Genomic DNA, 55633 nt, shown 5'->3' with positions numbered 1-55633 from the left:
AATCCATCGGCGCCGGGTCCTTCGGCACGCCGATGTCGCCGAGATAGCCGGTGGCGTAGCGGGCCGGGATGTTCATGCAGCGGCACAGCGCGATCGCCAGGTGGGCGAAGTCGCGGCAGACGCCGACGCGCTGGACGTAGCCGTCATGGGCGGTGCGGGTGTTGTCGGCCAGCTGGTAGTCGAACCGCAGGTGGTTGTGGACGAAGTCGACGATCGCCTGCACGCGGGCCCAGCCCTCCGGCGTCGCGCCGAACAGCGACCAAGCGGTGGCAGAGAGCTTGTCGGTGTCGCAGTAGCGCGAGTCGAGGAGGAACGGCAGCACGTCGTCGGGCAGGTCCTGCACCGGGTGCTGGCGGGCCTGCGGCGCGAACGCGTCGGGCTCGCCGGAATCGCCGATGGTGAAGTCGGCCGACATGGTGATCCGGCCGCCCGGCGCGACGATGCGGGTGCAGACGTTGCCGAAGGCGTCGACGTGCTGCGTCGCCGGCACCGGCGGATCGAAGGCGATGACCTCGGGCGTGACGAGGTCGGCCCGGCGCTCCGGCCGCACGTTCAGCAGCAGGTTCATCGGGGTCGGGCCGAAGGTGTTGAAGGCGATGGTGAAACCGGTCTGGACGAGCATCGTAGATCCGTGGAAGCCGCGCGTGGTGTCGCAGGTAGGGTCGCAGGTAGCCGTTGAACACCGAGCCGATACGCGAGGTTCCGCAGATCAGGCGTGCTTCCGGCGCAGGTTCTGCCCAGATTAAAGGCAGTCTTCATCGCTCGAGCCGCCGACGTTGCTGCCGGTCGACAGACCTCGTCATCCGCAGACGAAGGTGTCGGCCCGGGCTCGAGCCTCGGCACGGGTCCGATCCGGCCGGCCCACGCGCCGAAGCTCCGGACGCCCGGGACGCGCGGTCGGCCCGATTTCCGTGCCGGCCCGCCGACTGGCTCTGATGATGCATCCGGGGCGGGGCATCGATCCATCGGCCCCTCGGGATGTCATGACCGTTCCTCCGCATTCCCCCAGGCCCGTCGGGGCGATCCTTCGCGGCGCCGGGGCCGACGCCCGCCCCGCGCCGGGCCGCGGGTCCCGCGCATGAGCGAGGCGATCGCCTGGGCGGAGCGCCGCCGCATCGCCGAGCAGGCGCGCGGCGAGCGGGCATGGTCGCTGTGGGGGCCGTATCTCAGCGAGCGGCAATGGGGCACCGTGCGCGAGGATTACAGCCGCGACGGCAACGCGTGGCGCTCGCTCACCCACGAGGAGGCCCGCTCGCGCGCCTACCGCTGGGGCGAGGACGGGCTCGCGGGGATCTGCGACGAGCGCGGGCAGCTCTGCCTCGGGCTCGCCCTGTGGAACGGGCGCGACCGCATCCTGAAGGAACGCCTGTTCGGCCTGACCAACGAGGAGGGCAACCACGGCGAGGACGTCAAGGAGATCTACCACTACCTCGACGCGGTCCCGAGCCACGCCTACCTGAAGTTCCTCTACCGCTATCCGCAGGGGGCCTACCCCTACGAGGACCTCGTGCGCGAGGGGCTGCAGCGCAGCCGCGAGGTGCCGGAATACGAGATCGAGGAGACCGGCCTGTTCGAGGGGTCGCGCTTCTTCGACGTGACGGTGGAATACGCCAAGTCGGACGTCGACGACGTCCACGCCACGATCACCGCGACGAACCGCGGCGCGGATGCCGCCGATCTCCACCTCGTGCCGCAGCTCTGGTTCCGCAACACCTGGTCGTGGCGGAACGACGGCGCGCTGCCGCGGCCCCGGATCGCGCGCCATCCGGAGGGCGGCATCGCCTGCGAGCACCCGCGGCTCGGGCGCTACCGGCTGGCCTTCGAGGGCGAGCCCGAGGTGCTGTTCTGCGAGAACGACACCAACCTGCGCCGGCACGCCGGCCAGCCGGAGGCCGAGGGCCCGTTCAAGGACGGGCTCCACGCCGCGATCGTCGAGGGCGACGCCGCGGCGGTCCGCCGCGACGCCGGAACCAAGCTCGGCCTGCACTACGCGCTTCGCCTCGCGCCCGGCGAGACCCGGCGGGTGCGCCTGCGGCTCTCCGCCGGGACGCGGACGCGCCCGATCGACGCCGACGACGCCGTGCGCGACCGCCGCATCGCCGAGGCGGACGCGTTCTACGACGACCTGCAGGACGGAATCGCGGATGCGGACGCGCGCGCGATCTTCCGGCAGGCCTCCGCCGGGTTGATCTGGTCGAAGCAGCTCTACGCCTACGACGTGCGGCGCTGGCTGCAGGGCGACCCGCTCCAGCCGGTGCCGCCGCGGGAGCGCGACGGCGGCCGCAACACGCAGTGGCGCCACTTCGCCGCCTCCGACGTGCTCTCGATGCCCGACAAGTGGGAATATCCGTGGTTCGCCGCCTGGGACCTCGCCTTCCACTGCCTGCCGCTGGCGCTGCTCGACCCGGACTTCGCCAAGAAGCAGCTCCTGCTGCTGACCCGCGAATGGTACATGCACCCCAACGGCCAGCTCCCGGCCTACGAGTGGGAGTTCTCCGACACCAACCCGCCGGTCCACGCCTGGGCGACCTACCGGGTGTTCGAGATCGACCGCGACCGGCGCGGCGGCCGCGGCGACCTCGCCTTCCTCGAAGGCGTCTTCCACAAGCTGCTGATCAACTTCACCTGGTGGGTGAACCGCAAGGATGCCGGCGGCCGCAACGTGTTCCAGGGCGGCTTCCTCGGGCTCGACAACGTCGGCGTGTTCGACCGCTCGCGCCCGCCGCCGGGCTTCGGCATGGTGCACCAGGCCGACGGCACCGCCTGGATGGCGATGTACGCGCTCAACATGATGCGCATCGCCCTCGAGCTCGCGCTCCACAACGACGTCTACGAGAGCACCGCCTCGAAGTTCTTCGAGCACTTCCTCCTCATCGCCGAGGCGATGACCGACATGGGCGGCGAGGGCTTCGGCCTCTGGGACGAGGAGGACGCGTTCTACTACGACGAGGTCGACATGCCCGGCGGCGGGATGCTGCCGCTGCGCGTGCGCTCGATGGTCGGGCTCGTGCCACTGTTCGCGGTGGAGGTGATCGAGCCCTTCGTGCTCCAGCGCCTGCCGGACTTCGCCCGGCGCCTCAACTGGCTCCTGGAGAACCGCCCGCACCTCGCCTGCCTGGTCTCGCGCTGGGACGAGGGCGGCGTCGGCGACCGAAAGCTGCTGTCGCTGCTGCGCGGCCACCGGATGAAGGCGCTGCTGCGGCGCATGCTCGACGAGGCCGAGTTCCTCTCGCCCTTCGGCGTGCGCTCGCTCTCCAAGGCGCACCGCGACCAGCCCTACGTGCTCAACGAGTTCGGCGCCTCCTTCACGGTGCGCTACGACCCGGCCGATTCGACCTCGAACATGTTCGGCGGCAACTCGAACTGGCGTGGGCCGGTGTGGATGCCGACGAACTACCTGATCATCGAGGCGCTGCGCCGCTTCCACTCCTATTACGGCACCGACTTCCTGGTGGAGTTCCCGACCGGCTCGGGCGCGATGTGCACGCTGGCCGCCATCGCCGACGCCCTGCAGGAGCGCCTGATCGGCCTGTTCGCCAAGGACGCGGAGGGCCGCCGCCCGGTCCACGGCGCGCGCGCGCCGATCCCGTCGGCCGAAGGCGCCGAGGAGGCGCTGCTGTTTCACGAGTTCTTCGACGGCGACACCGGCCGCGGTCTCGGCGCCTCGCACCAGACCGGCTGGACCGCGCTGATCGTCAACCTGCTGCACCACCGGGCGCAGCGCGGGGGTGCCTAGGGCATCGTCCAGCGGGGCGGGTCCCGGCGGGGCTTTCGCACGGTGCGCTCCGCCCGGGATCCCTGCGTGGACGCCCGCGATTGGCGGACGCGGCCGCGGGATGTCATCATGGGCGACGCGATCGGGACAGGTTCGCAGGCACGGGCTTCACGTTGACGGGATGACGGGTCAGGCTTCGAACCACCGCGCCGCGTGGCTTCCGCAGAACGGATTCGCCGCCCGCATCGCTTCCGCGCGCCAGCTTCAGAGCTTCAACGACCTGAGCAGCTTCGCGATCAACTTCGACGTGCTCCGCTCGGTCAAGCCCGACATCCAGATGATCGGCAGCAAGGGCAGCACCCTGTGCTTGTGGGAAACCCGCTCGTCCAGCGGCTTCATCAGCAAGCCCAGGGTCGATTCCGACATGATGACGGTCCGATTCATCGCGAACGGGCACATCACCTACCGCAATCATGCGGGCAGGACGCGCGGCACGCCGAAACATGCGACCCTCGTCGGCTTCGAGGAGGTCGGCGAGATCCAGGCCTCGCAGGCCTTCAACGCGATCAACGGCACGATCACGTTCGAAGCGCTCGCGGCCGCCAACGCCGCGCTGACGGGCGGACAGCACGGCGTGCCGTCCTTCGAGCCGATCGCCGATGTCTCGACGCCGGGCATGATCGCCCTGTTCCACATGATGCGGCAGGTGCAGCGCCGCGGGCAGGCGTCGGATCGCGGCGGCGACATCGCGTTTCCGCTGATCCAGAAGATCCTCAGCTATCAGCTGCTGTCCGTCTGGCCGAAGCGCGCGCGCGTGGCACCGGCCCCGGCGACGGACGCCTCCGCGTCGCGCTTCGGCATCGCTCTCGAGTTCATCGAGGCGAACCTCTCGCGGCCCATGACCCTGTCGCTCATCGCGACGGCGGCCGGGCTCAGCGTCCGCTCCCTCCAGAGCCAGTTCCGTCAACGGATGGGGCAGACGGCGATCGCGTTCATCACCGAGCGGCGGCTCGCGCGCACCCACGAGGACCTGACCTCCGCCTTCGATCCCGAGATCACGATCGCGGAGATCGCCCGGCGGTGGGGCTTCGTGCACATGAGCGACTTCGGGCAACGCTACAGGCGTGCCTATGGGCGCACGCCCTCCGAGGCACGGCGCGATGCCGGCCCGCGGGACTGACCCTGCGCCCGCCTCACGGCGCCCACTGCCAGAACACCGAGCTTTTGAACGAGAATACGGTCTCGCCGCGCTGGTTGACGCCGACGTTGTCGGCGAAGGCGAGGCCCCAGCCGGGGCGGGAGGCGGAGGCGCGCTTGTCGGTGAGCGTCGTGGCGTAGCGCACGGTGTCGCCGGCATAGACGGGCTTCAGCCAGCGCATGTCGCGAAAACCCGGCGACGGGCCGGTGGTCGGCGCCTGCCCGCGGGCGGCGGTGTGGGCGTGGTCGCGGGCGCGGGTCGCGAGCAGCCGCTTCATGTAGGCCGCGGCCGTGTGCCAGCCCGAGGCGCACAGCCCGCCGAAATGCGTCGCCTTGGCGGCCTCGGGATCGGTGTGGAACACCTGCGGGTCGTAGGCGCGGCCGAAGGCCAGGATCGCGTCGGCCGGGAAGGCGTAGGCGCCGAGATCGCGGGTCGCGCCGATCGCCGCGTCCTTCAGGAACGGCAGGATCTCGGCGTCGTCCGGCTCGACCACCGCGGGCGGGACGCCGGTCTCTACGATCCGCGGCGGCGCCGGCTCGGCCCCGCGCCGGGCGAGCATCACGGTGAAGGCCTGGGTCATCACCGCCTCGCCGCGGCCGTTCTCCAGGGTGAGCAGGCAGGCGGCGAAGCCCCGGTCGGGCTTCGAGGCCGAGGCGCGGGTCTCGTCGACGCGCAGGGTGGCGGAGAGCGTATCGCCCGGCAGCACCGGCTTCAGCCAGCGCAGCTCGGCGATGCCGGGCGATCCGAGCGAGGAGTGCCCGCCCATCGGCCCGGCCTGCAGCAGCCGCATGCCGAGGGAGGCCGTGTGCCAGCCCGACGCGATCAGCCGCCCGGCGAAGGTCGTCTCCGCGAGCCGCTCGTCGAGATGGAACGGCTGCGCATCGAACGCGCGGGCGAAGGCGACAATGTCGTCGCGGCTCACCGTCAGCGGCGCGCCGGTGCGGACCTGGCCGGCGGCGAAATCCTCGAAGTGGAGGCCGGACGTGTCGGGGCCGGGCATGGGCGCGCGTCTCAGTTGGCGAAGCGGAAATGCAGCACGTCGCCGTCCTGCACGAGGTACTCCTTCCCCTCGAGGCGGAGCTTGCCGGCGTCCCGCGCGCCGGACTCGCCCTTCAGCGCGGTGTAGTCGGAGAACGCGATGGTCTCGGCGCGGATGAAGCCCTTCTCGAAGTCGGTGTGGATCACGCCGGCCGCCGCGGGCGCGCGGGTGCCCTTGGTGATCGTCCAGGCGCGGGCCTCCTTCGGGCCGACGGTGAAGTAGGTGATCAGCCCGAGCAGGTCGTAGCCGGCGCGGATCACCCGGTTCAGGCCGGGCTCGGCCAGCCCCACCGCCTCGAGGTAGTCGCCCTGGTCGGCGGCCGGCATCACCGCGATCTCGCTTTCGATCTTGGCCGAGACCACCACCGCCTGGGCGCCCTCCGCCGCCGCGCGCTCCTGCACCGCCTTTGAGTAGGCGTTGCCCTTGTCGGCGTCGCCCTCGTCGACGTTGCAGACGTAGAGCACGGGCTTGGCCGTCATCAGGCCGAGCTGCTGGAACAGGCGCTCCTCCTCGGGCTTGCGCGCGACCATGCGGGCGGGCTTGCCCTCGCGCAGGTACGGCAGGGCGCGGTTGACGAGGTCCAGGAATTCCTTGGCCTCCTTGTCGGCGCCGCGGGCCCGCTTCTCCAGGGCGAAGACGCGCTTCTCCAGGCTGTCGAGGTCGGCCAGCATCAGCTCGGTCTCGATCGTCTCGATGTCGGCGCCCGGGTCGACCTTGCCCTCGACATGGGTGACGTCGCCGTCGTCGAAGCAGCGCACCACGTGGGCGATCGCGTCGCATTCGCGGATGTTGGCGAGGAACTGGTTGCCGAGCCCTTCGCCCTTCGAGGCCCCGCGCACGAGGCCGGCGATGTCGACGAAGGTCAGCCGCGTCGGGATGATCTCCTTCGAGGCGGCGATCTTCGCCAGGTCGTCGAGCCGCGGGTCGGGCACCGCCACGTCGCCGACGTTGGGCTCGATGGTGCAGAACGGATAGTTGGCGGCCTGCGCCGCCGCCGTCTGCGTCAGCGCGTTGAAGAGGGTCGACTTGCCGACGTTCGGCAGGCCGACGATGCCGCATTTGAAGCCCATGATATTCCTCAAGAGTCCATCAGGATCGTCTCGGGTGAAACCCGGAACGGATTGATGATTGTCGTTCCCTCGACCTCGCGGCCGTGTTGATAATCCTCGGAGAGCAGGAACCGGCAACCCGATCGGATCGCCGCCCCGAGGATCACGCAGTCCCACCATTGAAAACCGGTCCGCTCGCGCAACGACCATGCATCGGCGATCAGATCGAGATCCGTCGCACCGGAGGACCAGCCTTCCAGCGCGAGCGTCGTACGGCGCGCCTCCTCCGGCGCGATTCGAAGCTTTCCCCGCAGGAGGACGGCGTGAATCTCACCGAGAACCTGCGGACCGACGACGATCGAACCTCGTTTCGCCAACGCCGCGAGCCAGCGCAAGGCTTCGGCCTGCTTCTCCGGAAATCGGTCGTCCCGGGCATACAGGAACACGTTCGTGTCGACGAACACGCGCGGGTCGACGATCGCGGATCCGGCAGAGAAGGCCGGATCACTCGTCACGATAGCGCTCGTTCCTCGGCGGCGCCTTCCCGTTCTCGTCCAGAACGTGGAGCGGCGGCCCGGCGAGGAACCGCTCCAAAGCCTCCGTCTGGGTCGTCGGATGCCCGATCCGACGTTCGACGGTCTCGCTGATGAACTTCGACAGGCTCTTGCCCTCCGTCGCGGCGGCGATTCGCGCGCGACGGAGCACCGCCTCGTCCATCGTCACGGTCACGTTCTTCATCGGACGGCCTCCAACGGCCTTCGATATCGTGTCCTCGTGTTTTCGTGTCAATTCTTGGCGGCCTTCTCGCCCGGCCGCTTCACGTCGGCCCAGCCGCGGCCGACCATGGCGAGGTGAACCTTGTTCTGGAAGCTTTCGTTCTCGTTGGCCGCCAGCAGGGCCACCTCGTCGGCGATCGCCCGGCACAGGTCCTCGACCCACGGCTCCTCGGACTTCGCGAAGTCGTTGAGCACGTAGGCGTGCACCAGGGCCTTGTCGCCGGGATGGCCGATGCCGAGGCGCACCCGGCGATAGTCGTTGCCGCACTGGGCGGTGATCGAGCGCAGGCCGTTGTGCCCGGCATTCCCGCCGCCGAGCTTCACCCGGATCTTGGCCGCGGCGAGATCGAGCTCGTCGTGCAGGACGATCACGTCCGACAGCGCGATCTTGTAGAAGCGCTGCGCCTCCGAGACCGAGCGGCCGGACTCGTTCATGAAGGTCTGCGGCTTCAGCAGGATCGCGCGCTCGGCCCCGAACGACACCTCGGCCGCCTCCCCCTGGAAGCGGCGCCGGAACGGGCTCGCCCGGTGGACCCGGGCGATCTCGTCCACCGCGAGGAACCCGATGTTGTGACGGTTGCGGGCGTAGGCTTTGCCCGGATTGCCCAGGCCCACGATGAGCCGCATGACGACTGTCTCCGACCTTCCCGAAACGACGATGCCCCGGCCTCGCGGCCGGGGCATCGTCTCGAAGCCGCGCCGCCGCGGGGCGGCGGCGCGGGAGGATCGCGCCCGCGAAGGGCTCAGTCCTCCTTCTTCTCCTCGGTGGCCTCGGCCTCTTCGGCCTCGGCTTCGACCTTCTCGGCCTCGGCTTCCGCCGACTGCGCCTCGGCGATCGCGGCCTCCTCGGCCTCGACCTCGGCGCCGAGCACGGTCGGCGGCACGACGTTGGCGATCGGGTCGGCGGCCTCGCCGGTGTAGGTGACGCCGGCCGGCAGGGTGACGTCGGAGACGTGGATCACGTCGCCGATCTGGCGGCCGGTGAGGTCGATCTCGATCCCGTCGGGGATCTGGTCGGGGGCGACCTCGACGGCCAGGGTGTGCAGCGAGATGTTGAGCGTGCCGCCCTGCTGCTTGATGCCGGGGGCCGCGTCCTCGTTGTGGAAGTGCACCGGCACCTCGACGGTGACGGTCTGGCCGGCGACGACGCGCAGGAAGTCGACGTGCATCGGCACGCCGCTGACCGGGTCGAGCTGGAAGTCGCGCGGGATCGCGCGGGTCTTCTTGCCGCCGGCGTTGATCTCGAACAGCGTGGTCTTGAAGCCGCCGGCGTAGATCAGGGTGCGGGTGCGGATGAGGTCGATGGCGATCGACTGTGGCGGCTGGCCGCCACCGTACACGACGGCGGGAACCTGGCCCTGGCGACGAACGGCCCGGGCGGCCCCCTTGCCGACCCGGTCGCGTGCCACGGCCTCAAGCGTCTTGACTGCGCTCATGGCGTGATCCTTCGATTGATGAATGGTCGGGGAAACGACGAAGGCCGCCCGAGACGGACGGCCGAACCGAAACCCCACGCGCCCGTGCCTCCAAGGGTGTCTGGCGGGCGTGGAGCGCCTATAGCGGGGTTGGGCCCCGATGGCAACGCGGAGGGCGGATCGTCCGGCGGCTCACGGCCCGATCCGGAGCCCGGCCAGCACCCGCGCCCGCACGCCGTCCGGATCGGCGAAGGCCAGGCGCACCGGCAGCACCCGCACCCGCGCGGCGAAGGCTTCGGGCAGGCGGACGTGGTCCTTCTCGGTGGTGGCCAATTCCGCGCCGAGACGGTCGGCCTCCGCTGCGAGCCGCGCGAGGTCGGCGTCGCGGTAGGGATGGTGGTCGGGGAAGCTGCGGGTCGCGGCGATCTCGGCGCCGGCCTCGCGCAGCGACGCGAAGACCTTCTCAGGACGGCCGATGCCGGCGAAGGCCAGCACGCGGCGGCCGGCGACCGCGGCGCCCTCGGGGACCAGCCGGGCGCGAAGGACCGGCAGGCCGCGCGCCAGGGCCTGCGCCGCCACCGCCTCGCCGGCCGCGCCTTCGCCGGCCCTGCCCTCGCCGATCAGCACGAGGCCGCCGACATGCGGCCATTGCCGCGCCAGCGGCGCGCGCAGCGGCCCGGCGGGGAAGGCCAGCCCGTTGCCGGTGCCGACGCCGGCATCGACGACGGCGAGCGCGAGGTCCTTCGCCAGGGTCGGGTTCTGCAGGCCATCGTCCATGACGACGACGTCGGCGCCCGCCGCCACGCAGAGGCGTGCGCCGGCGACGCGGTCGCGGGCGACGACGACCGGCGCGTGGCGGGCGAGCAGCAGCGGCTCGTCGCCGACGTCGCGCCAGCCGTGGCGGGCGGGATCGACGAGGACCGGCCCGGGCAGGCGCCCGCCGTAGCCGCGGCTGAGGAAGGCGGGCGTCCGTCCGAGGTCGCGCAGCAGCGCGGCCAGGGCGATCGCGCTCGGGGTCTTGCCGGCGCCGCCGAGGGTGAAGTTGCCGAGGCACAGGACCGGGCACTCCGCCCGCGCGCCGGGCCGGTCCATGCGGGCGGCGGTGTGGCGGCCGTAGGCGCGCCCGAGCGGCGCCAGCAGACGTGCGGCCGGATGGTCCGGGCCGTCCTGCCAGAAGCGCGGCGGGCGCATCAGCCCTGATGGAAGGCGGCGAGCTTCATCTGGGCGATGAAGGGGTCGAGCACCGCCAGCGTCCGCTCCACCGCGCCCTCGAACGGCACCAGGGCGCGCTGCCCGGCCCGGGTCATCGCGTCGATGCGGTCGGGGGCGGCCATCAGGTCGGCCAGCGTCGCGGCGAGCTCGGCGGCGTCGGCGACCGCGGCGGCGCCCCCTCCGGCATCGAGGGCGCGGTAGACCTCGGTGAAGTTCTCCGTGTGCGGCCCGTGCAGCACGGCGCTGCTCAGGCGCACTGGCTCGATCGGGTTCTGGCCGCCATGCGGCACCAGCGAGCCGCCGAGGAACACCAGCGGGCTCAGGCGGTAGAACAGCCCGAGCTCGCCGATCGTGTCGGCGACGTAGAGGTCGATCGACGGGTGCGGGCGCCCGCCTGCCGAGCGGCGCGCGCTGCGCAGGCCCTGCGCCGTGGCGCAGGCCGCCACCTCGCCGCCGCGATGGGGGTGGCGCGGGGCGACGATGGTCAGGAGCCGCGGGAACCGGCCCTTGAGCGCGGCATGGGCCTCGGCCGCCGCCGCGTCCTCGCCCGGATGGGTGCTCGCCGCGACCCAGACCGGGCGGTCGCCGATCATGTCGCCGAGATAGGCCACCTGCTGCGGATCGGCCGGCTGCACGGCGGCGTCGTACTTGAGGTTCCCCGCCACGCTCACCCGCGGCGCGCCGAGGCGCACGAAGCGCTCGGCGTCGTCCCGCGTCTGCGTCAGGCAGATCGCGATCCGCGCGAGCAGCGCCCGCGCCGTGCGCGGCGCGCGCGCCCAGCCCGCGTACGAGCGTTCCGACATCCGCCCGTTGACGAGCAGCAGCGGGATGGCGCGGGCATGCAGCGCCACCACCGTGTTCGGCCAGATCTCGGATTCGGCCACCAGGGCGAGGTCGGGCTGCCAATGGTCGAGGAAGCGCTCGACCCAACGCGGCGCGTCGAGCGGCATGTACTGGTGCACGGCGCCGGCCGGCAGGCGCGCGCCGATCAGCTCGGCGGCGCTGCGGGTGCCGGTGGTGACCAGCACCGAGAAGCCGCGGGCGATCATGCCCTCGACCAGGCCGACCAGCGAGAGCGATTCGCCGACCGAGGCCCCGTGCATCCAGACCAGCGACCCGACCGGCCGCGCCCGCCCGGGCAGGCCGCGGCGCTCGGGCAGCCGCGTCGGGTCCTCCTTGCCCTGCCGCGCCCGCCACGCCAGCAGGCCGGCGACCGCCGGCTCGCCGAGCCACAGGCCGCCGCGATAGGCCTTGAGGGCCAAGGTGAGGGGCGGCGCCCTCATGCCCGGATCCTCATGCCGGGCTCCTCATGCCGCCTCGGCGCGCGGCGCGGCGGCCCCGAGCCAGTTGTCCCCGACCCGGTCGAGGCGGCCGACGAGGGTGTAGGCGCGGTCGTGGACCCGGTTCATCTCAGCCTCGAGGCGGGCGCGCAGGGCCTCGAACGTCTCCGGGTCGGGATCGCGCGGCACGAAGACCGCCTCGCCGAACACCACCGCGCCGCGGCCGAACGGGAGCCCGAGGCAGGCGCGGTCCCAGCTGCCGAAGCGGATGTGGCGGCTCGTCACCACCGCCACCGGCACGATCGGCCGGCCGGAGAAGCGCGCCAGGGTGAGGATGCCGGCATCGGCCCGGCGCGAGACCTTCGGAACGTCGGCCGAGAAGGCGACGATCTCGCCGTTCTTCAGGGCCCGGATCATCGCGCGCAAGCCCTCGGCGCCGCCCTTGGCCTTGGCGTCCTTGACCATGCGGCCGCGGGCGCCGGAGGCGCGGATCACCCGCACGCCCATCCGCTCCAGGGCGATGGTGTTGATGTTGCCGTCGGGATTCTTCGAGATGATCGTCGCGACCCGGTCCACCGGCCGCCCGGCGAACGACACCATGATGTGCTGGCCGTGCCACATCCCGGCGATGAACGGCGACATCCCGTCGAGCCAGGGATCGGCGCCGGCGGGCTCGACGGTGAAGCGGTTGGTGCGGCGCACGAGCGTGAGGTAGCCGGCCGCGAGCCGTCCCAGGGCGCCCTGCACGGCCGGATGGCGGATGACGCGCTTGCCCAGGCTCATCGTGCCGAAGCCCGGCGCACCCGGCCCCGTGCGGACGGGCCGCGATCGCCGGGCGAGGCCGCGCAATGCTGCGGCACGCGAACGGCGGGAACGGTCGGCGTGGGATTCATGTCTCGCTTTCCGAGGCTCGGCCGGGCTTGCGCGGGGGGCGCGACGGCCGGAGGGCGGCAAGGCGCCGACCGCGCCTGGCGACGGGTCGGGCAGTTCGGACGCGACAGCGGGACGGCACCGTCCTGCGCCGCCCGGTGGCTGTCTAGACCCGTCGCCTCGGCCCGCGCAACCGAGACCGGGCGTCCCGGGGCGGCCAATCGCTGCGCGGCGTGCCCGAAAACACCTCGAAACCGCGCGAAGCGGGTTGTTTGGATCAATTCCAATGTGTAGATTGGAATCGATCTAAATAGGATATCGATCATGGACGCGACCCTCGTCGTCGACCCCCATACCCCGCAACCCCACGACGACGCCCACCGCGCCTTCGTGCTCGCCTACGTCCAGCCGGGGCTCGCCGGGCTGATCGACGGATCGGTCTCGACGCTGGCCCCGATCTTCGCCGCCGCCTTCGCCACGCACAGCAACGGCGCGACCTTCCTCGTCGGGCTCGCGGCCTCGCTCGGGGCCGGGATCAGCATGGGCTTCACCGAGGCGCTCTCGGACGACGGCCGCGTTACCGGGCGCGGGAGCCCGTGGATGCGCGGCCTGGTCTGCGGCGCGATGACGGCGCTCGGCGGGCTCGGCCACACCCTGCCCTACGCGATCCCGAGCCACTGGCCGAACGCCTTCGCGCTCGCGACCGGCCTCGCGGTGCTGGTGGTGGCGATCGAGCTGCTCGCCATCGCCGCGATCCGCACCCGCTACATGGCGACCCCGTTCGGCCGCGCGGTGCTGCAGATCGTGCTCGGCGGCGCGCTGGTGCTGGCGGTGGGGGTGCTGATCGGCAGCGCCTGAGCGCGTCGCCCGATCCGACGGGGCGCCGGCCGCCACCATTTCGTCGCAGGCGATCCGAATCGGGAAACTGGGCGGTTCGGCCGCGCGATACCGAGTCATGTGGTATCTCTACGGACTGACCGTCCTCGCCGGCCTCGCGAACGCGATCCAGCCCGGCCAGAACGCGACCCTCTCGAAGACCTTCGGCCTGCCGGTCACGGCGGCCGTGGTGATCCTCTTCGTCAGCACGGCCTTCATGCTGCTGGGCGGCCTGGCATTCGGCAAGCTCGCCGTGCCGAGCTGGGAGCAGGTCGCCGCGGTGCCCTGGTGGGGCTGGCTCGGCGGCTGCCTCAGCGTCCTGCTGATCCTGGCCCAGCTCTACGCCGCGCCCGCGATCGGCGCCGCGTCGTTCCTCGGCCTCATCGTGACGGTCGGCGTCGTCGCCTCGATCGTGCTCGACAACTACGGCTGGGTCGGGTTCGAGGTCCATCCGGCCAGCCTGTGGCGCGTGCTCGGGGCGGCCCTGATGATCGTCGGCGTCGGGATGGTCGCCTTCACATGAACCCTGATCGTCGCGCGGCATGAACCCTGATCGTCGCGCGGCGTGAGGCTCGGCCGGCGCGCGGCACGCGCCGGCTCGCTTGACGCGGCCGGCCTCAACCGCGATGCGGTCCCCCGTGTCCTTCCGCCTCGCCCACCTCACCGACCCGCATGTCGGCCCCCTGCCGCGGCCGCGCCTGCGCCAGCTCTTCGGCAAGCGCGCGACGGGCTACGCCAACTGGCGCCGCGGGCGCTCGCGCAGCCACGACATGGAGGTGCTCGGCGCGCTCGTCGCCGATCTGAGGCTGCAGGCGCCCGACCACGTCGCCTGCACCGGCGACCTGTGCAACATCGGCCTGCCGAGCGAGTGGGACACCGCGCGCATCTTCCTGGAGGCGCTCGGCACGCCCGAGGCGGTCAGCTTCGTGCCGGGAAACCACGACGCCTACGTGCGCGGCTCCCTCGAGGGCCTGCTCGCGGCCTGCGGTGCCTGGACCGCCGACGACGCCGGCGGCAGCGGCACGTTTCCCTATCTGCGCCGGCGCGGGCCGCTGGCTCTGGTCGGCCTGTCGAGCGCGATCCCGACGGTGCCGTTCGTCGCCACCGGCCGGCTCGGGCCGCGCCAGATCGCGGCGGCCGAATCGCTCCTGCGCACGCTGGCGACCGACCCGTCGCGGCCGGCGCGCGTCGTGATGATCCACCACCCGCCCCATCCCGGCGGCGCGAGCCCGGGCCGCGACCTGCGCGATGCCGCGGCCTTCAGCGCGATGCTCGGCCGCGTCGGCGCCGACCTCGTCCTGCACGGGCACAACCACGTGGCGAGCGTCGCCCACGTGGCGGGGCCGGGCGGGCGGGCGATCCCGGTGGTCGGCGGCGCATCCGCCTCAGCGCGGCCCGGCGCGCAGGCCGGCGGGCACGGGTCGGAGGCCGCCCGGCGGGCAGCCTACATCCTGTACGCGTTCTCGGAGAGCGGGGGGCGCCACGTCGTCTCGGCGGCGCAGCGCGGGATCGGAGCGGGCGGAACCGTGATGGATCTCGGCCCGCTCGCGCTGGGCTGACGTTCGGCTCAGGCGGTGACGGCGAGAAGCCCGGAACGCCGGCGGTCGCCGATGCTGGCCTCGTAGCGTTCGGCCTGGAGGCGCGTGAGGCCGGAAATCAGGGCGGTGGACCCACGATAGACCGTATAGGTGCCGTCCTGGGTAGGCTTGACGCGAATCGTCTCGGACATGGGGACCATCCTGTGCTGCGTTGACCGAATCGTTAGCCGTCGCTCTTCTTCCGCGGTGATTCTCCGATCCTGTAATGATGCCCGACGTTACCGCTTCGGCTTCCGCGCGCAAGGGCGGCGCGGCGCGGATACGTAAGTAATTTTGCATTCGATCGGCATGGAGCACGGGACGACGCGCGGCCGGCGCGCTTCGCACCGTGGCGGCACGCGGGAGGCACGAACGAAAAGCCCGCCGGCTTTCGCCGACGGGCCGGTGGCAGGGGCCACGTTCCCGGGTTCGAGGGTGCTGTCCGGCGTGCGTCCCGCGGCGCTCGGGGCCGCGGGGTCGGGCGCCTAAAACCCTCCCGAAAACCTCTATCCCTGTCGATGGGCGCTCGGCGGATCGTCCTGGTCACCGGCACCGGTGTCGGCGGAATGGACGTGGGTGGGGCTTGCATGCATGGCAGACCTCCTCTTCGTCTCGCTCCGGCGACGGAGCCTCGCATCGGGGGGCCGCGTCGCCATGAGGAGAGGCTAGACCCGCCCGGCCCACGCTGGCAAGGGGCGTTTTCGAGGATTCGCCAGCCGGCTCGCCGGGCCCGGCTCAGGCCCGGGCGGGGCTCCGCGCGGACGGGAGCCCGAGGATCGCGGCGCCGACCAGGCCGGAGAGCAGGGAGCCGGCGAGCACCCCGAGCTTCACCTCCGTCTCGTGGGCGGCATCGGAGAAGGCGAGCGCGCCGATGAACAGGCTCATGGTGAAGCCGATGCCGCACAGCACGGCGACGCCGTAGACCTGGACCCAGCTCGCCCCGCCGGGCCGGCGCGCGAGGCCGAGCGCCACCGCGAGGCGCAGGGCGGCGAACACGCCGGCCTGCTTGCCGAGGAACAGCCCGAACGCGACGCCCAGCGTCACCGGGTCGAGGAAGGCGGTGGGCGACAGGCCGCGCAGCGGCACCCCGGCATTGGCGAAGCCGAACAGCGGCACGATCCCGAAGGCGACGAAAGGCGTGATTGCGTGCTCCAGCCGGTGCAGCGGCGAGGTCGCGTCCTCCGGCCGGCCCGGGCTCACGCGGATCGGGATGGTCAGCGCCAGCAGCACGCCCGCCACCGTGGCGTGGACGCCCGAGCGCAGCACCAGCACCCAGAGCACGAGGCCGAGCAGCAGGTAGGGCGCGAGCGCGACGACGCCGAAGCGGTTCAGGCCGACGAGGAGCGCCAGCACCACGGCCGCGAGCCCGAGCATCGTCGGGTCGAGGCCGCCGGTATAGGCCAGCGCGATGATCAGCACGGCGCCGAGGTCGTCGACGATCGCCACCGCGCCGAGCAGGATCTTGAGCGAGACCGGCGCCCGCCGGCCGAGCAGCGCCAGCACGCCGAGCGCGAAGGCGATGTCGGTCGCCGCCGGGATCGCCCAGCCCCGCGCGGTCCCGGCGCCGGCATTGAAGGCGAGGTAGACCAGGGCCGGCACCACCATCCCGCCGAGCGCCGCGATGCCGGGCAGCGCCCGGTCGGGCCAGGTCCGCAACGCGCCGTCCAGCGCCTCGCGCTTGATCTCGAGGCCGACGAGCAGGAAGAACACCGCCATCAGGCCGTCGTTGATCCAGTGCTGGATGCTCAACGGGCCGAGCGGCGCGTGCAGCGCCTGGGCGTAGGTCCCGGCGAGCCCGGTATTGGCGACGACGAGGGCGCAGGCGGCGGCCGCCATCAGCACGAGGCCGCCGGCCGCCTCGCTCGCGAGCGCGGCGCGGATCGCGGAACGGGGGCGCGGCTTCGTCATGGCGCCGGGGGTGCCCGGGTTTGCGCCCACGGGCAAGCCCTGCCGGTGGCGGTCCGGGCTCGGGACGTCTATGCGGGCACCGATGACGCAAGGACGCGCGATGACCGCCACGACGACACCGGACCACCCGGCCCTGAACCGCAAGGCTGTCGGCGCCGTGGTCCTCGGCAACGCGCTCGAGTTCTACGACTTCACGCTCTACGCCTTCTTCGCCGTGCCGATCGGCGCGGCGTTCTTCCCGTCCGACAACGCCACCGACAGCCTGCTCGCCTCGCTCGCCCTGTTCGGCATCGGCTACGTGATGCGGCCGATCGGCGGCATCGTGATCGGCGCCTTCGCCGACCGGGCCGGGCGCAAGCCCGCCATGCTGATCACCATCGCGCTGATGGCGGTCGGCATGCTGATGCTGGCGCTGGCGCCGTCCTACGCGACGCTCGGCGGCTGGGCGCAGGTGATCGTCATCGTCGGGCGGCTGATCCAGGGGCTGGCGCTCGGCGGCGAGGTCGGCCCCTCCACCGCCTACCTGCTGGAGGCGGCGCCCCCGAGGCACCGCGGCTTCGTGGCGAGCTGGCAGATCGCGAGCCAGGGCTGCGCCGCCCTGTTCGCCGGCATCGTCGCGACGGGGCTCACCATCGTCCTCGGCGAGGCGGCGATGGCGGATTGGGGCTGGCGCGTCATGTTCCTGCTCGGCATCGGCGTCGTGCCGGTCGGCCTCGTGATCCGCAGCCACCTGCCCGAGACCGCGGGCGAGGGCGAGGATCCGGCGGCGGCCGCCTCCACCGGCGCGGTGGTGGTGCGGCTGCTGCGCGAGCACGGGCGCCTGCTGCTCCTGACCTTCGTCGTCATCGCCGCCTCGACCGTCTCGAACGCCATTGGCACCAACATGCCGGTCTACGCGCACGCCACCCTGGGGCTCACCGAGACGGTGTCGACGGCGGTGCCGATCGCCCTCGGCCTCGCCTCGGTGGTGTTCCCGCTGCTGGGCGGCTGGCTCGCCGACCGGTTCGGGCGGCGCCCGGTGCTGGTGTGGCCGCGGGCCGCGATCGTGGTGCTGGCGGTGCCGGCCTTCTGGTGGCTGGCGCAGGCGCCGACCGCGGCCTCGGTCTACGCGGTGACGTTCCTGATGTCGGCGCTGTCCTCGATCAACGCGGCGGCGATCATCGTCGCGATCCCCGAATCGCTGCCGCGGGCGGTGCGCAGCGCCGGGCTCTCGATCGTCTACGCCTTCTCGGTCTCGATCTTCGGCGGCAGCACGAACTACGTCGTCAACAAGCTGATCGCGATCACCGGCGACCGGCTGGCGCCGGCCTACTACCTCGTCGCGTTCAGCGTGCTCGGCACGATCGCCGCCTGGATGATGCACGAGACCCGCGGGCGCGACCTCGACGCCGACACCGAGGCGTGAGGCGCGCCGAACCGACGCCGCGCCGTCAGGGCCTGTCGTGAGATCGCATCGTCCTCACGCGAGCCGGAATCCGCCGCGCGCGACGAGGCTCTAATGCAGGTTCGAGCCGTCCTGCGCGGTGGCGGAGGCCCGGACGAGCTCGCGGCCGACCTCGTGCAGGGCGACCTCGACCGCGGCCAGCGCGCAGGTGCCGCCGCCCTGCATGATCAGCGCGTGCGCGGTGATCAGGTGGTCGGCGACCAGCTCCAAGACCGAGCGCGGCTCGGAATCCGCCACCGGCGACGGCAGGGTGAAGCGGCCGAGCGACCCGGTCGCCGTGCTCTTGGGCGGCGGCGACGCGAGCCGGCTGATGGAGCCGAAGAAGCCGAGGAAGGTCCGCTCGGGCGGCCCGAAGGACGGCACCGCGCCGGCCACGACCCAGGTCGCCCGCCCGTCCGGCGACAGCAGGCGATAGCGCACCGTGAACTCGCTGCGGGCGACGCTCGCCTCGGCGACCACGGTCCGCACGACGGCGAGGTCGTCCGGATGGATGACCTTGCTCCATCCCTGTTGCGATACGTCTTCGATCTGCTGACCGGTCAGAACAGTCCATTCATCACTGAGATAGACCACCTTTCCGGCTGCATCCGTTACGAAGATCATGGCCCAACCTCGGCTATAGCCGAGCTATGGCGCAGGGTCCGGCCTCAGGCAATCGGGCATCGCGGCAAATCATCCGCCGGCCCCCGGCTTCGCGCCTTGCCTTAAAGTCCAATGGACAGCGCGCCCGCGCTCCGAAGCGGGCTCAGGACGTGCGCCCGAGGGCCGCCCGGATCAGCGCGAGCCCGTCCGGGCTCGACCATTCGGCCGGCCCCTTCATCACGCCGATGGTGCAGCCGGCGGGGTCGACCAGCAGGGTCGTCGGCAGGCCGGGCGAGCCGGTGTCGCGCTGCACCGCCGGCAGCACGCGCCCGCCGGGATCGGCGTAGTAGGCCAGCCGCGCGATGCCGTTGTCCCGCATCCAGACCGGCGGCCTGTCGAGGTTGCGCGTGTCGAGGTTGATCGCGACCACCGCGAAATCCTTGCCGCCGAGCGCGGCCTCGAGCCGGTCGAGGGCCGGCATCTCGGCCTTGCACGGCGCGCACCACGTCGCCCACAGGTTCAGGAGGACGAGGCGGCCGCGGAAATCCGAGAGCCGCAGGTCGGCCTCCCCTCCCCCGTCCTTCGCCGCTTTGCCCGGCCCCTTGAACGCGATGTCGGGTGCCGGCCGGGCCTTCTCGGGCGCCTGCATCGCCACGACGTCCCCGCGGGCGGCGGCGTCGACCCGGGCCACCGCGGCGGCCGAGGCGGCACAGGGCGCGGGGGCGTTGCCGGGCCCCGCACCGGTCCCGTATAGGGCGAGGCCGGCGGCCAAGGCGGTGACGAGGCCGGCGCCGATCGCGGCGCCCATCAATCGTCCAGGCATCATCGTTGCGTACCCCAGAGCATTTTCGAGCGCGGCGGATGCCGGCGCGCGTGAAGAGAATGCGACCACACGAGAGGCGGGCGCATTCCCCGTGATCGCGGGATCACGGGGAATGCTCGAGCGCGAGCGGAAGGATCGGGAAGACCATGAGCAACCGGATGTGGGGCGGACGCTTCGCGAGCGGCCCCGCCGAGATCATGGAGGAGATCAACGCCTCCATCGGATTCGACAAGCGCCTCGCCCCCCAGGACATCCGCGGCTCGCTGGCGCATGTCGCGATGCTGGGCGCCCAGGGCATCCTGCCGGCCGACGATGTGGCAGCCATCGAGGGCGGCCTCAAGGCCGTGCAGGCGGAGATCGAGTCCGGCGGCTTCGTGTTCAAGCGCGAGCTCGAGGACATCCACATGTCGGTCGAGAGCCGGCTGACCGAGATCGTCGGCCCGGCCGCCGGGCGCCTGCACACCGCGCGCTCGCGCAACGACCAGGTCGCCACCGACATGAAGCTGTGGGTGCGCGACACCCTCGACAACCTCGACGCGCAGGCCGCCGGGCTGCAGCGGGCGCTGGCGGAGAAGGCGCTGGCCCATGCCGGCACGGTGATGCCGGGCTTCACCCACCTGCAATCGGCCCAGCCGGTCACCTTCGGGCACCATTGCCTCGCCTATGTCGAGATGCTGGCGCGCGACCGCGGCCGTTTTCGCGATGCGCGCGCCCGGCTCAACGAGTGCCCGCTGGGCGCGGCCGCGCTCGCCGGCACCTCGTTCCCGATCGACCGGCACGCCACGGCCGCGGCGCTGGGCTTCGACCGCCCGACGGCGAACTCGCTCGACTCCGTCGCCGACCGCGACTTCGCCCTCGAATCGCTCTCGGCCGCCTCGATCTGCGCGATCCACCTCTCGCGCTTCGCCGAGGAGCTGGTGGTGTGGACCTCGGCGCAGTTCGACTTCGTCAAGCTGTCGGACGGGTACACCACCGGCTCGTCGATCATGCCGCAGAAGCGCAACCCCGACGCGGCGGAGCTGGTGCGGGCCAAGAGCGGGCGCATCGTCGGCGCGCTGATGGGCCTGTTCACGGTGATGAAGGGCCTGCCGCTGGCCTATTCGAAGGACATGCAGGAGGACAAGGAGGGCACCTTCGACGCGCTGCAGGCGCTGTCGCTGTGCCTGGCCGCGATGACCGGCATGGTCCGCGACCTCGAGCCGAACGCGGAGGTCCTCGCTCGGGCCGCGGGCTCCGGCTACAGCACCGCGACCGACCTCGCCGACTGGCTGGTGCGCGAGCTCGGGCTGCCGTTCCGCCAGGCGCACCACGTCACCGGCCGCCTCGTCGGCATGGCCTCGGCCAAGGGCGTCGGGCTGGAGGCGCTGTCGCTGCCCGAGATGCAGGAGGCGGAGCCGCAGATCACGCAAGCGGTCTACGCGGTGCTGGGCGTCGCGAACTCGGTGGCGAGCCGGGTCAGCTTCGGCGGCACCGCCCCGGCCAACGTCCGCGCGCAGGCCGAGGGCTGGCTCGCGCGGCTCGCGGAGCCGGCTGCCTGAAAATGGTGCACAGCAACCGAAAGCCGCCTGGCGCGTTCACGGTCTAGCTAGGTAAGCCCTGCTACAGCGGCGCAAGCGCATCGGAGACCGCGAGCATGCCCGTCGAGAGTTGGACGAAGCCGGAAGAGACCCCGGCACACGCCGCCACCGCCACCGCGATGATCGACGCGGCCCTCGTCGGCTCCGGCCTCGCGCGCGACGCCTACTGGGCCGCCGTGCGCAAGGGCTACAACACGCCCTACAACGATCCCCAGCCCAAGCCGGCCCCCGCGCCGACCGCGCCGCAACCCCCGGTTCGGATCGACCTCGGCGAGGCGCCGGCTCTGCCGGTCGCGGCGATGGCGGCCCAGAACGCTGCCACTGAGATCCACGCCGGCTGACGGCGCCGGGCGGTGCCGATCCGGGCGGCCCGAGACCCCATCTTGCCGAAGCGGCGCGCAGGCTTCATGACTCCCGCGTCCGGTGCCGGTGTCGCGCCGACCGAGCCCTCGGCGCGCCCGGCGCGCCGGCCAGCCGACCGGGAAGTGACGATGCGTTCAGCCCTCTGCCTGCTCCCGCTCGGCGCGCTCGCGCTGACGTGCCTGCTGCCCGCCGGCAGCGCACCGACGGTTGCGCGGCTGCTCGGGATCTCGGCGGCCTCGGCGCAGGACGCGGAGGCGCCGGCCGCCGCCTCCCACCGCCGCCGCCGGGGCGGCCGCGAGCGGACGCCGAAGGAAGCGCCGACGCCGCCCGGCATGCAGCAGGCGACGCCGGTGGCGATCTTCGGCGACTGGAACGTGTTCGCCAGCGGCCAGGGCAAGACCCGCCTGTGCTACGCCATCGCCCAGCCGCAGACCCGCTCGCCGGCGACGCTCAAGCGCGACACCGCCTACCTGTTCGTCACCGTGCGCAAGGGCGAGAACGTCCAGAACGAGATCGCGGTGATGCTCGGCTTCCCGTCCAAGCCCGCGGCCGCACAGGCCAGGCCCGGTGCCGCCGCCGCCCCGAGCGACCCGGCGATCACCCTGGGCAGCGCCCGCTACGGCCTCGTGGTGAAGGACGGCAACGCCTGGCTCCAGAACCCCTCGGAGGAGGCCCGCGTCGTCTCCGAGATGAGCGGCCGGGTGCCCAAGCTCTTGGTCAAGACCATCTCGATGCGCGGCCGGCCGACCAGCGACGAGTACGCGCTGGCCGGCTTCGGCGAGGCGATGAAGCGCACCCGCGAGGAGTGCAAGTAAGGGGGGATCCTCCCTCCCCCCCTGAAGCGGGGAGGGAGAGAAGGGTAGCCCCCCTCAGACCGCGGCCGGCCTGCCCCCGCCCGGTCGGGCGCCCGACACCCGGGTGCGGGCTCGGAACCGCTCGCGGGCGGCGCGGGCGGCCTGCTCGGTGCTGCGGAACACCGTGCCGTCGAGCTCGTCGAAGGCACGGGCCGAGGAGAAGAACCGCACCCCGCCGGGCTCGGGCACGGCGATGCCGGCGGCGATCTCGCCCACCTCGATGATCCGGGTCGGCGGCGGCTCCGCGTGCAGGCGGTTGCGGGCGCGCTGGGTCAGGTGGTCGGCGAACAGGTCGTGCGTCGGGGCGGCCTGCGCGGCCGGATGAAGCTGTGGCATGACGGATGTCTCCCGGGGCCGGTCGCGATGCCGGCGGTGCTGGGCGGTCGGATCGTCTGTCGGCGCGCGAACGTCAGCCGCGACAGCAACCACGAGGCCGGCGCATACGCGCGCCGTGCACGGGGAGAGCGGGGGTCGAGGGGTATCGGATCACGGTAGGAGTCCTCTTGACGTTGAAGGACCGCAGGACGGCGTCGTCCGGCAGTGCTTTAGCGTTTGATGACGCGGCGCAAGCGATGCTCCTCAAATCACCGCGGTCGGCGATGCTTGGCATCGCCCGACCTCGCTAAGATGGAGATTTGCCGGCGCGGCGTCAAAGGAAGCCGTTCCCGTTTTTTTGCAGTTTTCGGGCACAAACCCGCGCCGCCGTCCCGGGCGGCAGCCCGATCCTGCCTCAGCCCTGCGCGCCGATCGCCGCCAGGCTCGCGGCGAGGTCGCGGTGGTCGCGATAGACCCGCGCGGCCCCGGCCGCGAGCAGGTCGGCCCCGTCGCGGTCGTGGCCCCAATGGCCGCCGCCGGTGAAGCCGAGCACCCGCATCCCGGCCGCCCGCGCGGCGGTGACGCCGGGCACGCTGTCCTCGATCACCAGGCAGGCGTCGGGCGAGACCCCCATCCGGGCGGCGGCGTGCAGGAACAGGTCGGGAAACGGCTTGCCGCGGGCGACCTCGACCGCCGAGTAGATCCGCCCGTCGAACAGCGGCAGCAGGCCGGTGAGGCCGAGCGAGTGGCGCAGCCGCACGGGATCGCTGCTCGAGGCGACGCAGGTCGGCAGCGAGAGGGCGGCCACCGCCTCGGCGATCCCGGCCATGGCGCGCAGCTCCGCGTCGAAGATCGCCAGGGTCTCGGCCTTCACCGCCGCGACGAACCCCTCGGGCGCCGTGACGCCGTAGTCGCGCGCGACGTGGCCCATGATCGAGGCCATGGAGGTGCCGGCGAAGCGCGCCCGCACGGTCTCGACGTCGATCGCGACGCCGATGCGGTTGAGCCCGGCGGTGAGGCAGGCGAGGCTCAGGGGCTCGCTGTCCACCAGAACGCCGTCGCAATCGAAGATGACGAGGGCCGGCGGCACCGGGGCCTGTACGCGGATAGTCACGGGTGGTCGGTTCCTGTCGCCGGGGCCGCCCCTGTGGCACGGCGGGCGCGGGCGCGGCAACCGCTTGCGCGGCGGGGGCGGGGCTCGTACGCCCTCCGGACCGGCCGACGCGCGTGCTCCCGAGACCCGACGATGTTCCGTTTCCTCCTGCGCCTCCTCGGCTTCGTGCTGCTGGCCGGCGGCTTCGTGGCTCTGGTCTACGACGGCGCCCGCTCGGTCGCCAACAACGGCCTGCGGATCACGCCGCTGAGCGAATTGCTGTTCACGCTGTTCAAGGACAAGGCGAGCGCGCTCCAGGCCACGGTCGAGGGCGTGGCGCCGTGGCTGTGGAACCTCGCGGTGCTGCCGCTCACCCTGGCGCCGGCCTCGCTGCTCGGCCTCGGCCTCGGCGCGGTGCTGCTCTGGCTCGGGCAGCCGGCGCGCGAGCCGATCGGGTTCCTCACGCGCTCCTGAGGCGACCGGCCGCTTCATCAACCGGGCGGGCGACCCCATATACGGGTTTGACGCGAACCCGCCGCCCGAAGGATGCCCGATGCTGCAGATGTTCCGCAAGAAGGCCGAGATGCCGAGCCCGGCCGACGCGCTGCCCGGCCGCCCCGATCCGCTGCCGACCGCCGAGACCCACTTCGTCAACGGCAACCCGCTCAAGGGCCCGTACCCGCCGGGCACCGAGACGATCGGCCTCGGCTTCGGCTGCTTCTGGGGCGCGGAGCGCAAGTTCTGGCAGCTGCCCGCGGGCGTGTTCGTCACGGCGGTGGGCTACCAGGGCGGGTACACCCCGAACCCGACCTACGAGGAGGTCTGCTCCGGCCGCACCGGGCACAACGAGGTCGTGCTGGTCGCCTTCGATCCGGCGGTGCTGCCGCTCGAATCCGTGCTCAAGACCTTCTTCGAGAGCCACGACCCGACGCAAGGGTACCGCCAGGGCAACGACGTCGGCACGCAGTACCGGTCCGGCATCTACCTCACCGATCCCGCGCAGGAGGCGACGGCCAAGGCCGTGCGCTCGGCCTACGCCGCCGCGCTGAAGGCCCGCGGCTTCCCGGACGTCACCACCGAGATCGTCTCCGGCCAGACCTTCTATTTCGCCGAGGCCTACCACCAGCAGTACCTGGCCAAGAACCCGGCCGGCTATTGCGGCCTCGGCGGCACGGGCGTCGCCTGCCCGATCGGGACCGGCGTGGCGGCCTAGCCTCCCGCAAACGCTAGCGGCCGAACGCGGACCGCGCATCGCGTTCGGCTTCGGTCGCCGCCGACCCCGCCTCGCAGGGCCGCGGCCGCGAGGCGGGCGCTCCGCCAAGCCGGCGTCCTCGGGCGACGAAGCCTTGCGTTGACGATGCCGCGCGGACCTTCGCCCGACGGCCGGGCTCCCCGATCGAGGACGACCGCTCCGGCGTTCGATCGGACCTATCGGGCTCGATGTGCGTCTCTGGTCGGATCCGGTTCGCCTTCCTGCCTGCCTCGACGATCCCGCCTCAGGCGTCTTGCGCCGATCCACGGCGAATCCTGCCGATCGTCGAGCCTCCGCGGGGCACCCGTCGCGTCGCCGGCCGGCCTTTAACCAAGCCCTTCGAAGCGGCTTGTCGAGACTCGGACCGCCTGCAATCGTCGCCGCGCCCTGCATCCGAGGGCGAACGTGATCGATGCCGTCATGCGCCGCCTCCACTGCATCGATTCGATCCGCGGCTTAGCCGCCTTGGCGGTGATCTACGCCCATACCGTCGAATTCGGTCTCAGGGCTCAGCTCGGGCCGTCTCCGCTGGAGCGAGACCTGCTCGGGCACCTGACCGCGTATCTCGACGTCGGCAAGATCGCGGTCACGCTGTTCTTCGCCGTCTCCGGCTTCGTCGTCCCGTTCTCGCTCTTCAAGCCGAGCCGCCGACCGGTCCTGGCCTTCGCCGTCTCGCGGTTCTTCCGCCTCTATCCCGCCTACTGGCTCTCGATCCCGTGCGGCCTGCTCGTCCTGTTCGTGTGGGCCGGCCGCGACGTGCCGAACCTGCTCGTGCCGGCCAACATGACCATGCTGCAGCAGTTCCTCGGCGTGGAGAACATCATCGGCCTGTATTGGACGCTCCAGATCGAGCTGATCTTCTACGCCATCTGCGTGGGCCTGTTCGTCATCGGTCGCCTCGACGACCGCATGGGTGCCGTGGTCTGCGCGCTCTCGCTCATCGCGGCCGCCGTCGTCCTGGCCGGCCTGCGCTTCCATCTGGAACGCAAGTTCCCCGTGGCGGTGCCGCTCTCGCTCGCCGTGATGTTCTGGGGCCTGTGCCTGCGCTACCATGTCTTCGAGCAGCGGGCGGGCTGGGGCTCCGCATCGGCCCTGGTGACGGCGGCGCTGATCCTCGCCGTGCCACTGGTGTCCGTGCTCGCCTACAATCGCGACATGGGTTTTCACGAGAGCTGGGTGAAGTACGTCATCACCTACTGGCTGGCGATGGCGCTCTTCGCGCTCCTCGCCGTGAAGGTCAGGATCGAAGGACGGGTCTTCGTCGGCCTCGGTGCGATCAGCTATTCGATCTACCTGTTCGGGCCCGTGGTCCAGGTCGTGCTCGAGCACGCGCTGGCGGGATACGAGCCGGTCGTCCCGGTCCACGTCTTCGCCGCGGCGACCGCGCTCGTGACCGTCGGCGTCGCGACGCTGATGTATCGATGGATCGAGAGGCCGGCGATCGCGCTGGGCCGCCACGTCGTGCACCGGTTCGGCGACCGACCCCGCCTCGGGGAATCGGCGGTCGCCGTTGCGGCCGCCCCGAACCGTCGGCTTGCCGGCTAGCACCCTTTTTGCGATCCTCGTATCGCGGAACGAGCACCGGCTCATGGCGTGGTCGCATTGTCGTCACGCGAGGCGGTATCCGCCACGCTCGACCCTGCTTCAGGACGTCCGCTCCACCGCGATCGCCGTCGCCTCGCCGCCGCCGATGCAGAGCGCCGCGATGCCGCGACGGCCTCCGGTGCGGGCGAGCGCAGCCAGCAGCGTCACCACGATGCGGGCGCCCGAGGCGCCGATCGGGTGGCCGAGGGCGCAGGCGCCGCCGTGGACGTTGACGCGGTCGGGCTGCAGGTCGAGGTCGCGCATCGCGGCCATGGCCACCACCGCGAAGGCCTCGTTGATCTCGTAGAGGTCGACGTCGCCGGCCCGCCAGCCGACCTTGTCGAGCAGCTTGCCGATCGCGCCGATCGGCGCGGTCGAGAACCAGGCCGGCGCCGCGGCGTGGCTCGCGTGCCCGCGGACGATGCCCAGCGGCGCGACGCCGCCGCGCTCGGCCTGCGACCGGCGCATCAGCACCAGGGCCGCTGCCCCGTCCGAGATCGACGAGGCGTTGGCCGCCGTCACCGTGCCGTCGGGCCGGAAGGCGGGCTTGAGGGTCGGGATCTTCTCGGGCCGGGCCCGGCGTGGGCCCTCGTCGGTCGCGGCCCCGCCGACGGGGACGATCTCGTCAGCGAAGGCGCCCTCCGCCGTCGCGCGGGTGGCGCGGGCCAGCGATTCGAGTGCGTAGGCGTCCTGCGCCTCCCGCGTGAACTGGTAGGCTTGCGCAGTGTCCTCGGCGAAGGTGCCCATCAGGCGGCCGCGATCGTAGGCGTCCTCCAGCCCGTCCAGGAACATGTGGTCGAGCATGCGCCCGTGGCCGAGGCGCTGGCCGCCCCGCGCCTTGTCGAGGAGGTAGGGCGCGTTCGACATCGATTCCATGCCGCCCGCCACCACGGTCCCGGCCGAGCCCGCCGCGATCATGTCGTGGCCGAGCATCAGCGCCTTCATGCCCGAGCCGCAGACCTTGTTCAGGGTCGCGCACGGGGTCGCCTCGGACAGGCCGGCCCCGAGCGCCGCCTGGCGCGCCGGCGCCTGGCCGAGGCCCGCCGGCAGGACGCAGCCCATCACCACCTCGGACACGCCGTCGGCGGGAAGCCCGGCCCGCGCCACCGCCGCGCGGATCGCCGCGGCGCCGAGCTCCGGGGCCGCCACGCGCGCCAGCTCCCCCTGGAACGCGCCCATCGGCGTGCGCGCCGCCCCCGCGATCACGATCGGATCGGACATCGTCGCCTCCCGTGCCGGCCTTCGCCTGATGCGGCCATTCCAGTCCGGCGGCGGTGGGATGTCCAGCCTGGGTGGTGCAGCGGGCTTGCGCTGCCCACCGCGCCGGCCGTCATGCGTCCGCGTCGCTGCCGGAAACAACGCAGGCCCCCTCTCCCGTGCGGGAGAGGGGGCGGGTCGGCGCCTCGAACGATCTGTCCGGGTCGCCGCAGCGAAGGATGGGAAAACGAAAAGGCCGGCTCCCTTCCGGGAACCGGCCTCGCGATCCGCGACGGGCGGAGCGATTCAGCGGGCGGGGCCGCCCGAGGTGGCGCCGGCGTTGGGGGCCATCTTGTTGGTCTGGTCGGCGTTGCCGCCCTTGGCGGAGTCGACGGCACCGGCGCCGGGGGTCGCGCCCATCGCGCCGGCCGGGCGGGTGGCGGTGCTGCCGGTGGTCATCGCGCCGCCGGCGCCGGGTGCCGTGTCGCGCGGGCCGCTGGTGGTCTGGCCGGCCTGGGGCACGGCGCGCGAGGGCTGGCCGACGTTGCCGGCATCCTGGGCGAGGGCGGGGCCGGCGATCAGGGCGCCGACGAGGGCGAGGGATGCGAGGCGCATGGAGATCCGTTTCGATGGCGTGCGATGGGACCGAGCAACGGGCGGCGGGCGCTTCCGTTCCGGTTCCACCGGCCGACGCCCCGCATCGCATCCGGATCATCCCCGCGGGATCCTGGATTCGGGCCCGGCTCGAGCCCCGCGCGGGCGTGCCGAAGACCGGTTTCGCGCCGATCCGCCGCGACGAGATCAGGCGTCGAGGCCGCCCCCCTCCAGGAAATGCTCGAGCCAGTGGATGTCGTAGGCGCCGTTCTGGACGTCGGGGTTGCGCACCAGGGTGCGGAACAGCGGCAGCGTGGTGTCGACGCCGTCGATGACGAACTCGTCGAGCGCCCGGCGCAGGCGCATCAGGCACTCGTTGCGGGTGCGGCCGTGGACGATGAGCTTGCCGATCAGCGAATCGTAGTGCGGCGGCACGCGGTAGCCCTGGAAGGCGGCCGAGTCGACGCGCACGCCGAGGCCGCCGGGCGGGTGGTAGTAGGTGATGAGGCCGGGCGAGGGCCGGAAGGTCGCCGGGTGCTCGGCGTTGATGCGACACTCGATGGCGTGCCCCTCGACCTTAATGTCGCCCTGCGCCACCGACAGGGCGCCGCCGGCCGCGACCCGGATCTGCTCGATCACGAGGTCGATGCCGGTGATCATCTCGGTGACGGGATGCTCCACCTGGATCCGCGTGTTCATCTCGATGAAGTAGAACCGCCCGTCCTCGTACAGGAACTCGACGGTGCCGGCGCCGAGGTAGCCGAGCTTGCGCATCGCGTCGGCGCAGATCTCGCCGATCTCGGCCCGCATCGCCTCGTTGAGCGCGGGCGAGCCGCCCTCCTCCCAGACCTTCTGGTGCCGGCGCTGGAGCGAGCAGTCGCGCTCGGCCAGGTGCACCGCGCCGCCGCGGCCGTCGCCCAGCACCTGCACCTCGATGTGGCGCGGGTTGGTGAGGTACTTCTCCAGGTAGACCGCGTCGTCGCCGAACGCCGCCTTGGCCTCGGAGCGGGCCATGCCGAGCGCTTGGCTCAGCTCGGCTTCCGAGCGCGCCACCTTCATGCCGCGCCCGCCGCCGCCGGCCGCCGCCTTGACCAGCACCGGGTAGCCGATCTCGGCGGCGACGCGCTTGGCCTCCTCCGGGTCCTCGATGCCGCCGTCGGAGCCGGGCACGCACGGGATGCCGAGCTTGAGCGCGGTGCGCTTGGCCTCGATCTTGTCGCCCATGATCCGGATGTGCTCGGCCTTGGGGCCGATGAAGCCGATCTCGTGGTGGGCCAGCACCTCGGCGAAGCGTGCGTTCTCCGAGAGGAAGCCGTAGCCGGGATGGACCGCGTCGGCGCCGGTGATCTCGCAGGCGGCGATGATCGAGGGGATGTTGAGGTAGCTGTCGCGGGCGGCCGGCGGGCCGATGCAGACGCTCTCGTCGGCGAGCCGCACGTGCATCGCGTCGGCGTCGGCCGTCGAGTGCACCGCCACGGTCTTGATGCCGAGCTCCTTCGACGCCCGGAGGATGCGAAGCGCGATCTCGCCGCGGTTGGCGATCAGGATCTTGTCGAACATGGCAGGGGCGCTTTCGAGCGGAGGGTGCGCGGTTCGGGTGGGGACAGGCGCGCCCGACTACTCGATGACGATCAGGGCTTCGCCGTACTCGACCGGCTGCCCGTCCTCGACGAAGATCGCGGCCACCGTGCCGGCGCGGGGCGCGACGATCTCGTTGAAGGTCTTCATCGCCTCGATCAGCAGCAGCTTGTCGCCGACCTCGACCCGGGAGCCGACCTCGACGAAGGCCTTCGCCTCGGGCGAGGGGCGCAGGTAGGCCGTGCCGACCATCGGCGACGGCACGGCGCCGGGATGGGTCTTGCCGCGCTCGGGGGCGGCGCCGGGGCCGGGGCTCGGCACGGGCGCGAGCGCCGCCGGGGCCGCCATCGCGGCGGGCGCGGCCACCTGGACGCTCACGGGCTCGATCCGGCGGACGACGCGGATGCGCAGATCCCCCTTCTCGACCTCGATCTCGGACAGGCCGGTCTCGGTGACGAGGTTGGCGAGTTCGCGCACGAGATCGGCATCGATGGGGTCGTGCTTGGACATCGGGCCTGTCTTCTGGGGGCTTGACCTGGGATTGGGGTGACCGCCGCGGCGGCGCCGATCCGCCGGCGCGGCCGCGCGACCGGGGCCCGGATCCCGCGAAGGCGCCGGTCTTAGACGACCGGGCGCGTTCGCGACACCCTTTCTCGCCTCAGCAGGAGGCGTGGCCGCACTGGCGGACGTCGGCGATGGTCTTGCGGATCGGGTCGACGCCGACGGCGCCGGGGATGATCTCGTCGCCGATGATGAAGGCGGGCGTGCCGGACAGGCCGAGCTTGTCGCCGAGGCCGCGGTTCTCGGTGAGCGCCGCCTTCACCTCGGGGCCCTGGGCGTCCTTCTGCAGCCGGGCCACGTCGAGCCCCATCGCCTTGGCGACGTCGAGGGCCTTGGCGCCGTTCGCCCGGCCCTTGGATTCGAGCAGCTTCTGGTGGAACTCGAACAGCTTGTCGCCCTTGAGCTGCTGCTTGGCGGCGAGCGCGATCTGGCTGGCCTCGAGCGATTCCGGGCCGAGCACCGGGAAATCCTTGATCACCACGCGCAGCTTCGGATCGGCCTTGATCAGCGCCTGCACGTCGCCGAGCGCCTTGCGGCAATAGCCGCAATTGTAGTCGAAGAACTCGATCATCGTGACGTCGCCCGCCGGGTTGCCGGCGACGACGTCGTGCGGGCTGTCGAGCAACGCCTTCTGCGATTCCTTGAGCGCGGCGGCCTGGGCCAGGCGCTGGGTCTCGGCCTGGCGCTTCTCGCCCTCGGCGATCGCCTCCTGCAGCACGTCGGGGTTCTTGATCAGGTAGTCCTTGACGATCGCCTCGATCCCGGCGCGCTGCGCATCGGTGAAGGGCGCGGCCGGCGCGGTCTGCGCCCGGGCCGGGAGGCCGAGGGGCATGGCCAAGGGAACGGCCAAGGGGACGGCGAGCAGCAGCGCGCGGCGGGAGGCCGAGAGGAAACGGGAGAGAGGCATACGTCCTCGCTGGGCGGGCGCGGCGGGCGGGCCGGACCGGGGTCTGGCCGGTCCGCTATCGGCCGGGTTAGGCGTTTTCACGGCGGCGGGTCAAATCCCGTCGTGCCCGATCGAAGTTTCTCCCGCGAGGCGTCACGCCGATGATCAATCCCATCCGGGCCTTCCGGCTCCGCCCGCGCCTGCTCGCGGCGTTCGGCATCATGGCCGCGGGCGCGCTGCTGATGCCGGGCGACGACCTCGTCACCCGCCTGCTCGCCGGCTGGTGCGCCGGGATCGTGGCCTACGCGGTGCTGATCGTCCACCAATCCACCGGGCAGTCGCGCGACGCCCTGCGCCTGCAGGCGTCGCGCCTCGACGACAGCGCGGCCCTGGTGACGGTGTTCACGCTGCTCGCGGCCGCGGCGAGCTTCGCCGCCGTCGGCGTGCTGGTGCTCGGCGGCAAGGCGAGCGGCGCCGGCAAGGTCTTCGACCTGACGCTCGCCGGGGCGACCGTGCTGTGCACCTGGGCCTTCGTGCAGCTCGTCTTCACGATCCACTACGCCCACGTCTACTACGGCGACGACGCGCCCGGCGAGAGCCGCGGCGGCCTCGACTTCCACGGCGACGACGCCCCCGACTTCTGGGACTTCCTGTACTTCACCGTCACCATCGGCGCGGCGGCGGCCACCTCGGACACCAACATCACCAGCAAGCGCATGCGCCGGATCGCCACCGTGCAGACGGTCTACGCCTACCTGTTCAACACCGGCGTGCTGGCGCTCGCCGTCAACATGGCGGCGGGGTTCGTCGGGCATTGAGGGGGGTTGCGCAGCATCGCCGACCCGTCCGAGGGCTGACCCGCGGCCGCCGCCCGGGTACAAGCATCCGATGATCCCCATCTCCCGCCGTGCCGCCGCCGTCGCGCCCTTCCTCGCCATGGACGTGATGGCCGCCGCCGCCGGGAAGGCGCGCGCCGGCGAGGACGTGGTGCGGATGGAGGTCGGGCAGCCCTCGGCGCCGGCGCCGCGGGCGGTGATCGCCGCCGCGCAGCGCGCGCTCGAGGGCGGCCGCGTGCCCTACACCGAGGCCCTGGGGATGCCGGAGCTGCGCGCGCGCATCGCGCGGGACTACCGCGAGCGTTACGGCGTCGCGGTGGCGCCGGAGCGGGTCGTGGTCACCACCGGCTCGTCGGCCGGCTTCATCCTGGCGTTCCTGAGCCTGTTCGACGCCGGCGCCCGCGTCGGCGTGCCCCAGCCGGGCTACCCGGCCTATCACAACATCCTCGCGGCCCTCGATCTGGTGCCGGTGCCGATGCGGCTCCGCGCGGCCGACCGCTACGCCCCCACCGCCGCGCTGCTGCGGGAGACCCATGCCGCGCACGCCCTCTCGGGCGTTCTGGTGATGAGCCCGGCCAACCCCTCGGGCACGGTGATCGGCGAGGCGGCGCTGGCGGAGCTGTGCGCGGCGGCGCGGGCGCTCGGCCTGCCCTTCGTCTCCGACGAGATCTACCACGGGCTCGGCTACGGCGTGCCGACGACGACCGCCCTCCGGTTCGACCCGGACGCGATCGTGATCAACTCGTTCTCGAAGTACCACTGCATGACCGGCTGGCGCGTCGGCTGGATGGTGGTGCCCGACGCCCTCGTGCGCCCGATCGAGCGGCTGGCCCAGCACCTCTACATCTCGGCGCCCACCCTCTCGCAGGTCGGCGCGCTCGCCGCCTTCGACGCCACCGAGGAACTCGACGCGGTGCGCGACGGCTACGCCCGCAACCGCGCGATCCTGCTCGACGCGTTCCCGGGCCTCGGCCTCGGGCGGACGCATCCGGTCGACGGCGCGTTCTACCTCTATGCGGACGTGGCCCGCCTCACCAACGACGCCTCCGCCTTCTGCCGGCGGATGCTCGACGAGGCCGGCGTGGCGGCCACCCCCGGCCTCGACTTCGACCGGGAGGCCGGCCACCACCACGTCCGGTTCTCGTTCGCCGGCTCGGAGGCCGAGTGCCGGGAGGCGGTGCGGCGCCTGCGAACCTGGCTGGCGTGAGCGCGGCGCGGACGCCCCGGTCAGGCCGCCAGGACGGCGGCGTCCGCGACCGAGGCGGCGGCCAGCGCCGTCGCGGTCGCCGCCTCGAAGGCCTGGAAGGCGGCGGTCGCAGCGGTCCAGTCCTGCGCCTTCACCCCGGCGCAGAGGGCAGCCGCGCGGGCGGCGGCATCGGCGACGCCGGCGCGGACGCCGGCGGGCAGGATCGGATCGACGGTGATCGTCATCATGCCGGTATGCGGCACCGCGCCGATCAGCACCGAGGCGAGGCGGCGCTTCCAGGCGGCGCAGTCGGCCGGCAGGCGGGCGAGGGCGAGGGTGAGCGGGTCGCCGTCCATGCGGTCGAGCAGGGTGCGGCTCATCGCTTCGAGCGCCTCGAGCTGGCCGATCGCGTCCTGGATCTCGCCGCGGGACTTCTCGGTGCCGGCGGCGATCCGGCCGACATTGGTCGCGATCTCGCCGGTGGCGAGGATCTGCTGCTCCATCACCTCGGCCATCGCTCGCATCTCCGAGGCGGCCTCGGCGACCGCCGCGCTCTCCGCCTCGACGCGGGCGTTGGCGCGGTCCATCACCTCGGAACCCGCTGCGACCGCGGCGCGGCTGTGGCCGACCGCGGCGTGCATCGCCGACAGCTCGGTCTGGAGCGCGGAGAGCCGCGCGCGGATCTCGTCGGTGGCGCGGGCGGTCTGGCCCGACAGCGCCTTCACCTCGCCGGCGACGACGGCGAAGCCCCGCCCCGCCTCGCCGGCGCGCGCCGCCTCGATGGTGGCGTTGAGCGCCAGCAGGTTGGTCTGGGCCGAGATCGAGGCGATCGCGGTCGCCATCTCCTCGATCCGCCGCGCGGCCGCCGCGAAGCCTTCGAGGCGCCCGCCGATCTCGGACGTGCCGACCTGGATCTCCTGCATCCGCTCGCCGGCCTGGCGCATGTCGGCCGCGCAGACCACGATGCCCTCGCGCGCGCGCTCGGCCGTCTCGGCCGAGGTCTGCGAGCGGGCGGCGATCTCGCTGGTCGAGGCGGCGAGTTCCTCGCTCGCCGCCGCGATCAGCCGGGCCTGGTCGGCGACCTGGGCGGAATCGTGGGTGAGCCAGCCGATCGAGGTCCCGGCCGAGGAGGCCGCGGCCGACAGGCGCCCGGGCAGCCGCAACGTCTCGGGGTCGGCCGGCGGCGCGACCGGCGCGGGGGTCTCGTCGGCGACGCGGTCGAGGACGGCGGGGGCAACGCTGGCGGGAGCGACTACCGAAAGGGCCGGCCTTTCAGTCCTGGCTTTGCGGAAGTAGCTCAACATCGATTGTGTCCCCTGCCGTAAAGCTTCAACCTAAGATGGAATAGGTCAATAAGGGGTTTAGACCGGGCGCGTTTGCTCGGAGAGCGACCGACATTCGGCTGTTCCCGGGACCTCGACCCGTTGCCGTGGGCCGTGGGGACCGCCCGGCGCGACCGGCGGCGGCGGACGCAGGAACGGCGCTCCACCCAGCCGCCCGCGGCCGATTGGTGTCCATTCCGAAAAAAATTCGGCTCACGACACGGGGTGTCGTGAGCCGGATCCGGTTCAGCCCGTCTCGCGCAGGCTCATTCGCCGGTGAGCGCCGCCTTGGTGCGCGACCACCAGCCGGCCCGCTTCGGCCGGTCGGGATCGGACGGCTCGCTGAGCACCACCGCCACCGGCTCCGGAGCCCGTGCGGGGGCTGCGGGCGCGGGCTCCTCGGCGGCGGCCGGCTCGGCGGAAGGCTGCGCCGGGGCTTCGGCGGGCGCCGCCTCCACCGGGCTCGAGACCGGCAGCTCGACCGCGGTCTCGACGGGCGGCACGGCCGCGGCGATCGCCTCGGCGACGGCCTCGGCGCTCACCGGCTGCTCCGGCTGCAGCTCGGTGATCGGATCGCCGGCCTCGTCGGGCGACGCGTCGGCTTCGAACGCGGCGCCTTCGGACAGGGGGGACTCGGACAGCGTGGCCTCGCCGCCGTCCCGGCCGCGGCCCTCGGCGCGGCCGCGGCCGCCCCGACGTCCCCGGCGCCGGCGGCGGCCGCCGGCATCCTCCTCGCCGTCGGCCGGCGCCGCGGACTCGCGGGCCTGCGCTTCGGCGGGCTCGGCCTCGCCGCCCTCCGTGGCCTCGCCTTCGTTGATATCGCCCAGGATGGCGTCGCCCTCGGCGTCCTCGTCGCCCGCCTCGGCGCCGGCCTGCGCGCCGCGCTCGGCCTCGCCGCCCTCGGGCCGGCCGCCGCGCTTGCGCCGGCGACGCCGGCGGCGGCGCTGGCCGTCGCCCTCGTCCGACTTCTCCGAGCGCTCGGCACCGGCCTCGCGCGCATCCTCGGCCTCGTCGTCCGCATCGGCCTCGCCGAGGGCGTCCTGCGCGAGCGCCTCCTCGGCGGTCTCGTCCTCGGCCTCCTCGAAGCCGTCGTCCTCCTCGATCTCGGAGATCGGCGAGATCGCCACGGCGCGGATCCCGGTGACCGGGCCCTCGGCGCGCTGGGCCGGCTCGCCGCGATCGAGCTGGTAGGCGGTGGTGGCGCCGAGCCGCTCGTCGGCGGCGATCGTCACGCTGACGCCGAAGCGCATCTCGAGCTCGTGCAGGTGCCCGCGCTTCTGGTTGAGGATGTAGAGCGCCACCTCGGTGCGGGTGCGCAGGATCAGGTTGTGGCTCGACGCCTTGAGCAGCGCCTCCTCGATCGCCCGCAGGATGTGCAGCGCGACCGACGCGGTGGCGCGCACGAAGCCCGATCCGCCGCAATGCACGCACGGGATCGAGGAGGATTCGAGCACGCCGGTGCGGATGCGCTGGCGGCTCATCTCCATCAGGCCGAAGGGCGAGATCCGCCCGACCTGGATGCGGGCGCGGTCGTTCTTCAGGCAGTCGTTGAGCTTCTTTTCGACCGCGCGGTTGTTGCGCTTCTCCTCCATGTCGATGAAGTCGATCACCACCAGGCCGGCGAGGTCGCGCAGGCGCAGCTGGCGGGCGACCTCCTCGGCCGCCTCCATGTTGGTGCGCAGCGCGGTGTCCTCGATGTCGTGCTCGCGGGTCGAGCGCCCGGAATTCACGTCGATCGAGACCAGGGCCTCGGTCGGGTTGATCACGAGGTAGCCGCCGGACTTCAGCGTCACGTGGGTCGAGAACATTGCGTCGAGCTGCTGCTCGACGCCATGCTTGGCGAAGATCGGCGTCGGGTCGCGATAGGGCTTCACCACCTTCGCCTGCTGCGGCATCAGCATCCGCATGAAGTCGCGCGCTTCCGCGTAGGCCGCCTCGCCCGAGACCAGGACCTCGTCGAGGTCCTTGTTGTAGAGGTCGCGGATCGCCCGCTTGATCAGCGAGCCCTCCTCGTAGACCAGCGCCGGCGCGGTCGAGGACAGGGTCAGCTCGCGCACGCTCTCCCACAGCCGCATCAGGTATTCGAAGTCGCGCTTGATCTCCGGCATGGTGCGCGAGGCGCCCGCCGTGCGCAGGATCACGCCCATGCCGTCGGGCACCTCCAGCGCCTGGGCGGTCTCCTTGAGGCGCTTGCGGTCGGCGGCCGAGGTGATCTTGCGGGAGATCCCGCCGCCGCGGCCGGTGTTCGGCATCAGCACCGAGTAGCGGCCGGCGAGCGACAGGTAGGTGGTGAGCGCCGCGCCCTTGGTGCCGCGCTCTTCCTTGACGACCTGCACCAGGATGATCTGGCGGCGCTTGATCACCTCCTGGATCTTGTAGTGGCGGCGGTGGCTGCGCGGGCGCTCGGGCAGCTCGCCGAGCGCGTCGCCGTTGCCGCCGACCTGCGAGATCTTCGGCTCGGCGTCGGGATCCTCGTCACCCTCGTCCTCGTCGGACTCCTCGTCGTCGCCGTCCTCGTCCTCGTCGTCCGAATCCTCGTCCTCGTCCTCGTCGTCGGATTCGTCCTCGTCGGACTCATCCTCGGACGCCGCCGGCGCCTCGGCGACGGTGAGGCTCTCGGCCACGGCGACGATCGCCTCGGGGCGCGGCGCCGCGTCGGCGGCCTCGGGAGCGGCCGCATCGCGGGGCGCGTCGGCCTCGGGCGCGTGGGCCTCCGCCGTGTCCTGCGTCTCCGCGGCGGGCTCGCCGATCGCCGTCTCGGGCAGGCTGGCGGATGCGTCGCTTCCCGGCGCGATGGCGCCCTCGGCCGGCGCCTCGCCCGACGCCGTCCCGCCGGCGTGATCCGCGCCGGACCCGGTCTCGTGCGCCGGCGCCTCGTGCACGTGCGTCTCGTGCCCTTGCGTCTCGTGCGCCTGGGCCTCGTCGTGACGGGGCTCGCCGGCCTGGGCGCCGTGCTCGTCCGCGTGCGAAGCCTCGTGCGACGTCTCGGTCGCGTGCGCGACATCCTCGGCGCTCACGGTCTCGTTGAGCTTGGCCGCGGCGGCCTCGGCCCGGCGCCCGCGGACGCGGCGGCCGTTGTTGCGCGGCGACTTGCGGCGGCGCTCCTCGCGCTCGCGGTGCTCCTCGGCGTCGCGGGCCTCGTCCTCGAGCAGCGCCTGCCGGTCGGCGAGCGGGATCTGGTAGTAGTCGGGGTGGATCTCCGAGAAGGCGAGGAAGCCGTGGCGGTTGCCGCCGTACTCGACGAAGGCGGCCTGGAGCGAGGGCTCCACGCGCGTCACCTTGGCAAGGTAGATGTTGCCGCGAAGCTGGCGCCGGTTGGCCGCCTCGAAGTCGAATTCCTCGACCCTAGAACCGTGAACCGTGACGACCCGGGTCTCTTCCGGATGCATCGCGTCGATGAGCATCTTGTTGTTGGCCATGACGAACTTTCGACATGGCGGCGGACGTCGCTCTCCTGGGCCCGTGTCCCGGTGGAGCCTCGCCCGGCCTGAAGGCCGTCAGGGAGAGGGCTCGCGCCGGCCTCGAAACCGAGGCCGCGGGGGCTGAACTGAAGGGATTGCCGTCAACCGCCGCTCGGCGCGCGCTTCCGCTGCGCCTGGGGTTGAACCTGATCGGGGGAACGGACGGATCGGCGCGACGCGCATCGCGCACGCTGACGGCACGGGCAACGGCAATCGATGCTGTGCCTCCGTCCATCTGTATTCCCGACCTCGCGAAAACCATCTCGACCGTCCCGTCATGCCGAGGCGGCCGCGAATTCCATGAAACTCATGCGCCGGGACGAGGCCCGTCGCGTGTGCAGATCCCCGGCCGTCCAGGGCCGCAGCGGCGGAGAAGCGTCGCCGCCGAGGGCGCGCCGTCGCCCGTTCGCGGGCGTCGGCGCACAAACGATCCCGTGAGGACCGGACAGGGCCTGCCATCATTACAGATCGTCGCAGGGCTTTGGCAAGGCCGAGCCGAAACGCCGCCGGAGCGGGTCCGGCGCGGCACGGGTTTCAAAGCGGGCGGCGTGTTCGCGGCGGGCCCGGCGGCCCGCTCCGCCGGCCGCATGGTTCCGGGATCGAGCCCCTTAATCTCGCCGGCTTTGGAGCGCGTCCTGACGGCGTGGCCCCAGCGGCACCGCGGATGCGGCGCCCGGCCGGGGCCGCCGCGATGACGATTCTGCCGGACGACCCCTCGGACGACCCCCTCGGATGGAGCGCGCGAGCCCTTGTTGAAAACCATTGCCCTGGTCGCCTCGGTCGCCGCCTTCCTCGCGGTCCGGGCCCTCGTGAAGTTCCTGCTGCTGCCGTTCCGCGCGCTCCGGCACCTGCGCAAGGACAGCCCGGTCTCGACCTGAGACCCGGCCCTGGCGGCGCGCATGCGCGTGCCGCGGGCAGCGCGACGGCATCGCTGAAATCAGCCGTTGCAAGGTTCGGCTGCGAGGCTCGGCTGCGAGGCCGCCGGCTGTCGCAACCGTGAACGGCGGGGTGCCGATCGCGCCTTCCCGCCGGCACCGGAATCATGACAGATCGCCGCGGGGGCCTCGAGAGCCCGGCCGTGGGAACACCGAATCGATGGCCATCCGAGAGCCGGTGCTGGCGCCCGTCCCGATCGCGGATCTGCGCCCGACGCAGATGACCGTGGGCTACCGGGAGGTCGCCGAGAAGCGCCGGCGCTGGCGCGACTACGACGAGGACAAGCGCGCCGCCTTCCTCGGGGCGCACATGGTGCCGACCCTGCTCGGGCCGAAGAAGCACCACTACGTCATCGACCACCACCACCTCTCCCGCGCCCTCATGGAGGAGGGCGTCGAGAGCGTTCTGGTCACCGTGGTCGCCGACCTGCACCACCTCGAGAAGGATGCGTTCTGGACGGTGTGCGACCACAAATCGTGGGTCCACCCCTACGATGCGGACGGCGTCCGCGTCGGGTTCAAGGAGATCCCGAAGACGATGGGGGACCTCGCCGACGACCCCTTCCGCAGCCTCGCCGGCGAGCTGCGCCGGGCCGGCGGCTTCGCCAAGGACACCACGCCGTTCAGCGAGTTCCTCTGGGCCGACTATCTCCGCCGCCACATCAAGCCCAAGCGGGTCGAGAACGACTTCTCGGCCGCGCTCGAGGAGGCGATGGCCTTGGCCAAGGCGCCCGAGACCAACTACCTGCCGGGCTGGTGCGGGCCGACGACGTAGCCGGGCCGCGCCCGCGTCACAGGCCCCAGTACGGCGCCGCGTTGTAGTAGCGGTGGACCCGTTCCTCCCAGGCGCGGTCCTCGGCCGGATCGGTGCCCTCGGGCGAGCGCGGCGGCGCGTCGCGCAGCTGCGCCTCGGTGATGTCGACGACGTAGGCGTCGTGCTCGGGCGAGAAGCGCAGCACGCCCCAGGGCAGGGTGTGGAACCCCTCGCCGAGACCGAGGAACCCGCCGAAGCTCATCACCGCGTAGGCGACCTGGCCCGAGCGCTTGTCCAGCATCAAGCGCTCGATCCGCCCGACCTTGGTGCCGTCGGGGCGGCGCACGTCGGTGCCGACGACGCGGTCGTGGGCGATCAGGCTGCGGGGCTGCTCGTCGGGGTTCGCGGCCGGGATCTCGGGTGCGGGCGTCATGCGGCGGCCTCGGGCTCGGTGGGTGCGCCCGCGCTCGGCGGGCGCGGCACGGGTCTGCCCGAAAAACGCCCCGGCGGCGGGCGACGTTCCGATCCTCGACGCGCGACCGCCGGACCGGATACACAGACCCGCATGCACAAGCGCCGCCTCGCCCTCCCCGCCGCCCTCGCGCTCGCCTCGGCGCTCGCGGCCTCCGCCGCCCACGCCCAGGACAAGGGCAGCCTCAACCCCAAACCCCTGCCGCCGCTGGAGAATCCCGACGCGCCCTCGACCCCGGCCAAGGCGCTGTTCGGCCGGGTCACCGGCCCGAGCTCCGGCCCGACCCACGCCTACGGCTCCTATGCCAAGGGCTGCTTCTCGGGCGGCGCCGCGCTGCCGATCGACGGGGCGACGTGGCAGGTGATGCGCCTGTCGCGCAACCGGAACTGGGGCACGCCCTACCTCGTCGACTTCCTGGAACGGCTGGCCGGCAAGGCGCCGCGGGTCGGCTGGCCGGGCTTGCTCGTCGGCGACATGTCCCAGCCCCGCGGCGGCCCGATGCTCACCGGCCACGCCTCGCACCAGCTCGGGCTCGACGCCGACGTGTGGCTCACCCCGATGCCGGACCGGCGCATGACGCGGGCGGAACGCGAGGAGACCTCGGCCACCGACATGGTGCGGCCGGACCGCCTCGACATCGACCCCGACACCTGGACGCCGGAGCGGCTGAGCCTGATCCGCCTCACCGCCGAGCAGCCGGAGGTGGCGCGCATCTTCGTCAACCCGGCGATCAAGAAGGCCCTGTGCCGCGAGGCGGACGGCAACCGCGGCTGGCTGCGCAAGGTGCGCCCGATGTACGGGCACAACTACCACTACCATATCCGCCTCGCCTGCCCGGACGGCCAGGATTCCTGCGGCGACCAGGCCGCCCCGCCCCCGGGCGACGGCTGCGGCGAGGAGCTCGCCTACTGGTTCAGCGACGCGATCCTCCACCCGAAGCCGGCGAAGACCAAGCCGAAGCCGCGGCCGCCGATGACCATGGCGGCCCTGCCGGCCGAGTGCCGGATGGTGCTGAAGGCGCGCTGAGGCCCGGTCTTCCGAGCTTGTCTGCCGGCGCGTCGGATCAGGCCAGCTCCTCGCCGGGCGTCGGCTCGGCCGCGGCGGCGCCCGGCTCCGGCGCGGGGGCCGGCGGGGCGGCGGGCGGCTGGTCGACCAGCGTGCAGATCAGGTCGAGCAGGGCCCGGTGCTCCGGCCCGCCCGCGCCGGCGCGCAGGAAGGCGCCGATCGCGGTCTCGGAGGTGCGGCCGCCGGACGACGCGTTCGGCTCGTGCAGGATCACGGCCTCGGCGCCGTCGGCGCGGCGGAGCCACCAGCGGTCGCCGTTCTCGCTCGCGTAGATCAGGCGTCGGTCGGTCTTCATGGCGTCGCTGTCCTGGTTGGCCCGCACGGGAAAGTCGGCGGCCGCGGTTTCGCTCCCGCGCCTCAGGCCCCCGCCTGCCGCCGGTCGAGGCTCTGGGTGAGCTGATCGGCGAACTTCGCCGCGGCGACGGACAGCAGGCGCCCGCGCAGCTGCCCGAGGATCATCACCATCGGGTCGAGGTCGCGCCCGTCGATCGGGCGGCTGACGAGGCGGGGATCGTCGGGGATGCCGCTCGGCACCTGCAGGCTGACCGCCTCCTCGCGCAGCACGAGGTTGCGCAGGAACTCGAGCGAGCTCGATTCGACCACCGGCCCGAGCGGCACCCCCCGCCGCGCCAGGGCCTGCTCGAGGTGCAGGCGGATCGCCAGCGACCGGTCGGGCAGCGCCATCGCGTGGGCGAGGCAGTCGCGCAGGCGCACCGGCCCGGTCTCGCGGGCGAGGGGATGGCCGGCCCGCATCAGCGCGCAGAGCGGCTGGCGGCAGGAATACAAAACGTGCAGGTCGGCCGAGGGCGGCGGCTGCAGCACCAGGGCGAGGTCGGCCTCGAACGCGGTCAGCGCCGCCACCGCCTGGACGTGGTCGCGGACCTGCACCGTGAACCCGACCAGCGGAAACCGCGCGCGATAGGCCTGGACCTCCTCCGGCACCACCTGCGTGACGAAGGCCTGGCTGCAGGCGAGCGCCACGTGCCCGCGCCGGACCCCGGAGAGGTCGGCGATCTGCGAGCGCACCCGCTCGAGGTCGGCGAGCTGGTCGCGCGCGTGCCGGACCAGCAGCTCGCCGGCCGCGTTGAGCCGCATCCCCTGTGCCAGCCGCTCGAAGATCGGCGTGCCGAGCTCGTACTCGATGTCCTGGACCTGACGGGTCAGCGCCGAGGGCGCGATGTTCAGGCGCTCGGCCGCCCGGCGGATCGAGCCGCTTCGGGCGATCTCGGCGATGCAGGCCAGCGTCCGGGTGTGCTTCATCGCCAAGACCCGCTTCGGGCACGGGTCCTGCAACCCGCTCCGGCAAGCCTAGGCCACCCGTTGCCTGAACCGCAACGGCACGATCCCGAACGAGCACTCGTTTGCAACGGTCGGCGCAGCTAGGCTTCGACTCGTCGCCGCCCCCGGAGTGAAGCCATGATCGACCGCCGCACCCTCCTCGCCGGCCTCGGGGCCGGGCTGGTCTCGGCCCCGTTCGTCGCCCGGGCGGCGGAGCCGGTGACGATCCGCATGGGCTCGCTCAAGCTGATCCACTCGATCGCGCCGTACTTCTACGAGCGCTTCACGCCGGCGGGCACCCGGGTCGAGGTGATCCCGTTCGAGAGCCCGACCGAGTGCAAGAACGCGGTGGTCACCAAGTCGGTGGATTTCGGCACCTTCGGCATCGCCTCGGCGACGCTGGGCGCGGCCGCCGGCGAGCCGCTGACGGTGATCGCCTCGACCTGCAACGGCGGCATGGCGATCATCTCCAGGAAGGATTCCGACATCCGCGCGATCAAGGACCTCAAGGGCAAGCGCGTCGCCCTGTGGCCCGGCTCGACGCAGGAGGTGTTCGCCCTCGAGCGCATGCGGATGGAGGGGCTGTCGATCCGGGACATCGTGCCGGTGCGGATCTCGTTCTCGGAGATGCACATCGCCCTGGCGCGGGGCGACATCGACGCCTATGTCGGCGCCGAGCCCGCCCCCGGCGTCAGCCTGTCGAGCGGCGTCGGCCAGCTCGTCGAGTACCCCTACGGCACCGCGATGGGCTCGCTCAACATGGTGTTCGGCACCCACCGCGACACGATCGCGAGCAAGCCGGACCTCGTGCGCACCATGCTGGAGATCCACCGCAAGGGCACCGAGTTCGCGGCCAAGAACCGCGACGCGATGATCGACATGGCGGTGGCCAAGCTCGGCCAGAAGCGCGAGGCGCTGGCGATCTCGGCCCCCAACGTCGACCTGACGTGGCAGCTCGGCCCGGACGAGGTCAAGAAGGCCGAGGCCTACGCCCAGCACATGCTCGCCCTCAAGCAGATCAAGCGCCTGCCCGAGCCCGGCTTCATCGACACCACCTTCGTCGACGCGATGCGGGACGCGTGACATGAGCGCGATGGCAGCGACGGAGGCCGGATCGGCCGCCGCCGGCGACGCGGCGCTCCCCCTCTCCCGTTCGGGAGAGGGTTGGGGTGAGGGGTCCGGTCTGTCCGGAGAGGTCATGCCCCTCGCCCTGTCCCCCTCCCGAACGGGAGGGGGGACCCGCGCTCCACGCCATCGCGACCGGGCCTCGTTCGCCGTGAGCATCCTCCGGCGCCTGACGGCGCCCGCCCTCGCGCTCGCCCTCCCCGTCGCGCTCGCGCTGGTCTGGCACCTCGCCACCGTCGGGAGACCCTACAGCCTGATCCCGCCGCCGGCCGAGGTCTGGACCGAGATGCGGGATCTGGCCGTCGGCGGGATCAACGACGACGCCTTCAGCGGCACGCTGTGGACGCATCTCGCCGCCTCGCTCGCCCGCGTCTTCGGCGGGTTCGCGCTGGCTGCGGCCGCCGCCCTGCCGCTCGGGCTGCTGATCGGACGCGTGCCGCTGATGCGGGCGCTGCTCGACCCGACCTTCCAGATCCTGCGGCCGGTGCCCGTCACCGCATGGCTGCCGCTGGCGATGATCCTGTTCGGGCTCGGGCCGCGCTCGGCCTACTTCCTGGTCTTCCTCGGGGCGTTCTACCCGATCCTCGTCAACACTATCTTCGGCGTGCGCTCGGTCGAGCCGCGATTGTTCGAGGCCGCGGCCATGCTCGGATGCACGGGGACGGCGCAGTTCGCCCGCGTCGTGCTGCCGGCCGCCCTGCCCTCGATCTTCACCGGCCTGCGCCTCGGCCTCGGCTTCGCCTGGGTCGTCATCGTGGTGGGCGAGATGACCGGGGTGCAGACGGGTCTCGGCGCGATCATCATGGAGGCGCGCCAGCTCTCCCGCACCGAGATCGTCATCTGCGGCATGGTGGTGATCGGCGTCGCCGGGTTCGTCTCCGACCGGATCGTCATGGAGATCGGGCGCCGCCTGCTCGCGTGGAGCCCCGCGCATGGTTGAGAACCGGAGATCCTCGGATGGCTGACCCGACCCTGCCGATCGTCGAGGTGCGCGACGTCTCCAAGACCTACCGCGCGCAGGGGCGCAGCACCGAGGCCCTGCGCGGCGCCAACCTCACCGTGCGCCGCGGCGAGTTCGTCTGCCTGCTCGGGGCCTCGGGCTGCGGCAAGTCCACCCTGCTGCGGATCGTGGCCGGCTTCGAGGCGGCCACCGGCGGCGAGGCCCTGATGTGGGGCAAGCCGATCCCCGGCCCGGGCCCGAGCCGCGGGATGGTGTTCCAGGATTACGGCCTGTTCCCCTGGCTCAGCGTGCGCGACAACATCGGCTTCGGCCCGAAGGCGCGGGGCCGCCCGGCCGCGGAGGTGCGCGACACCGCCGCCCGCTACATCGACCTCGTCGGCCTCGCGGCCTTCGCCGACGCCTACCCGCACCAGCTCTCGGGGGGCATGAAGCAGCGCGTCGCCATCGCCCGCGTGCTCGCCAACGAGGCCGAGGTGGTGCTGATGGACGAGCCGTTCGGGGCGCTCGACGCTATGACCCGCGAGCGGCTGCAGGACGAGCTGCTCGACCTGTGGAGCCGCACCGGCCTCACCGTGCTGTTCGTGACGCACGCGATCGAGGAGGCGATCTTCCTCGCCGACCGCATCGTGATGATGTCGCCCGGCCCCGGCCGGATCGAGGCGGTGCACGCGATCGACCTCCCCCGCCGCCGCGACGTGTCGAGCCCCGCCTTCAACGACGTGCGCCGCATGCTCTCGGCCCAGCTCCACAGCCACCATGCGCCGAAGGCGGCCTGAGGTGGCTGCGGCAGCGAGGATCGTATCCGTCTCGGAGCCGCGACGCGGCCCCCTCTCCCAGGGGGAGAGGGTGGGGGTGAGGGGCGTGACCTCTCCGGACGGTTCTCATCCCTCACCCCAGCCCTCTCCCGCCCGGGAGAGGGAGCCCGCGCCTGCTTCGGAGGGCCTGGCGCCTGATCGAACGGCTGCGGCATGAGCACGATCGCAAACCAGAGGCCGGCGACCATGCCCGAGACGACCGATTGGCAAGACCTCGACCGCGCGGCGCTGAGCCGGGCCTACGACAATTCCGGTGCGGTGGCCGACAGCGCCGCCATCGTCGCCGGCTGGCGCGCGCGCAGCGCCGCGTTCCGCGAGCGCCATGCCGAGGCGCTGGACCTCGCCTACGGGCCGGGCGAGCGCCAGCGCATCGACGTGTTCCGCTGCGGGCAGCCGAGCGCGCCGATGCTGGCCTTCCTCCACGGCGGCTACTGGCAGCGCAACGACCGGCGCGGGTTCTCCTGCATGGCCGAGGGGCCGCTGGCGCTCGGGCTCGACGTGGCGCTGGTCGGCTACACCCTGGCGCCGGAGGCGAGCCTGACCGCGATCGTCGCCGAGGCCCGCGCCGCCCTGGCGCTGCTGCGCGCCGATGGCGGTGGGCGCAGGCTCGTGGTCTCCGGCTGGTCGGCCGGCGGGCACCTCGCCGCGCAGGTCGCCGACGGGGCCGATGCCGGGCTCGCGATCAGCGGCCTCTTCGACCTCGCGCCGATCGCCGGCACGAATCTCAACGACGCCTTGAGCCTGAGTGCGGAAGAGATCGCGGCGCTCTCGCCGATCCGCCACCTGAGCCCGGGCGCGCCGCCCGTCGCGGTGCTGTACGGCGCCGACGAGCTGCCCGAGCTCCGGCGCCAGTCGGACGCCTACCACGCCGCCCGCCGCGCCCTGGGGCTGGACGGGCCGCTGATCCCGGTGACGGGCGCGAACCACTTCACCGTGCTCGACGCGCTGATCGACCCCGAGGGCGCGATCGCCCGGACGGCGGCGCGGCTGGCCGGATTGTAGCGCCGACGCTCCCACCCCCTCGTCCTGAGGTGCCGCAGCCGAGCGGGGGCCTCGAAGGAGCCCGCCTTCGAGGCCCGCCGGGGCGGGCGCCTCGGGACGCGAGGCGGGATGGGATCGCTTTCGAGAAGCAACACCGCGAGACGCCATGCCCCCGTTCCCGACGATTCCCGCCCTGCACGCGGCCTACGCCGCCGGCGACGACCCGCGCGCGATCCTGACGGAGGTCTACCGCCGCATCGCGGCCGCCGACGATCCCGGCATCTTCCTGAGCCTGGTGCCGGAGGCGGAGGCCGCAGCGGCGCTCGCCGCGCTCGGCCCGTTCGACCCGGTGGGCAGGCCGCTCTGGGGCATCCCGTTCGCGGTGAAGGACAACGTCGACGTCGCCGGGATGGCGACGACGGCGGCGTGCCCGGGCTTCGCCTACACCGCGACCGAGACCGCCCACGCGGTCGAAAAGCTCCTGGCGGCGGGCGCGATCCTCGTCGGCAAGACCAATCTCGACCAGTTCGCCACCGGGCTGGTCGGCGTGCGCACGCCCTACCCGGTGCCGCGCAACGCCCTCGACCCGGCCTACGTGCCGGGCGGCTCCAGCAGCGGCTCGGCGGTGGCGGTCGCCCGCGGCCTCGTCGCCTTCGCGCTCGGCACCGACACGGCGGGCTCGGGCCGCGTGCCGGCCGGGCTGAACAACGTCGTCGGCTTGAAGCCCTCGCTCGGCAGTGTCTCGGCCCGCGGCATGGTCCCGGCCTGCCGGACGCTCGACACGCTCTCGGTCTTCGCCGGCACCGTGGCCGACGCCGACGCCGCCTTCCGCGCCATGGCCGGCTACGATCCCGCCGACGCGTATTCCCGGCACCTGCCCGTACCCGCCGCGTCCGCGGTCCCGCCCGGCCTGCGCCTCGGCGTGCCGGATGCGCAGGGGCTGGACTTCGCCGGCGACGCCCTGTCCGAGGCGGCCTTCGCCGCGAGCCTCGCCGACCTCGAAGCCCTCGTCGGCGCCGGCCGCCCGGTCGACTTCGCGCCGATGTTCGCGACCGCGCGCCTGCTCTACACCGGCCCGTGGGTGGCCGAGCGCTACCAGGCGATCCGCGCCGTGATCGAGACGCGGCCCGAGATCCTGCATCCGACGACGCGGGCCGTGATCGAGAACGCCGAACACTTCTCGGCGGCCGACGCCTTCGGCGGGCTCTATCGCCTCGCCGAGCTGCGGCGGGCGGCCGACGCGGTCTGGGACGCGGTCGACGTGCTCGCGGTGCCGACCTATCCGCGGCCGCGCACGGTGGCGGACCTCGCCGCCGACCCGATCGGGCCGAACAGCGAGCTCGGCACCTACACCAACTTCGTCAACCTGCTCGACTGGTGCGCGCTCGCCGTGCCCGGGCGCTTCCGGGCCGACACGTTCCCCGCGGGGGTGACGCTGCTGGCCCCCCGCGGCCGCGACGGGCTGCTCGCGGCGCTCGGCGCCCGGCTGCACGCGGCGTCCGGCGTGCCGATCGGGGCGAGCGCCGTGCCGGTGCCGGCGGCGACCGAGCCGGCGGGGCGGGCGGCGGGCGAGGCGATCGAGCTGGCGGTGGTCGGCGCGCACCTCTCCGGCCTCGCCCTCAACGGCGAGCTCACGCGCCTCGGCGCCCGCTTCCTGCGCGCGGTCGCGACGGCGCCGGACTACCGCTTCTACGCGCTGCCCGGCGGCCCGCCGCACCGGCCGGGCCTGCTGCGGGTGGCGGCCGGCACCGGCGTCGCGATCGAGACCGAGGTCTGGGAACTGTCGCCGGACGCCTTCGGCCGCTTCGTGTCCGCCATCCCGGAGCCCCTCGGCATCGGCACCCTGCACCTGTCCGACGGCACCCGGCCGAAGGGGTTCCTGGTCGAGGCCGAGGGCGTCGGCGGCGCCGAGGAGATCGGCCGCTACGGCGGCTGGCGCGGATACTTGGCCCGCGCCCAGCGCTGAGGCCGGCCTGCGCGGGAGAGGGCTACTTGATGCCGGCGATCGCCGCGGCGAGGCCGTCGAGGGAGGTCGCGATGGCGACGGGGGCGGCGCTCTCGCTCCGGCGATAGCGGACGCGGACGGCGGCGCGCCCGGCGATCGCCCGCCGCAGGGCCTCGTCGACGGGCAGGAAGCCGAGGCACAGGCTGGCGTTGCAGCTTTCCAGGCGGATCACGGTCTCCTCGGCGGTGCCGAACGCCAACCCGACGGTGTGGGCCGACCACGCCCCGACCGGCGCGCGCACCACGAAGACCGGCGCGCCGGCGCTGGTGGCGGCGAGCGACCAGCTGAAGGCGAAGACCCCGTCGCCGTCGACGATCGATTGCGACGCGTTGCAGACCCGGCGGCGGCGGCGCAGGTTCTCGTCGCAGATCAGGGTCCAGCCGCCGAAGGCCTGGATCATCCGGCGGGTGTCGCCCGGCGCCTCGCCCGGCGGCGGCGCCCCCTCCGGCGGGTGGACGCGGTAGGCCGGCGCCGCGAACTGGGCGCGCGGCGGGTCGTCGGTGGAGACGGTGCCGCGCATCGCGATCGACCCCAGGGGGCCGTCTCCGCCCGACGGCCCGTGCCCCTGGCCGCACGCGGGCGCGGCGAGCAGCAGGGCCGCGAGGGCCGCCGCCGCGGTGGCGTGCGCGCGCATCGCCGGCCTCAGTTGAGGGTGAAGCTGGCGCCGGCGCCGATCCCGAAGTCGCGGCCGGCGGCGACGCCGGTGGCGTTGACCCGCGCGGACCCGTCGGGGAGCGTGTAGCCGATGCCCATCGAGGCCGCGCCCTCGCCGCGCCACACGCCGCCGCCGGCGGCCATGCTCAGCTTGCCCGGGCGGTCGTCGAAGCGGAGCGAGGCGGCGGCCAGGCCGATCGCCGCGCCGCGGCGCGCCTCCTGGCGGACCTGCCCGACCTCGTTCTGCAGGCCGGCGAGCTGGCTGCCGAAGGCGGTCATCTGCTTCTCCAGCGGCGCGACGCGGGCGTCGGTGTAGGCCGTGCTCGCGGCGTAGCTCGCCTGCACCCGCTGGTCGGTATAGGCGAAGCTCTGCGCCTTCGCGGTCGCGACCTGCGCCGTGACCTGGCCGAGATTGGCGGCGTCGGTCGGCAGCACGCCGGCGGCGACGTTGCGGATCAGCACCGGCTGGTTCGGGTCGCTGCCGGCCAGCGTCAGCGACTGCCCGCGCCCGCCGGTCGCCGGGTCGACGTCGTACTTGACGGCGAAGGTGTCGACCGCCGCGAGCGCGTCGCCGACGCCGGAATACGCCTTGCCGCCGATGGCATAGGTCGGCCCGGTGAAGCTGCCGTCGGCGGCAAAGCCCGCGCCGCCGCCCAGCGCGCCGGCGAGGTTGCCGCCGACCGCGCGGAGCTGGCGCAGGTTGACCGCATCCGTGTCCTGCGTGCCGCCGGCGACGTTGACGATCTGCCGCTCCGCGCCCTCGGCCCCGACCGAGACGGCGCCCGCGGTCGAGGCGACGGCGGCCCCCGAGAACGCCTCGGCGGCCCCCGAGAGCCCGGCGCGGCGGGCGACCGCGTTGGCGCCGAGCGCGACGCCGCCGGCCGCGCTCGCCACCGAGGCCGGGCCGATGGCGACGCTGTCGGCGCCGGTGGCCTGGGCCGCGGCACCGGTGCTGCGCACCGCCACGTAGCGGCTGCCGACGGTGTTGAGGTTGGTCACCGCGGCGTCGAGGCTGCCGAGCGCCGAGCCGACGTCGCCGAAGCGCGAGCCCTGGATCGCGTAGCTCGGTGCGGTCACCGACCCGTCGGCGGCCACGCCCGCGCCGCCGCCGAGGCTCTTGGCCAGCGAGGCGGAGAGCCCGTAGACCTGCCCGCCGTCGACCGCCTCGGTCGAGCCCGCGGCGATCCGGCCGCCGGCGATTCCGGTGAGCGTGCGCGCCGTGCCGTTGCGGTCGGCGAAGCTCACCGTGGTGCCGTCGGTATTGGCGCCAACGGTCAGCCCGCGCGTCGCCTGATCCTGCTGGACCAGGCCGACGGTGCCGTTGGCGACCCCCGCCGACAGGCCCGCGACCGCCTGGTTCGTCGCGTAGAGCTGGCTGCCGTTGACCGCCTCGTTGGAGGCCGCCGACAGCGTCCCCGCCGCGACGCCGGCGACGGTGCGGCCGGTGCCGCCGGCATTGGCGAGGTTCAGCACCGTGCCGTCGGTCGCGGCGCCGATGCTCAGCTCGCGGCTGGCCTGGTCCTGCCGCAGCAGGCCGATCGTGCCCTGCACGATGCCGCTCTGGAGGCTCGCGAGGTTGCCGTTCGTGGCGGCGAGCCCGCTGGCATTCGCCGCCACCGCCTGGTTGGTGTCGTAGAGCTGCCCCCCGGTCACCGCATCGGCCGAGCCGGCGGCGATGGTGCCGTCGCTGAGGCCGGTGAGCAGGCGCGTGCCGCCCGAGGCGTTGCGCAGGGTCAGGCGGGTGCCGTCCGTACCCGCGCCGACGGCGATGTCGCGGGTGGTCGGGTCCTGCTGCACCAGGCCGATCGTGCCGGCTCCGATCGCCGATTGCAGGGTGCTGGTCTGGGCGCCGTTGGCCGCCACCGCCTGGTTGGTGTCGTAGAGCTGGCTGCCGTTGATCGCCTCGTCCGAGCCGGCGGCGACCGCGCCGGCGGAGACGCCGCGCAGGACGCGGCCGTTGCCGGCGCTGTTGCGGAAGTCGACGAGCGCCCCGTCCGTCGCCGAGGCGACCAGGATCGCGCGGCTCGTCGGGTCCTGCTGCACCAGGCCGATCGTGCCGTCGGTGATGCCCTGGCGCAGGGTGCCGATCGCGCCCGCGTTGGTGGCGATGTCGCTGGTGTTGGTCGCGACCCGCAGGTTCGTCGCGTAGAGCTGGTCGCCGTTGACCGCATCGGTCGAGCCCGCGGCGAGGCGGCCGGCCGAGACGCCGCGCAGCGCGACCGCGTTGCCGCCGTTGCCCCGGGCGAGGTCGACCACGCCCGTCGGGTTGTTCGCGCCGTCCGGCACGTACTGCACCGCAAGGCGGTTGGTCGCCGCGAGCGCCGAGCCGACGTCGCCGTAGGTCTGGCCGCCGACGGCGTAGGCCGGGGCGGTGAACGCGCCGGTCACCGGGTTGAACGCGGCGCCCGCGCCGAAGATCTGCATCACGGCGTTGCCGCCGAGGCGAAGCTGGCCGACCGTCGCCGCGTCGCCGTCGGCGCTGCCGGCGGCGAGCCCAGTCAGGCGGCGCGCGCCCGCGGTGCCGGTGAAGTCGACCACGCTGCCGTCGGTGGCCGAGCCGACCGTGATGGTGCGGCTCGCGGCATCCTGCTGGACGAGGCCGATCGTGCCGGCGTCGAGGCCGCTGCGCAGCGCGGTGAGGTTGCCGGCGTTCGTCGCCACGGCCTGGTTCGTCGTGAACAGCTGGCCGCCGTTGACCGCGTCGGTCGAGCCCGAGGCGAGGCTTCCCGGGGCGACGTTGTGCAGGGCGACCGGAGCGCCGCCGTTGGCGCCGACCAGCGTCGCGTCGTTCGAGGGCGTGGCCGGGTTCGCGGTCGTCGGGTCCGCCGACGTGGAATATCGCAGCGGCATCTGCGACAGCGCCACGGCGCCGCTGTCGGTCGTCGCCGGCGCGAGCCCGGTGATGCCGACCGCCGAGCCGACGCTGCCGCCGCGGGTCAGGTCGATGCCGGCGAGCCGGTTGCCCGAACCGTCGGTGTCGTAGCGCAGGCCGAGCTGGTCGATGGCGCCGACGACGCCGGGCACGGTGGCGTAGGGCTTTCCGTTGTAGCTGTAGCTCGGCGCCGTGTAGGTGCCGTCGCTGCCGAAGCTGCCCCCGAGCGCGGTCGCGTTCCCGGCGACGCCGTTCCCGACCGAGCGGAGCTGGCGCAGGTTGACCGCGTCGGTGTCCTGCTGGCCGCCCGCGACGTTGGTGATCTGCCGCTCCGCGCCCGCCGCGCCGACCGAGAGCTCGGTGTTGGCCGAGGACAGGGTGGTCGTGGTGTAGGCCTCGGTGCCGCTCAGGCTGCCGCGCAGCGCCATCGAGCCGGCGCCGAGCGCCACCGAGCGCGCCTTGGTCGCCGAGGCGCCGCTGCCGAGCGCCAGCGCCGAGCCGCCGACGGCGTTGGAATTGTCGCCGATCGCGATGTTGCTGGCGGTCGGGTTGCTGCCGGTCTCGCCGGCGACGGAGAGCCGGCCGAGCGCCAGCGCATCCTGCCCGTAGGCGCTGGCGATGAAGCCCTGGGCGAACGAGAAGTCGCCGACCGCGTAGGATTGCCGTCCCAGGGCGATGGCGACGTCGCCGAGCGCCTGGTTGTTGGTGCCGAGCGACAGGGTCGAGCGGCCGGTGGCGATGTTGGCGTAGCCGATCGCGACGCCGTAGGAGCCGGACGCGGCGTTGTTGGCGCCGATCGCGGTCGAGTTGAAGGTCCCGGTGCCGGCCGCGTTGTTGTAGCCGACGGCGACGCCGCCGGCGGCGCCGACGGTGGACTTCTTGCCGATCGCGGTGCCCGACGGCTGCGCGCCGGCATTGACCTCCCCGGGACCCGGCGGCGTAGTGCTGCCGTTCGCGCCGTTCCGGATGTCGCCCCCGGTCCCGGCCGTCGGGTTGCCGACGCCGTTGGCGTCCCGGTAGTTGATGATGCCCTGGTTGGTCGTCGCCGATTGCGCGGCGGCGCCCGAGCCGATCGCCACGGATCCGGCACCGGACGAGCTCGCGTTGTAGCCGCCGGCGAAGGACTCGTCGCCGCCGGCCGCCGCGTTCGGGCCGACCGCGGTCGAATTCGCTCCGGCCGAGGTGGCGCCGGTGCCGGCATTGTAGGCCTGTGCCGAGGCCGAGCCCGTCGCGGCGAGGCCGAGCGCCAGGGCCAAGGCGGTCGTGGTCAGGAGGTCGCGGTGCAGGCGCGCAGCGGGGCGGTCGCAGGGTCGATGGCTGGGCATGACGGCCGGTATGTCCTCAAGGAACGCAACGCAGAGATCTGGACAGGCAAGGCGATGCCGCCGGCACGCGTGCGCAGGGCGCGCATGCCCGGGGTGGATTTCGATTGTTGGTCAAATCCTGCCGTGATCGTCGGATGACGCCCGACGTTTCAGGCAAGTGTGCTGGTGTCTTTGCTCGACGCGACTTCCCGATCGTGACGCTTGATTATTTTCTTATTTCCAGACCCATTCGGCGCTATTTGCGTCGCTCGGGTCTCTATTTCAGCCTACCTTGCTGTTCGGTCCGCGCTGTTCATGACTGGTTATCATTAAAACGATGCTACGCGCGGAGATGATAGCGCTGCCTCTCAAAGGGACAGGGCGGCGCCGCCCGCACGGTCGTCTCGGCGGGCGGGCTCGGGCGCGGCCCGCCGCCTCTTCGATCTCACGGCGACGTGAACGCGCCCGAGCGATACGCCGCTGCGGGGGAGGCCCGCCGATCGCGAACCGGCATGGTCGGCGCGTTCCGCGACCGCGTCGGGACGGCGCCGGGAGAGAGGATTATCGTCTCCCCCGGGCGCCCTCGGGCCGACGTGGCACGCTTTCGCCCCATTGATCGGCGACACGAAGCGTCTTTTGCGGCAGGGCGTCGCGGACGAGCGCCGCGTCGCCCACGCCCCTTCCCGCCCCACCCTGCCCCGCCGCCGAGCACCCAAGGAATTCGATGAGCCGTCGCCCGTCCGCGCGCAGCCGAACCGCCCGCGAAACGCGCCTGCGCAGCCCGATCCGTCCGGTGATCGTCGCCTGGCTGGCGGCGCTGCTGCTCGCGCCCGGCCTCGTGCAGGCGCAGGCGCCCGCCGCGCAGCCGACGGCCCCCGCCAAGGCCGAGAAGGCGCCCGACGGCAAACCGGCCGAGGGCAAGTCCTCGGATGGCAAGTCCTCGGATGGCAAGCCGGTCGAGGCGAAACCGGCGGACGCCAAGCCGGCCCCTCCGAAACCCGAGATGTCCGAGGCGCTCAAGGCGGTCCGGGCCAGGCTCGACGCGGCCAAGAACGACCTCGCCGCGCGCGAGAAGGAGCTGGCCCGCACCGATCTCGGCACGCCGGAGCTCTCCGCCATCCGCGACGGCGTCGGCCCGGTCACCGACGAGATCCGCACGATCATCGGCCGTCTCGACGCGCCGCTGGAATCGGCGCGCGAGCGCCTGACCCAGCTCGGGCCGAAGCCGAAGGACGCCGAGGAGAGCCCGGAGGTGGCCCAGGAGCGGGTCGAGCGCGACGCGGCGGTCTCGCGCATCGACGAGACCCAGCGGCTGGCGCGCTCGCTCCTCGTCCAGGGCGACCAGATCATCGACCGGGTCTCGAACCGGCGCCGGGAATCCTTCACCAAGGGGCTGTTCGAGCGCAGCCAGGCGCTGGTCAGCCCGCAGCTCTGGAGCCGGGTCGCGGCCGACGTCCCCCGCGACATCCGTTCGCTCCAGAGCGCGCTGTCCGACATCCTGCTGCTGTTCTCGCGCAACGGAACGCTCGGCAACCTGCTGATGCTCGGCCTCGCCTTCGGCGTGTCCGTGGCGCTGTATTTCGGCCGGCGCAACATCGCCCCGCGGCTCGGCCGGCGCGACGCGGCGATGACCGACCCGAGCCGGCGCCAGACCCTGCTCGGCGCGTGGCGGGTGCTGCTGCTCGGCACCGTGCCGGCGGTGATCGGATCCTACACGGTGTACTACGCCCTCGACGCCACCGACCTGCTGCCCTCCCGGCTGCTTCCGGTGGCCGGCGCGATCCTGGCCGGCCTCGCCTTCATCGCCTTCGTCGAGGCCCTGTGCGACGGCCTGCTCTCGCCGGACAAGCCGCAGTGGCGGCCGGCGCCGGTGAGCGACGCGGCGGCGATCCGGGTGACGCGGCTCGCGGTCGGCATCGCCACGGTGATCACCGTGGTCAAGTCGATCGAGGCGCTGAACTCGGGCATCTCGGCGGCGCTGCCGATCTC

General features: G+C 72.9%; 50 protein-coding genes and 1 pseudogene (2 of these 51 only partly in view). 23 read left to right on the top strand and 28 right to left on the bottom strand.

Annotation, left to right across the window (positions count from 1 at the left end; translation table 11 throughout):
- A protein-coding gene (locus MKK55_RS25660; RefSeq protein WP_243938350.1) for a transglutaminase-like domain-containing protein crosses the window boundary here: on the bottom strand, positions 1-622 show its 5' portion. The gene continues 215 nt to the left of window position 1, outside the view; 622 of the gene's 837 nt are visible here — the first part of the coding sequence; it begins with the start codon at positions 620-622; the stop codon falls past the left edge of the window.
- A 456-nt stretch (positions 623-1078) separates the two neighbouring features.
- Between MKK55_RS25660 and MKK55_RS25655 the strand changes: the two genes are divergently transcribed.
- Positions 1079-3736 (top strand): MGH1-like glycoside hydrolase domain-containing protein, encoded by a 2658-nt coding sequence (locus MKK55_RS25655; RefSeq protein WP_147727240.1) that lies wholly within the window; start codon positions 1079-1081, stop codon positions 3734-3736.
- 160 nt (positions 3737-3896) lie between these two features.
- A complete protein-coding gene (locus MKK55_RS25650) occupies positions 3897-4895 on the top strand; it encodes an AraC family transcriptional regulator (RefSeq protein ID WP_243938348.1) in 999 nt (332 codons plus the stop codon).
- 13 nt (positions 4896-4908) lie between these two features.
- Here the strand turns inward: MKK55_RS25650 and MKK55_RS25645 are convergent, their stop codons facing one another.
- From MKK55_RS25645 to MKK55_RS25605, 9 genes are all read right to left on the bottom strand, one after another.
- Positions 4909-5913, bottom strand: a complete 1005-nt coding sequence (locus MKK55_RS25645; RefSeq protein ID WP_243938346.1) for a MaoC family dehydratase — start codon at positions 5911-5913, stop codon at positions 4909-4911.
- Positions 5914-5924: 11 nt separating this feature from the next.
- The gene (gene ychF, locus MKK55_RS25640) at positions 5925-7022 is read right to left on the bottom strand and encodes a redox-regulated ATPase YchF (protein ID WP_147727243.1); all 1098 of its coding nucleotides are present in this window, start codon (positions 7020-7022) and stop codon (positions 5925-5927) included.
- Positions 7023-7030: 8 nt separating this feature from the next.
- On the bottom strand, positions 7031-7516 hold the full coding sequence (locus MKK55_RS25635; protein WP_243938344.1) for a PIN domain-containing protein: 486 nt from the start codon (positions 7514-7516) through the stop codon (positions 7031-7033).
- Positions 7506-7739, bottom strand: coding sequence for a hypothetical protein (locus MKK55_RS25630; protein ID WP_147727245.1), 234 nt, complete (start codon positions 7737-7739; stop codon positions 7506-7508). The genes MKK55_RS25635 and MKK55_RS25630 overlap by 11 nt, the downstream gene beginning before the upstream one ends.
- A gap of 47 nt (positions 7740-7786) precedes the next feature.
- On the bottom strand, positions 7787-8404 hold the full coding sequence (gene pth, locus MKK55_RS25625; RefSeq protein WP_147843436.1) for an aminoacyl-tRNA hydrolase: 618 nt from the start codon (positions 8402-8404) through the stop codon (positions 7787-7789).
- Between the two features lie 116 nt (positions 8405-8520).
- Entirely contained in the window at positions 8521-9213 is a 693-nt protein-coding gene (locus MKK55_RS25620) for a 50S ribosomal protein L25/general stress protein Ctc (protein WP_147727247.1), read from the bottom strand.
- A 171-nt stretch (positions 9214-9384) separates the two neighbouring features.
- A complete protein-coding gene (lpxK, locus tag MKK55_RS25615) occupies positions 9385-10383 on the bottom strand; it encodes a tetraacyldisaccharide 4'-kinase (RefSeq protein WP_243938343.1) in 999 nt (332 codons plus the stop codon).
- Entirely contained in the window at positions 10383-11687 is a 1305-nt protein-coding gene (locus tag MKK55_RS25610) for a 3-deoxy-D-manno-octulosonic acid transferase (RefSeq protein ID WP_243938341.1), read from the bottom strand. The genes lpxK and MKK55_RS25610 overlap by 1 nt, the downstream gene beginning before the upstream one ends.
- A gap of 24 nt (positions 11688-11711) precedes the next feature.
- The gene (locus MKK55_RS25605) at positions 11712-12467 is read right to left on the bottom strand and encodes a lysophospholipid acyltransferase family protein (RefSeq protein ID WP_243938339.1); all 756 of its coding nucleotides are present in this window, start codon (positions 12465-12467) and stop codon (positions 11712-11714) included.
- A gap of 465 nt (positions 12468-12932) precedes the next feature.
- On the opposite strand from MKK55_RS25605, the pseudogene MKK55_RS25600 reads away from it, so the two are divergent.
- The 3 genes and pseudogenes from MKK55_RS25600 to MKK55_RS25590 all read left to right on the top strand — a co-directional run.
- Positions 12933-13412 (top strand): annotated as a pseudogene (locus MKK55_RS25600) (VIT family protein); the annotation flags it as partial.
- A gap of 97 nt (positions 13413-13509) precedes the next feature.
- A complete protein-coding gene (locus MKK55_RS25595) occupies positions 13510-13953 on the top strand; it encodes a DMT family transporter (protein ID WP_147729846.1) in 444 nt (147 codons plus the stop codon).
- 103 nt (positions 13954-14056) lie between these two features.
- On the top strand, positions 14057-14989 hold the full coding sequence (locus MKK55_RS25590) for a metallophosphoesterase family protein (RefSeq protein WP_243938337.1): 933 nt from the start codon (positions 14057-14059) through the stop codon (positions 14987-14989).
- Between the two features lie 8 nt (positions 14990-14997).
- Here MKK55_RS25590 and MKK55_RS25585 read toward each other — a convergent pair whose 3' ends face one another.
- Both MKK55_RS25585 and nhaA read right to left on the bottom strand, forming a co-directional pair.
- On the bottom strand, positions 14998-15159 hold the full coding sequence (locus MKK55_RS25585) for a hypothetical protein (protein ID WP_243938335.1): 162 nt from the start codon (positions 15157-15159) through the stop codon (positions 14998-15000).
- A 583-nt stretch (positions 15160-15742) separates the two neighbouring features.
- Entirely contained in the window at positions 15743-16915 is a 1173-nt protein-coding gene (gene nhaA / locus MKK55_RS25580) for a Na+/H+ antiporter NhaA (RefSeq protein WP_147844285.1), read from the bottom strand.
- A gap of 100 nt (positions 16916-17015) precedes the next feature.
- On the opposite strand from nhaA, the gene MKK55_RS25575 reads away from it, so the two are divergent.
- Entirely contained in the window at positions 17016-18320 is a 1305-nt protein-coding gene (locus MKK55_RS25575) for an MFS transporter (RefSeq protein ID WP_147728681.1), read from the top strand.
- 90 nt (positions 18321-18410) lie between these two features.
- Here MKK55_RS25575 and MKK55_RS25570 read toward each other — a convergent pair whose 3' ends face one another.
- Together MKK55_RS25570 and MKK55_RS25565 are read right to left on the bottom strand one after the other, a co-directional pair.
- Positions 18411-18962, bottom strand: a complete 552-nt coding sequence (locus tag MKK55_RS25570; protein WP_147844284.1) for a PAS domain-containing protein — start codon at positions 18960-18962, stop codon at positions 18411-18413.
- 142 nt (positions 18963-19104) lie between these two features.
- Positions 19105-19764: a TlpA disulfide reductase family protein gene (locus MKK55_RS25565; protein WP_243938377.1), complete on the bottom strand. Its 660-nt coding sequence runs from the start codon at positions 19762-19764 to the stop codon at positions 19105-19107.
- A gap of 146 nt (positions 19765-19910) precedes the next feature.
- Here MKK55_RS25565 and argH point away from each other — a divergent pair, with 146 nt between their 5' ends.
- From argH to MKK55_RS25550, 3 genes are all read left to right on the top strand, one after another.
- The gene (argH, locus tag MKK55_RS25560) at positions 19911-21302 is read left to right on the top strand and encodes an argininosuccinate lyase (RefSeq protein ID WP_243938332.1); all 1392 of its coding nucleotides are present in this window, start codon (positions 19911-19913) and stop codon (positions 21300-21302) included.
- 95 nt (positions 21303-21397) lie between these two features.
- Positions 21398-21682, top strand: coding sequence for a hypothetical protein (locus MKK55_RS25555; protein ID WP_243938330.1), 285 nt, complete (start codon positions 21398-21400; stop codon positions 21680-21682).
- Positions 21683-21832: 150 nt separating this feature from the next.
- Positions 21833-22519, top strand: coding sequence for an invasion associated locus b family protein (locus MKK55_RS25550; protein ID WP_243938328.1), 687 nt, complete (start codon positions 21833-21835; stop codon positions 22517-22519).
- A 54-nt stretch (positions 22520-22573) separates the two neighbouring features.
- Here MKK55_RS25550 and MKK55_RS25545 read toward each other — a convergent pair whose 3' ends face one another.
- Entirely contained in the window at positions 22574-22894 is a 321-nt protein-coding gene (locus MKK55_RS25545; RefSeq protein ID WP_243937044.1) for a hypothetical protein, read from the bottom strand.
- 394 nt (positions 22895-23288) lie between these two features.
- Positions 23289-23987 (bottom strand): HAD family hydrolase, encoded by a 699-nt coding sequence (locus MKK55_RS25540; RefSeq protein WP_243938325.1) that lies wholly within the window; start codon positions 23985-23987, stop codon positions 23289-23291.
- A gap of 132 nt (positions 23988-24119) precedes the next feature.
- On the opposite strand from MKK55_RS25540, the gene MKK55_RS25535 reads away from it, so the two are divergent.
- The 3 genes from MKK55_RS25535 (at position 24120) to MKK55_RS25525 (ending at position 26763) form a co-directional block, all read left to right on the top strand.
- Positions 24120-24440 carry a PetM family of cytochrome b6f complex subunit 7 gene (locus tag MKK55_RS25535; RefSeq protein ID WP_147728517.1) on the top strand — a complete coding sequence of 107 codons (321 nt, stop codon included), beginning with the start codon at positions 24120-24122 and terminating at the stop codon, positions 24438-24440.
- A gap of 82 nt (positions 24441-24522) precedes the next feature.
- A complete protein-coding gene (msrA, locus tag MKK55_RS25530) occupies positions 24523-25179 on the top strand; it encodes a peptide-methionine (S)-S-oxide reductase MsrA (RefSeq protein ID WP_147728520.1) in 657 nt (218 codons plus the stop codon).
- Positions 25180-25623: 444 nt separating this feature from the next.
- Positions 25624-26763, top strand: a complete 1140-nt coding sequence (locus MKK55_RS25525; protein ID WP_243938324.1) for an acyltransferase family protein — start codon at positions 25624-25626, stop codon at positions 26761-26763.
- A 99-nt stretch (positions 26764-26862) separates the two neighbouring features.
- Here the strand turns inward: MKK55_RS25525 and MKK55_RS25520 are convergent, their stop codons facing one another.
- The 5 genes from MKK55_RS25520 to MKK55_RS25500 all read right to left on the bottom strand — a co-directional run bounded on the left by MKK55_RS25520 (position 26863) and on the right by MKK55_RS25500 (position 31564).
- Complete coding sequence (locus MKK55_RS25520; RefSeq protein ID WP_243938322.1) at positions 26863-28023, bottom strand: acetyl-CoA C-acyltransferase; 1161 nt, start codon at positions 28021-28023, stop codon at positions 26863-26865.
- Between the two features lie 282 nt (positions 28024-28305).
- The gene (locus tag MKK55_RS25515) at positions 28306-28614 is read right to left on the bottom strand and encodes a hypothetical protein (RefSeq protein WP_243938320.1); all 309 of its coding nucleotides are present in this window, start codon (positions 28612-28614) and stop codon (positions 28306-28308) included.
- A 186-nt stretch (positions 28615-28800) separates the two neighbouring features.
- Positions 28801-30153, bottom strand: coding sequence for an acetyl-CoA carboxylase biotin carboxylase subunit (gene accC, locus MKK55_RS25510; RefSeq protein ID WP_147729490.1), 1353 nt, complete (start codon positions 30151-30153; stop codon positions 28801-28803).
- 57 nt (positions 30154-30210) lie between these two features.
- The gene (gene accB, locus MKK55_RS25505) at positions 30211-30681 is read right to left on the bottom strand and encodes an acetyl-CoA carboxylase biotin carboxyl carrier protein (RefSeq protein WP_243937055.1); all 471 of its coding nucleotides are present in this window, start codon (positions 30679-30681) and stop codon (positions 30211-30213) included.
- A gap of 148 nt (positions 30682-30829) precedes the next feature.
- Complete coding sequence (locus tag MKK55_RS25500) at positions 30830-31564, bottom strand: DsbA family protein (protein WP_147729710.1); 735 nt, start codon at positions 31562-31564, stop codon at positions 30830-30832.
- Positions 31565-31779: 215 nt separating this feature from the next.
- On the opposite strand from MKK55_RS25500, the gene MKK55_RS25495 reads away from it, so the two are divergent.
- Positions 31780-32436 carry a DUF1345 domain-containing protein gene (locus tag MKK55_RS25495; protein WP_147729709.1) on the top strand — a complete coding sequence of 219 codons (657 nt, stop codon included), beginning with the start codon at positions 31780-31782 and terminating at the stop codon, positions 32434-32436.
- Positions 32437-32506: 70 nt separating this feature from the next.
- Positions 32507-33661 (top strand): pyridoxal phosphate-dependent aminotransferase, encoded by a 1155-nt coding sequence (locus MKK55_RS25490; RefSeq protein WP_243938318.1) that lies wholly within the window; start codon positions 32507-32509, stop codon positions 33659-33661.
- A 20-nt stretch (positions 33662-33681) separates the two neighbouring features.
- On the opposite strand, the gene MKK55_RS25485 is transcribed toward MKK55_RS25490, so the two are convergent.
- Positions 33682-34944: a methyl-accepting chemotaxis protein gene (locus MKK55_RS25485; RefSeq protein ID WP_243938316.1), complete on the bottom strand. Its 1263-nt coding sequence runs from the start codon at positions 34942-34944 to the stop codon at positions 33682-33684.
- Positions 34945-35228: 284 nt separating this feature from the next.
- Entirely contained in the window at positions 35229-38381 is a 3153-nt protein-coding gene (locus tag MKK55_RS25480) for a ribonuclease E/G (protein WP_243938314.1), read from the bottom strand.
- A gap of 791 nt (positions 38382-39172) precedes the next feature.
- Here MKK55_RS25480 and MKK55_RS29135 point away from each other — a divergent pair.
- Positions 39173-39301: a hypothetical protein gene (locus MKK55_RS29135; RefSeq protein WP_279596363.1), complete on the top strand. Its 129-nt coding sequence runs from the start codon at positions 39173-39175 to the stop codon at positions 39299-39301.
- A 217-nt stretch (positions 39302-39518) separates the two neighbouring features.
- Positions 39519-40133 carry a ParB-like protein gene (locus MKK55_RS25475; protein ID WP_147844405.1) on the top strand — a complete coding sequence of 205 codons (615 nt, stop codon included), beginning with the start codon at positions 39519-39521 and terminating at the stop codon, positions 40131-40133.
- A 16-nt stretch (positions 40134-40149) separates the two neighbouring features.
- Here the strand turns inward: MKK55_RS25475 and MKK55_RS25470 are convergent, their stop codons facing one another.
- On the bottom strand, positions 40150-40545 hold the full coding sequence (locus MKK55_RS25470) for a PRC-barrel domain-containing protein (RefSeq protein ID WP_147729430.1): 396 nt from the start codon (positions 40543-40545) through the stop codon (positions 40150-40152).
- Positions 40546-40677: 132 nt separating this feature from the next.
- Here MKK55_RS25470 and mepA point away from each other — a divergent pair, with 132 nt between their 5' ends.
- Entirely contained in the window at positions 40678-41610 is a 933-nt protein-coding gene (gene mepA / locus MKK55_RS25465; protein WP_243938312.1) for a penicillin-insensitive murein endopeptidase, read from the top strand.
- A gap of 37 nt (positions 41611-41647) precedes the next feature.
- On the opposite strand, the gene MKK55_RS25460 is transcribed toward mepA, so the two are convergent.
- Positions 41648-41944 carry a hypothetical protein gene (locus MKK55_RS25460; RefSeq protein ID WP_243938310.1) on the bottom strand — a complete coding sequence of 99 codons (297 nt, stop codon included), beginning with the start codon at positions 41942-41944 and terminating at the stop codon, positions 41648-41650.
- 62 nt (positions 41945-42006) lie between these two features.
- Positions 42007-42909, bottom strand: coding sequence for a LysR family transcriptional regulator (locus MKK55_RS25455; protein WP_243937080.1), 903 nt, complete (start codon positions 42907-42909; stop codon positions 42007-42009).
- 156 nt (positions 42910-43065) lie between these two features.
- Between MKK55_RS25455 and MKK55_RS25450 the strand changes: the two genes are divergently transcribed.
- The 5 genes from MKK55_RS25450 (at position 43066) to atzF (ending at position 48775) form a co-directional block, all read left to right on the top strand.
- Positions 43066-44010 (top strand): ABC transporter substrate-binding protein, encoded by a 945-nt coding sequence (locus MKK55_RS25450; RefSeq protein WP_147728326.1) that lies wholly within the window; start codon positions 43066-43068, stop codon positions 44008-44010.
- Positions 44011-44203: 193 nt separating this feature from the next.
- Positions 44204-44992, top strand: coding sequence for an ABC transporter permease (locus MKK55_RS25445; RefSeq protein ID WP_243937082.1), 789 nt, complete (start codon positions 44204-44206; stop codon positions 44990-44992).
- 17 nt (positions 44993-45009) lie between these two features.
- Complete coding sequence (locus MKK55_RS25440; protein WP_243938308.1) at positions 45010-45789, top strand: ABC transporter ATP-binding protein; 780 nt, start codon at positions 45010-45012, stop codon at positions 45787-45789.
- Between the two features lie 192 nt (positions 45790-45981).
- Positions 45982-46830, top strand: a complete 849-nt coding sequence (locus MKK55_RS25435; RefSeq protein WP_243938306.1) for an alpha/beta hydrolase — start codon at positions 45982-45984, stop codon at positions 46828-46830.
- A 145-nt stretch (positions 46831-46975) separates the two neighbouring features.
- The gene (gene atzF / locus MKK55_RS25430; protein WP_243938304.1) at positions 46976-48775 is read left to right on the top strand and encodes an allophanate hydrolase; all 1800 of its coding nucleotides are present in this window, start codon (positions 46976-46978) and stop codon (positions 48773-48775) included.
- A 22-nt stretch (positions 48776-48797) separates the two neighbouring features.
- Here the strand turns inward: atzF and MKK55_RS25425 are convergent, their stop codons facing one another.
- Together MKK55_RS25425 and MKK55_RS25420 are read right to left on the bottom strand one after the other, a co-directional pair.
- Complete coding sequence (locus tag MKK55_RS25425) at positions 48798-49448, bottom strand: invasion associated locus B family protein (protein WP_147860114.1); 651 nt, start codon at positions 49446-49448, stop codon at positions 48798-48800.
- 8 nt (positions 49449-49456) lie between these two features.
- Complete coding sequence (locus MKK55_RS25420) at positions 49457-53665, bottom strand: YadA-like family protein (protein WP_243938302.1); 4209 nt, start codon at positions 53663-53665, stop codon at positions 49457-49459.
- Between the two features lie 703 nt (positions 53666-54368).
- Between MKK55_RS25420 and MKK55_RS25415 the strand changes: the two genes are divergently transcribed.
- A protein-coding gene (locus MKK55_RS25415) for a DUF3772 domain-containing protein (RefSeq protein WP_243938299.1) crosses the window boundary here: on the top strand, positions 54369-55633 show its 5' portion. The gene runs 1417 nt beyond the window's last position; 1265 of the gene's 2682 nt are visible here — the first part of the coding sequence; the start codon lies at positions 54369-54371; its stop codon lies off the right edge, out of view.

The sequence above is a fragment of the Methylobacterium sp. J-059 genome (assembly GCF_022829485.1).
Taxonomy (GTDB): domain Bacteria; phylum Pseudomonadota; class Alphaproteobacteria; order Rhizobiales; family Beijerinckiaceae; genus Methylobacterium.
The sequence above is the reverse complement of the archived record's forward strand: the minus strand, read 5'-3'. Positions and strand labels throughout refer to the sequence as shown.

Excerpts from the sequence above, each read along its gene's own strand:
- MKK55_RS25655 (WP_147727240.1), top strand. The coding sequence starts at position 1,079 with ATGAGCGAGGCGATCGCCTGGGCGGAGCGCCGCCGCATCGCCGAGCAG.
- MKK55_RS25650 (WP_243938348.1), top strand. The coding sequence starts at position 3,897 with ATGACGGGTCAGGCTTCGAACCACCGCGCCGCGTGGCTTCCGCAGAAC.
- MKK55_RS25645 (WP_243938346.1), bottom strand. The coding sequence starts at position 5,913 with ATGCCCGGCCCCGACACGTCCGGCCTCCACTTCGAGGATTTCGCCGCC.
- ychF (WP_147727243.1), bottom strand. The coding sequence starts at position 7,022 with ATGGGCTTCAAATGCGGCATCGTCGGCCTGCCGAACGTCGGCAAGTCG.
- MKK55_RS25630 (WP_147727245.1), bottom strand. The coding sequence starts at position 7,739 with ATGAAGAACGTGACCGTGACGATGGACGAGGCGGTGCTCCGTCGCGCG.
- pth (WP_147843436.1), bottom strand. The coding sequence starts at position 8,404 with ATGCGGCTCATCGTGGGCCTGGGCAATCCGGGCAAAGCCTACGCCCGC.
- MKK55_RS25620 (WP_147727247.1), bottom strand. The coding sequence starts at position 9,213 with ATGAGCGCAGTCAAGACGCTTGAGGCCGTGGCACGCGACCGGGTCGGC.
- lpxK (WP_243938343.1), bottom strand. The coding sequence starts at position 10,383 with ATGCGCCCGCCGCGCTTCTGGCAGGACGGCCCGGACCATCCGGCCGCA.
- MKK55_RS25610 (WP_243938341.1), bottom strand. The coding sequence starts at position 11,687 with ATGAGGGCGCCGCCCCTCACCTTGGCCCTCAAGGCCTATCGCGGCGGC.
- MKK55_RS25605 (WP_243938339.1), bottom strand. The coding sequence starts at position 12,467 with ATGAGCCTGGGCAAGCGCGTCATCCGCCATCCGGCCGTGCAGGGCGCC.
- MKK55_RS25595 (WP_147729846.1), top strand. The coding sequence starts at position 13,510 with ATGTGGTATCTCTACGGACTGACCGTCCTCGCCGGCCTCGCGAACGCG.
- MKK55_RS25590 (WP_243938337.1), top strand. The coding sequence starts at position 14,057 with ATGCGGTCCCCCGTGTCCTTCCGCCTCGCCCACCTCACCGACCCGCAT.
- MKK55_RS25585 (WP_243938335.1), bottom strand. The coding sequence starts at position 15,159 with ATGTCCGAGACGATTCGCGTCAAGCCTACCCAGGACGGCACCTATACG.
- nhaA (WP_147844285.1), bottom strand. The coding sequence starts at position 16,915 with ATGACGAAGCCGCGCCCCCGTTCCGCGATCCGCGCCGCGCTCGCGAGC.
- MKK55_RS25575 (WP_147728681.1), top strand. The coding sequence starts at position 17,016 with ATGACCGCCACGACGACACCGGACCACCCGGCCCTGAACCGCAAGGCT.
- MKK55_RS25570 (WP_147844284.1), bottom strand. The coding sequence starts at position 18,962 with ATGATCTTCGTAACGGATGCAGCCGGAAAGGTGGTCTATCTCAGTGAT.
- MKK55_RS25565 (WP_243938377.1), bottom strand. The coding sequence starts at position 19,764 with ATGCCTGGACGATTGATGGGCGCCGCGATCGGCGCCGGCCTCGTCACC.
- argH (WP_243938332.1), top strand. The coding sequence starts at position 19,911 with ATGAGCAACCGGATGTGGGGCGGACGCTTCGCGAGCGGCCCCGCCGAG.
- MKK55_RS25555 (WP_243938330.1), top strand. The coding sequence starts at position 21,398 with ATGCCCGTCGAGAGTTGGACGAAGCCGGAAGAGACCCCGGCACACGCC.
- MKK55_RS25550 (WP_243938328.1), top strand. The coding sequence starts at position 21,833 with ATGCGTTCAGCCCTCTGCCTGCTCCCGCTCGGCGCGCTCGCGCTGACG.
- MKK55_RS25545 (WP_243937044.1), bottom strand. The coding sequence starts at position 22,894 with ATGCCACAGCTTCATCCGGCCGCGCAGGCCGCCCCGACGCACGACCTG.
- MKK55_RS25535 (WP_147728517.1), top strand. The coding sequence starts at position 24,120 with ATGTTCCGTTTCCTCCTGCGCCTCCTCGGCTTCGTGCTGCTGGCCGGC.
- MKK55_RS25520 (WP_243938322.1), bottom strand. The coding sequence starts at position 28,023 with ATGTCCGATCCGATCGTGATCGCGGGGGCGGCGCGCACGCCGATGGGC.
- MKK55_RS25515 (WP_243938320.1), bottom strand. The coding sequence starts at position 28,614 with ATGCGCCTCGCATCCCTCGCCCTCGTCGGCGCCCTGATCGCCGGCCCC.
- accC (WP_147729490.1), bottom strand. The coding sequence starts at position 30,153 with ATGTTCGACAAGATCCTGATCGCCAACCGCGGCGAGATCGCGCTTCGC.
- accB (WP_243937055.1), bottom strand. The coding sequence starts at position 30,681 with ATGTCCAAGCACGACCCCATCGATGCCGATCTCGTGCGCGAACTCGCC.
- MKK55_RS25500 (WP_147729710.1), bottom strand. The coding sequence starts at position 31,564 with ATGCCCCTCGGCCTCCCGGCCCGGGCGCAGACCGCGCCGGCCGCGCCC.
- MKK55_RS25495 (WP_147729709.1), top strand. The coding sequence starts at position 31,780 with ATGATCAATCCCATCCGGGCCTTCCGGCTCCGCCCGCGCCTGCTCGCG.
- MKK55_RS25490 (WP_243938318.1), top strand. The coding sequence starts at position 32,507 with ATGATCCCCATCTCCCGCCGTGCCGCCGCCGTCGCGCCCTTCCTCGCC.
- MKK55_RS25485 (WP_243938316.1), bottom strand. The coding sequence starts at position 34,944 with ATGTTGAGCTACTTCCGCAAAGCCAGGACTGAAAGGCCGGCCCTTTCG.
- MKK55_RS25480 (WP_243938314.1), bottom strand. The coding sequence starts at position 38,381 with ATGGCCAACAACAAGATGCTCATCGACGCGATGCATCCGGAAGAGACC.
- MKK55_RS25475 (WP_147844405.1), top strand. The coding sequence starts at position 39,519 with ATGGCCATCCGAGAGCCGGTGCTGGCGCCCGTCCCGATCGCGGATCTG.
- MKK55_RS25470 (WP_147729430.1), bottom strand. The coding sequence starts at position 40,545 with ATGACGCCCGCACCCGAGATCCCGGCCGCGAACCCCGACGAGCAGCCC.
- mepA (WP_243938312.1), top strand. The coding sequence starts at position 40,678 with ATGCACAAGCGCCGCCTCGCCCTCCCCGCCGCCCTCGCGCTCGCCTCG.
- MKK55_RS25460 (WP_243938310.1), bottom strand. The coding sequence starts at position 41,944 with ATGAAGACCGACCGACGCCTGATCTACGCGAGCGAGAACGGCGACCGC.
- MKK55_RS25455 (WP_243937080.1), bottom strand. The coding sequence starts at position 42,909 with ATGAAGCACACCCGGACGCTGGCCTGCATCGCCGAGATCGCCCGAAGC.
- MKK55_RS25450 (WP_147728326.1), top strand. The coding sequence starts at position 43,066 with ATGATCGACCGCCGCACCCTCCTCGCCGGCCTCGGGGCCGGGCTGGTC.
- MKK55_RS25440 (WP_243938308.1), top strand. The coding sequence starts at position 45,010 with ATGGCTGACCCGACCCTGCCGATCGTCGAGGTGCGCGACGTCTCCAAG.
- MKK55_RS25435 (WP_243938306.1), top strand. The coding sequence starts at position 45,982 with ATGAGCACGATCGCAAACCAGAGGCCGGCGACCATGCCCGAGACGACC.
- atzF (WP_243938304.1), top strand. The coding sequence starts at position 46,976 with ATGCCCCCGTTCCCGACGATTCCCGCCCTGCACGCGGCCTACGCCGCC.
- MKK55_RS25425 (WP_147860114.1), bottom strand. The coding sequence starts at position 49,448 with ATGCGCGCGCACGCCACCGCGGCGGCGGCCCTCGCGGCCCTGCTGCTC.
- MKK55_RS25420 (WP_243938302.1), bottom strand. The coding sequence starts at position 53,665 with ATGCCCAGCCATCGACCCTGCGACCGCCCCGCTGCGCGCCTGCACCGC.